Annotated in this window: 51 protein-coding genes (2 of these 51 only partly in view); 35 read left to right on the top strand and 16 right to left on the bottom strand. The window is 72.9% G+C overall.

Annotated features, from left to right (window positions below):
* The 3 genes from F5972_RS05425 to F5972_RS05415 all read right to left on the bottom strand — a co-directional run.
* Positions 1-925: the 5' portion of a TIR-like protein FxsC gene (locus F5972_RS05425; protein WP_150931699.1), read on the bottom strand. 353 nt of this gene lie to the left of the window's left edge; 925 of the gene's 1,278 nt are visible here — the first part of the coding sequence; its start codon is at positions 923-925; the stop codon falls past the left edge of the window.
* A 68-nt stretch (positions 926-993) separates the two neighbouring features.
* On the bottom strand, positions 994-1,911 hold the full coding sequence (locus F5972_RS05420; protein WP_150931697.1) for an aminoglycoside N(3)-acetyltransferase: 918 nt from the start codon (positions 1,909-1,911) through the stop codon (positions 994-996).
* Positions 1,912-1,915: 4 nt separating this feature from the next.
* Complete coding sequence (locus F5972_RS05415) at positions 1,916-4,105, bottom strand: FxsB family cyclophane-forming radical SAM/SPASM peptide maturase (RefSeq protein ID WP_150931695.1); 2,190 nt, start codon at positions 4,103-4,105, stop codon at positions 1,916-1,918.
* Positions 4,106-4,595: 490 nt separating this feature from the next.
* On the opposite strand from F5972_RS05415, the gene F5972_RS05410 reads away from it, so the two are divergent.
* The 12 genes from F5972_RS05410 (at position 4,596) to F5972_RS05355 (ending at position 16,251) form a co-directional block, all read left to right on the top strand.
* Positions 4,596-5,759, top strand: coding sequence for a pyridoxal phosphate-dependent aminotransferase (locus F5972_RS05410; protein WP_150931693.1), 1,164 nt, complete (start codon positions 4,596-4,598; stop codon positions 5,757-5,759).
* Between the two features lie 455 nt (positions 5,760-6,214).
* Positions 6,215-7,645, top strand: a complete 1,431-nt coding sequence (locus F5972_RS05405) for a class I SAM-dependent methyltransferase (RefSeq protein ID WP_150931691.1) — start codon at positions 6,215-6,217, stop codon at positions 7,643-7,645.
* Positions 7,646-7,825: 180 nt separating this feature from the next.
* A complete protein-coding gene (locus F5972_RS05400) occupies positions 7,826-8,761 on the top strand; it encodes a carbamate kinase (protein WP_225311185.1) in 936 nt (311 codons plus the stop codon).
* Positions 8,761-9,867, top strand: a complete 1,107-nt coding sequence (locus tag F5972_RS05395) for a barbiturase (RefSeq protein WP_150931689.1) — start codon at positions 8,761-8,763, stop codon at positions 9,865-9,867. Before F5972_RS05400 ends, F5972_RS05395 begins: the two co-directional genes overlap by 1 nt.
* Positions 9,868-9,904: 37 nt before the next feature.
* A complete protein-coding gene (locus F5972_RS05390) occupies positions 9,905-10,486 on the top strand; it encodes an SseB family protein (protein WP_150931687.1) in 582 nt (193 codons plus the stop codon).
* Between the two features lie 102 nt (positions 10,487-10,588).
* A complete protein-coding gene (locus F5972_RS05385; RefSeq protein WP_150931684.1) occupies positions 10,589-11,281 on the top strand; it encodes a prepilin peptidase in 693 nt (230 codons plus the stop codon).
* A 153-nt stretch (positions 11,282-11,434) separates the two neighbouring features.
* Entirely contained in the window at positions 11,435-12,613 is a 1,179-nt protein-coding gene (gene aroC, locus F5972_RS05380) for a chorismate synthase (RefSeq protein ID WP_204285505.1), read from the top strand.
* Positions 12,614-12,627: 14 nt separating this feature from the next.
* Positions 12,628-13,140: a shikimate kinase gene (locus F5972_RS05375; protein WP_150931682.1), complete on the top strand. Its 513-nt coding sequence runs from the start codon at positions 12,628-12,630 to the stop codon at positions 13,138-13,140.
* Positions 13,137-14,213 carry a 3-dehydroquinate synthase gene (gene aroB / locus F5972_RS05370; protein WP_150931680.1) on the top strand — a complete coding sequence of 359 codons (1,077 nt, stop codon included), beginning with the start codon at positions 13,137-13,139 and terminating at the stop codon, positions 14,211-14,213. The genes F5972_RS05375 and aroB overlap by 4 nt, the downstream gene beginning before the upstream one ends.
* Positions 14,210-14,644: a type II 3-dehydroquinate dehydratase gene (aroQ, locus tag F5972_RS05365; protein WP_150931678.1), complete on the top strand. Its 435-nt coding sequence runs from the start codon at positions 14,210-14,212 to the stop codon at positions 14,642-14,644. Before aroB ends, aroQ begins: the two co-directional genes overlap by 4 nt.
* A gap of 13 nt (positions 14,645-14,657) precedes the next feature.
* Positions 14,658-15,455 (top strand): SGNH/GDSL hydrolase family protein, encoded by a 798-nt coding sequence (locus F5972_RS05360; protein WP_150931676.1) that lies wholly within the window; start codon positions 14,658-14,660, stop codon positions 15,453-15,455.
* Positions 15,456-15,471: 16 nt separating this feature from the next.
* Positions 15,472-16,251 carry a hypothetical protein gene (locus tag F5972_RS05355; RefSeq protein WP_150931674.1) on the top strand — a complete coding sequence of 260 codons (780 nt, stop codon included), beginning with the start codon at positions 15,472-15,474 and terminating at the stop codon, positions 16,249-16,251.
* A gap of 8 nt (positions 16,252-16,259) precedes the next feature.
* Here F5972_RS05355 and F5972_RS05350 read toward each other — a convergent pair whose 3' ends face one another.
* A complete protein-coding gene (locus tag F5972_RS05350) occupies positions 16,260-18,341 on the bottom strand; it encodes an ATP-dependent DNA helicase (protein WP_150931672.1) in 2,082 nt (693 codons plus the stop codon).
* Between the two features lie 223 nt (positions 18,342-18,564).
* On the opposite strand from F5972_RS05350, the gene F5972_RS05345 reads away from it, so the two are divergent.
* Together F5972_RS05345 and F5972_RS05340 are read left to right on the top strand one after the other, a co-directional pair.
* Positions 18,565-19,920 (top strand): hypothetical protein, encoded by a 1,356-nt coding sequence (locus F5972_RS05345; RefSeq protein WP_150931670.1) that lies wholly within the window; start codon positions 18,565-18,567, stop codon positions 19,918-19,920.
* 58 nt (positions 19,921-19,978) lie between these two features.
* The gene (locus tag F5972_RS05340) at positions 19,979-21,568 is read left to right on the top strand and encodes a Na+/H+ antiporter (RefSeq protein WP_150931668.1); all 1,590 of its coding nucleotides are present in this window, start codon (positions 19,979-19,981) and stop codon (positions 21,566-21,568) included.
* Positions 21,569-21,605: 37 nt separating this feature from the next.
* On the opposite strand, the gene F5972_RS05335 is transcribed toward F5972_RS05340, so the two are convergent.
* Entirely contained in the window at positions 21,606-21,875 is a 270-nt protein-coding gene (locus F5972_RS05335; protein WP_150931666.1) for a UBP-type zinc finger domain-containing protein, read from the bottom strand.
* 106 nt (positions 21,876-21,981) lie between these two features.
* On the opposite strand from F5972_RS05335, the gene F5972_RS05330 reads away from it, so the two are divergent.
* The 4 genes from F5972_RS05330 to F5972_RS05315 all read left to right on the top strand — a co-directional run bounded on the left by F5972_RS05330 (position 21,982) and on the right by F5972_RS05315 (position 23,986).
* Positions 21,982-22,857 (top strand): ferritin-like domain-containing protein, encoded by an 876-nt coding sequence (locus F5972_RS05330; protein ID WP_191909958.1) that lies wholly within the window; start codon positions 21,982-21,984, stop codon positions 22,855-22,857.
* Between the two features lie 10 nt (positions 22,858-22,867).
* Complete coding sequence (locus F5972_RS05325; RefSeq protein WP_150931664.1) at positions 22,868-23,233, top strand: hypothetical protein; 366 nt, start codon at positions 22,868-22,870, stop codon at positions 23,231-23,233.
* 71 nt (positions 23,234-23,304) lie between these two features.
* Positions 23,305-23,646 carry a YidH family protein gene (locus F5972_RS05320; RefSeq protein WP_150931662.1) on the top strand — a complete coding sequence of 114 codons (342 nt, stop codon included), beginning with the start codon at positions 23,305-23,307 and terminating at the stop codon, positions 23,644-23,646.
* Positions 23,647-23,650: 4 nt separating this feature from the next.
* Positions 23,651-23,986 (top strand): DUF202 domain-containing protein, encoded by a 336-nt coding sequence (locus F5972_RS05315; RefSeq protein ID WP_150931660.1) that lies wholly within the window; start codon positions 23,651-23,653, stop codon positions 23,984-23,986.
* A gap of 40 nt (positions 23,987-24,026) precedes the next feature.
* Here the strand turns inward: F5972_RS05315 and F5972_RS39145 are convergent, their stop codons facing one another.
* Entirely contained in the window at positions 24,027-24,557 is a 531-nt protein-coding gene (locus F5972_RS39145) for an aggregation-promoting factor C-terminal-like domain-containing protein (RefSeq protein WP_318527511.1), read from the bottom strand.
* A 344-nt stretch (positions 24,558-24,901) separates the two neighbouring features.
* Here F5972_RS39145 and F5972_RS05305 point away from each other — a divergent pair, with 344 nt between their 5' ends.
* Entirely contained in the window at positions 24,902-25,390 is a 489-nt protein-coding gene (locus F5972_RS05305) for a glutathione peroxidase (protein WP_150931657.1), read from the top strand.
* Positions 25,391-25,396: 6 nt separating this feature from the next.
* Here F5972_RS05305 and F5972_RS05300 read toward each other — a convergent pair whose 3' ends face one another.
* The gene (locus F5972_RS05300; RefSeq protein WP_150931655.1) at positions 25,397-26,404 is read right to left on the bottom strand and encodes a LacI family DNA-binding transcriptional regulator; all 1,008 of its coding nucleotides are present in this window, start codon (positions 26,402-26,404) and stop codon (positions 25,397-25,399) included.
* Between the two features lie 123 nt (positions 26,405-26,527).
* Here F5972_RS05300 and F5972_RS05295 point away from each other — a divergent pair, with 123 nt between their 5' ends.
* Positions 26,528-27,748: an ABC transporter ATP-binding protein gene (locus F5972_RS05295; RefSeq protein WP_150931653.1), complete on the top strand. Its 1,221-nt coding sequence runs from the start codon at positions 26,528-26,530 to the stop codon at positions 27,746-27,748.
* A gap of 18 nt (positions 27,749-27,766) precedes the next feature.
* Here the strand turns inward: F5972_RS05295 and F5972_RS05290 are convergent, their stop codons facing one another.
* Together F5972_RS05290 and F5972_RS05285 are read right to left on the bottom strand one after the other, a co-directional pair.
* Positions 27,767-28,597: an MraY family glycosyltransferase gene (locus F5972_RS05290; RefSeq protein WP_150931651.1), complete on the bottom strand. Its 831-nt coding sequence runs from the start codon at positions 28,595-28,597 to the stop codon at positions 27,767-27,769.
* Complete coding sequence (locus F5972_RS05285; RefSeq protein ID WP_150931649.1) at positions 28,594-29,763, bottom strand: glycosyltransferase; 1,170 nt, start codon at positions 29,761-29,763, stop codon at positions 28,594-28,596. The genes F5972_RS05290 and F5972_RS05285 overlap by 4 nt, the downstream gene beginning before the upstream one ends.
* Before the next feature lie 165 nt (positions 29,764-29,928).
* On the opposite strand from F5972_RS05285, the gene F5972_RS05280 reads away from it, so the two are divergent.
* Complete coding sequence (locus F5972_RS05280; RefSeq protein ID WP_150931647.1) at positions 29,929-31,164, top strand: nucleotide sugar dehydrogenase; 1,236 nt, start codon at positions 29,929-29,931, stop codon at positions 31,162-31,164.
* A 1-nt stretch (position 31,165) separates the two neighbouring features.
* Here the strand turns inward: F5972_RS05280 and F5972_RS05275 are convergent, their stop codons facing one another.
* Together F5972_RS05275 and F5972_RS05270 are read right to left on the bottom strand one after the other, a co-directional pair.
* Entirely contained in the window at positions 31,166-31,915 is a 750-nt protein-coding gene (locus F5972_RS05275) for an SDR family NAD(P)-dependent oxidoreductase (protein WP_150931645.1), read from the bottom strand.
* Between the two features lie 34 nt (positions 31,916-31,949).
* Positions 31,950-32,315, bottom strand: coding sequence for a carboxymuconolactone decarboxylase family protein (locus F5972_RS05270; protein WP_225311184.1), 366 nt, complete (start codon positions 32,313-32,315; stop codon positions 31,950-31,952).
* 333 nt (positions 32,316-32,648) lie between these two features.
* Here F5972_RS05270 and F5972_RS05265 point away from each other — a divergent pair, with 333 nt between their 5' ends.
* The 4 genes from F5972_RS05265 (at position 32,649) to F5972_RS05250 (ending at position 38,161) form a co-directional block, all read left to right on the top strand.
* On the top strand, positions 32,649-33,320 hold the full coding sequence (locus F5972_RS05265; protein ID WP_150931643.1) for a hypothetical protein: 672 nt from the start codon (positions 32,649-32,651) through the stop codon (positions 33,318-33,320).
* A 13-nt stretch (positions 33,321-33,333) separates the two neighbouring features.
* On the top strand, positions 33,334-36,303 hold the full coding sequence (locus F5972_RS05260; RefSeq protein ID WP_150931641.1) for an AAA family ATPase: 2,970 nt from the start codon (positions 33,334-33,336) through the stop codon (positions 36,301-36,303).
* 104 nt (positions 36,304-36,407) lie between these two features.
* Complete coding sequence (locus F5972_RS05255; RefSeq protein WP_225311183.1) at positions 36,408-36,893, top strand: MarR family winged helix-turn-helix transcriptional regulator; 486 nt, start codon at positions 36,408-36,410, stop codon at positions 36,891-36,893.
* The gene (locus F5972_RS05250; protein WP_150931639.1) at positions 36,890-38,161 is read left to right on the top strand and encodes an epoxide hydrolase family protein; all 1,272 of its coding nucleotides are present in this window, start codon (positions 36,890-36,892) and stop codon (positions 38,159-38,161) included. The genes F5972_RS05255 and F5972_RS05250 overlap by 4 nt, the downstream gene beginning before the upstream one ends.
* 9 nt (positions 38,162-38,170) lie before the next feature.
* On the opposite strand, the gene F5972_RS05245 is transcribed toward F5972_RS05250, so the two are convergent.
* Together F5972_RS05245 and F5972_RS39140 are read right to left on the bottom strand one after the other, a co-directional pair.
* On the bottom strand, positions 38,171-39,676 hold the full coding sequence (locus tag F5972_RS05245; protein WP_150931638.1) for an aldehyde dehydrogenase family protein: 1,506 nt from the start codon (positions 39,674-39,676) through the stop codon (positions 38,171-38,173).
* A 37-nt stretch (positions 39,677-39,713) separates the two neighbouring features.
* Positions 39,714-42,947, bottom strand: a complete 3,234-nt coding sequence (locus tag F5972_RS39140; RefSeq protein ID WP_318527507.1) for a helix-turn-helix transcriptional regulator — start codon at positions 42,945-42,947, stop codon at positions 39,714-39,716.
* 33 nt (positions 42,948-42,980) lie between these two features.
* Here F5972_RS39140 and F5972_RS05230 point away from each other — a divergent pair, with 33 nt between their 5' ends.
* Positions 42,981-43,871 (top strand): fumarylacetoacetate hydrolase family protein, encoded by an 891-nt coding sequence (locus tag F5972_RS05230; protein WP_150931635.1) that lies wholly within the window; start codon positions 42,981-42,983, stop codon positions 43,869-43,871.
* 42 nt (positions 43,872-43,913) lie between these two features.
* Here the strand turns inward: F5972_RS05230 and F5972_RS05225 are convergent, their stop codons facing one another.
* Positions 43,914-44,459 (bottom strand): DinB family protein, encoded by a 546-nt coding sequence (locus F5972_RS05225; protein ID WP_150931632.1) that lies wholly within the window; start codon positions 44,457-44,459, stop codon positions 43,914-43,916.
* Positions 44,460-44,596: 137 nt separating this feature from the next.
* Here F5972_RS05225 and F5972_RS05220 point away from each other — a divergent pair, with 137 nt between their 5' ends.
* From F5972_RS05220 to F5972_RS39255, 9 genes are all read left to right on the top strand, one after another.
* Complete coding sequence (locus F5972_RS05220; RefSeq protein ID WP_150931630.1) at positions 44,597-45,325, top strand: class I SAM-dependent methyltransferase; 729 nt, start codon at positions 44,597-44,599, stop codon at positions 45,323-45,325.
* Positions 45,326-45,473: 148 nt separating this feature from the next.
* Positions 45,474-46,661, top strand: a complete 1,188-nt coding sequence (locus F5972_RS37810) for an SWIM zinc finger family protein (RefSeq protein WP_225311182.1) — start codon at positions 45,474-45,476, stop codon at positions 46,659-46,661.
* 208 nt (positions 46,662-46,869) lie between these two features.
* Positions 46,870-48,222 carry a DUF5691 domain-containing protein gene (locus tag F5972_RS05210; protein WP_150931628.1) on the top strand — a complete coding sequence of 451 codons (1,353 nt, stop codon included), beginning with the start codon at positions 46,870-46,872 and terminating at the stop codon, positions 48,220-48,222.
* Positions 48,219-49,286: an ATP-binding protein gene (locus F5972_RS05205; RefSeq protein ID WP_150931626.1), complete on the top strand. Its 1,068-nt coding sequence runs from the start codon at positions 48,219-48,221 to the stop codon at positions 49,284-49,286. Before F5972_RS05210 ends, F5972_RS05205 begins: the two co-directional genes overlap by 4 nt.
* The gene (locus F5972_RS05200) at positions 49,276-51,801 is read left to right on the top strand and encodes a DUF5682 family protein (protein WP_225311181.1); all 2,526 of its coding nucleotides are present in this window, start codon (positions 49,276-49,278) and stop codon (positions 51,799-51,801) included. The genes F5972_RS05205 and F5972_RS05200 overlap by 11 nt, the downstream gene beginning before the upstream one ends.
* A complete protein-coding gene (locus F5972_RS05195; RefSeq protein WP_150931624.1) occupies positions 51,801-52,961 on the top strand; it encodes a vWA domain-containing protein in 1,161 nt (386 codons plus the stop codon). The genes F5972_RS05200 and F5972_RS05195 overlap by 1 nt, the downstream gene beginning before the upstream one ends.
* 29 nt (positions 52,962-52,990) lie before the next feature.
* Positions 52,991-54,343 carry an MFS transporter gene (locus tag F5972_RS05190; protein WP_225311180.1) on the top strand — a complete coding sequence of 451 codons (1,353 nt, stop codon included), beginning with the start codon at positions 52,991-52,993 and terminating at the stop codon, positions 54,341-54,343.
* Positions 54,344-54,440: 97 nt separating this feature from the next.
* Positions 54,441-55,436: an enolase C-terminal domain-like protein gene (locus tag F5972_RS05185; protein WP_150931622.1), complete on the top strand. Its 996-nt coding sequence runs from the start codon at positions 54,441-54,443 to the stop codon at positions 55,434-55,436.
* A complete protein-coding gene (locus F5972_RS39255; protein WP_404803038.1) occupies positions 55,433-55,795 on the top strand; it encodes an LmrA/YxaF family transcription factor in 363 nt (120 codons plus the stop codon). The genes F5972_RS05185 and F5972_RS39255 overlap by 4 nt, the downstream gene beginning before the upstream one ends.
* On the opposite strand, the gene F5972_RS05175 is transcribed toward F5972_RS39255, so the two are convergent.
* Entirely contained in the window at positions 55,725-56,588 is an 864-nt protein-coding gene (locus F5972_RS05175) for an LLM class flavin-dependent oxidoreductase (RefSeq protein WP_150931620.1), read from the bottom strand. The two genes, F5972_RS39255 and F5972_RS05175, sit on opposite strands and share 71 nt — an antisense overlap.
* Before the next feature lie 7 nt (positions 56,589-56,595).
* Positions 56,596-57,350, bottom strand: partial view of an NADP-dependent oxidoreductase gene (locus F5972_RS05170; RefSeq protein WP_318527506.1) — the 3' portion only. 181 nt of this gene lie beyond the right edge of the window; only the last 755 of its 936 coding nucleotides appear in the window; the start codon falls outside the window, past its right edge; its stop codon occupies positions 56,596-56,598.

The raw sequence follows: 57,350 nt of genomic DNA, 5'->3' as shown, positions 1-57,350 counted from the left end.
CGAGTAACGGGCGGAACCGCGGGTCGAGCACCGTCCACACGTCCAGCAGCACGATGGCGGGACAGTTGGGCGCCCCGGCGCCCAGCAGTTCGTCGCGGTGATGCTCGAAGGTGCCGATCTCGGGTTCGAAGCCCAGGTGCCGTACGACGTCGGCGGCGATCCGCGCGACGGGGCGCGGGTCCTCGGGCTGGTAGGGGTTCCAGTCGCACGGAGAGGATCCGTAGAACCGCGCGTCCCGGGGCGCCGTACGAGTGGCCGTCGTGTGGGAGAGGACGGTTATCAGGAAACGGCGTTCCTCGTCGCGGGTGAAGGCGCTCTTTATGCTGCCGTAGTCGCAGGGCGCCATCGGCGGGAGCCGTACTCCCTCGGCCACCTCGATGACGCGCCGCGCCAGCGCGTGAACGGCGGACCGGTAATGGTCGCGGTATCTGCTGATCTTCATCAGGCCGTAGAGGCCGCGTTCCAGATAGTGCGTTCCGAGATCCGGATGGGTGAATTGAATGGATCTTGCCATATCCGGCAGTTCGAAGTCCGGAACCGGCACCCAGAAGGCGGGAACGATCACTTCCGGAATGTGCCTCCGCCCGTCCAGGTGCAGCCGTCTGCGCAGGTCGAATGCGGCCCATTCTTTGCCGCACTGCTCACTCTGGAAGTAGCGCCGCGAGTAGAGGGGAAGGAAGACCCGGCAGGTGGCCAGCTCCGTGGCCAGGCGGTTCTCCCACTCGACGCCCGGCGGCATGTCCATGTCCATGAAACCGGCGGCGCTCGCGGGCAGAAACGTGTGCTCCAGAATCTCGCGGCGCAGGTCCTTGTAGAGCTTTTCCACCAGGAGGTTGGGGTTCTCGTCGTCCTGGGTGCGGGGCGTGCGCGCGTAGCTGAGGAAGAAATAGGGCAGATGGCCTTCGGTATGCGAGGTGCCGGCCACCGCACCTCCTCGACGTCGCCGGTTCCTCCACTATAGGCCGCGGCCCCGGCGCCGAGAGGAATTCCGTGTTATTCCCTGGTGCCCCCGCGTCTTTCGGCGAGCCAGTTCTGGGCGAAGGCCACGGCCGCGGGAAGTGGGAAGAACCTGCTGTCGGCATTTCCGACGCGACCCAGGTTGACCTTTTCGGTCAACTCCATTGCGGCGCCGCACTCCCCGAAGTCGCTGTCGTCCAGCACGACATCCGTGTAACGAATCCAGGTGCGCTGCCCGTCGACCTTCATCGCGCACCCGTACTGGGCTCTCGGAGGGTCCGGCGTGTACCGGTATTCGGCCAGATGGAAAGCGGTGCATTTGTCATAGCTCACGCCGAGGAGCAGCACCATCGCGCCCCTCCGCTCGAGCTCGCGCAGAGGGGACCGCTCGCCCAGATGATCGTTGTGCGGATGCCCCGCCATGAGTCGGCGGGCGGCGGGCCCGACGGCGGCGAAGGACGTCTGCGGATGGCCGCTGCGCACCGCCCTCCTCCGCGTCCGCACATACTCCGAGAGCACCCCGCACTCAGCCGAGGAACTCTTCTCCGGGTCGAAGGCGGGTATCCGCTCGCGGTACGCCTCTTTCTCCTTGGCCGTCATGTGCCGGGTCGCCCGGTGAAAGGATTTGGAAGTGTCGGAGTTGCCCGGCGTGTAGGCCGGCACGACGAGCGTTCCCCGGCGGCCGAGCACATCGCGCAGCGCGTCGTAGAGCGTGGCGACGCCTCCGGCTATCTCGCCCACACTGCGCAGCGACGCGTGGACCAGAACGATCTGCCCGCGCCGCAGCCCCAGCAGGCGCAGGCCCTCCGCCAGGGTGGCCCGGCCGAGCGCGCCGTCCTCCAGCACGCGCGGCGGAGCCGGCCGCCGACGGCAGGTGAGGACACCGGCCGTCGTCAGGCTGAGGTGGACGAAGTGGGCGAGGAGCGCGGTCAGGGCCAGCCGGACGCCCACCATCGCGTTATCTCCGTCCGGCCGTGGCGGCCCGAGCGTTCCGGTCGGCGGCCGCGTCGGCGAGCCGTACGGCGAACCGCCGTCCGGGCGCCGGGAGCGCTCCGTCGGCGATCCGTCCGATCGCCGAAGCCAGCCGATCCTGTTCCGCCTGAGTGAGGGAGTCCGCGACGGCGAGGAGCCCGTACGCGTCGGTCAGCAGCCGCTCCCGGTCGGCGTCGCCGCCGGTGAGGTCGAGCAGGTCGAGCAGCGCGCCGATCTGGGCCCGGTGGAAGTGCTCCACGAGCAGCCGGGCCGCCGTGCCCGGGTCGGTGACCGGCGGAAGAGCGAGGGCGCCGTACGCCGCGCGGCTCGACGCGCCCGCCGTCGTGTCCGCCAGAGGCGTCAGGACACGCAGACACGCGCGCATGGCGGCCCGCTGGTCCGCGGGCAGGGAGGCGAGCGCCGCACCGGCGACCTCGCTCCAGGCGGCGGCGGCCTCGTCGGTCAGCCGGTCCCCGACGGGCGGGCCGTAGCAGTCACGGTACGGGTCGACGTCGTCCAGCAGCAGGCGGAGCCCGGCGACCTCGATCGGGCGGACCGGTTCCCAGAGCGGGCTGTCCTCCGACAGCCACCGGCCGTCCACCCGCACCGCGAACGACCGGTCGTGGACCTCTACCTCCGCGTGCTCCTGCCCGCCGGTGCGCATCCGCCCGAGCCCGGGAAGATGGACGAGGTTCCCGACGGCCGGCACCGCGACCTTCACCGCCAGACCGGTCCGTACGGCGGCGACCACGGCGACGGCCGCGAGATGACCGGCGTCGGCGGCGGTGAGCACCGGGCCGGTGGCGACGCAGCGGACGGCCCAGGCGCGGACGTAGGGATGGCTCAGCAGGTCGTCCACCGCGGCGCGGCTCGCCCGCTCGGCGTCCACGAGGATCGACCAGGACCGGCGATCGGCGATGACCGCCGCCGCCCTGCGCACCGCCTGCCGGGCTCTGCTGAGCTGCGGAGCGCTCAGATGAGCGATGTCGGCCGACGAGGGACTTCCCGAGGCCAGGGCGTCCAGCGTGGCGACAGGCAGTTCGTGGACCGGAGCCGCGGACGTCCGCTGCTCCGCGGCGGTCAGATGGGAGATCAACGTGAACAGGTCCGCGCAGTAGACCGAGGGGTTGGCGAAACCGGAGCCGGTCCGGTGGCGATGGGCGTAGAGACCGCCGCCGCAGTCGCGTACCAGCGGGCACCGGCGGCATTCCCCGGCCAGTGAAGCGAGCCCGCTCTGCCGGGCGGCGAAGCCCGGATGCCGCGCGGCCTCGCTCAGCGAGTGCCGGGCGGCGTCGAGCCCGGTCTCCGGGGCGCCGTCGTAGGCCGTCTTGAGAGAGTCGGCCTGCTCGTAGGTGCCGTCGGTCTCCACGACCACCAGATCCGACGGCCGCGTTCCGAGGGACTCGCTCTGGCTCTCCCCGCCCAGGGCGGTGAGGATGATCGAGTCGAACATCCGGACCTGCATCGGCCTGCCGTCCGCCCGCCATCGGTCGTGCACGGTGATCAGCCAGTCCGCGTAGGCGGTGTCCCGGCCGGCGGGCCGCAGCGGCGGGTGGTCCCAGGTGGCGTGCGGAAGCAGGAAGTCGACGCGCGGAGGACGCAGCGCGACGAGCGCCTCGTAGACCGCGACGGGATCGTTGCGGACGTCGACCGTGCACAGCAGTCCGGCGTAGAGATGCGGGTAGTCGTCCCGCAGCAGGCTGATCGCCCGGATGACCTGGTCGTAGCTGCTACGGCCGTTCGCGTAGAGGCGGTGCAGGTCGTTGGCCGCCCTGTCGCCGTCGATCGAGACGCCGACCCTGATGTTCTCCTCCGTGAACATGTCGCAGAAGGCGCGTGACAGCATGACGCCGTTGGTGTGGATATGGAGGTCGAGGGCGCAGACGCCCTCGGCCGCACGCCGAAGCGCGCGGGCGAAACGACGTAGGCGGTCGACTCCGGCGAGGAGGGGTTCGCCTCCGTGGAAGACGACGTGTACGGCTTCCAGGCGGTGCTCGTCGGCGTGCTCAGCGATCCGATTCGCCACCCGGATGGCGGTTTCGTCGGACATCACCACCGGCCGTCCCCGCCAACTGGTGTCGGCGTGCTCGTAGACGTAGCAGTGATCGCAGGCGAGGTCGCATCGGCTCGCGACCTTCACCACGAACTGCCGGAACGGCGCGATGGGCGGCTGCATTGCGCGGTTTCGCTATCCGATCGCCGAATTGAAAGACAGATTGCTCACTCCGGGCCGGTAGCCGTCCGGCAGCTCCTCCAGAGACTGGCTCGATGAATCCACGACCGAGGTTTGAACTCTTGGCTCGTTCGGCATAGTGACACCTAACTGTGGAAATAGGATGGGTTGTCGCGAGTCCCGCGGCCGCAGGTGGCACGCTCCAGGTATCCCCCCTAGCCGGGCCGGGCATGCCGACGGAACCGAAACCACGCGATTCTAACAGCGGACATGGAGCTACAACCCCGGACTCCGGCTGTTTCTTTGTCTGGCACTTCTCTAACTCTATCCGCCGTGGTGTTTTATCCAGGCCATGCCTGAATGTCGACCCAAATACTTGCACTGATTATATGAGGGTTTTAAAGCAGAAATGGGCCTTATCGGCCTTATTGCGACTTGTGTTGCCCATTGGGCTCGTGTCGCTGTTTTGGGCTCGGGCGGATAGGGTGGCGCTGTGAGGGAGCCGCTGGTGCGGCGGATGCGGGAGTTCGGCACGACCGTGTTCGCCACGATGACGAAGCTGGCCGTGGAGACGGGCTCGATCAACCTGGGCCAGGGTTTCCCGGACACCGACGGGCCGGAGCGCATGCTGGAGCGGGCGGCCGAAGCCGTCCGGGGCGGCCTCAACCAGTACCCGCCCGGTCCCGGCCTGCCCGAGCTGTGCCAGGCGGTGGCCGAGCACCGCAAGCAGTGGTACGGCCTCTCCTACGACCCCGACGGCGAGATCCTCGTGACCGTCGGCGCCACCGAGGCGATCTCCGCGGCGGTCCTCGCGCTCTGCGAACCCGGGGACGAGGTCATCGTCTTCGAACCGTACTACGACTCCTACGCCGCGGCGGTCGCACTGGCGGGAGCCGTACGCAGGGCGGTGACGCTGCGCGTGGACGGGGGGCGGTTCACCTTCGATCCGGCGGAGCTGGAGGCGGCGGTCACTCCCCGCACCCGGGCGATCCTGGTCAACTCGCCGCACAACCCCACCGGGACCGTGTTCACCCGGGAGGAGCTGGAGTGCGTCGCCCGCGTGTGCCGCGAGCACGACCTGGTCGCCGTCACCGACGAGGTCTACGAGCACCTCGCCTTCGACGGTGTCGAGCACGTGCCGCTGGCCACCCTGCCCGGCATGCGCGAGCGCACGATCATGATCTCTTCGGCGGGCAAGACCTTCAGCGTCACCGGCTGGAAGACCGGATGGGTGTGCGCCCCGGCGCCTCTCATCGGCGCCGTGCGGACGGTCAAGCAGTTCCTCACTTACACGGCGAGCGCCCCCTGGCAGGCCGCGACCGCGTACGCGCTGCGCGAGGAGATGGACTGGGTCGAGGCCCAGCGAGTAGCTCTTCAGGCCAAGCGTGACCGGCTGATGGCCGGGCTGGAGGAGGCGGGGTTCGGGGTGCTGCGCCCCGCCGGCACCTACTTCGTGCAGACCGACATCAGGCCGCTCGGCTTCACCGACGGGCTCGACCTCGCCCGGCGGCTGCCCGAGCTGGCGGGAGTCGTCGCCATCCCCACCCAGGTCTTCTACGACCACCCGGACCGTGGCCGCCACTTCCTGCGCTTCGCCTTCTGCAAGCGGGACGAGGTCATCGACGAGGCCGTCACCCGCCTCCGCCGCCTCTCCTGAAGGCGCCGCGTCAGTTCAGCAGGCCGAGGTACTGGGCGCGACGCACCTGAACCCGCGTCAGGCGCACTTCCTTGTCGCTGACGAAGTAGACGCTGGACGCAGACTCACCCGGTCCCTTGTGAAATACCTGGCGCTTGTCGCCTAGCGTTCGCCGGCTTCCACCTGTCACCTCAGCACCCGGCGGGTCGAACTCGCCCGCGTAAGGGCGTGGCTGTCCGAAAACCCAATGCCGCCGGACCTTTTTAATGGCAAATCTTGTCGTAGACGGACCGGGCCTCGGGCACGCATCTTGTCACTGACAAGTTCGGTCGGGCCGGGCACACCACCTCGCCGGTAGTGAGAGAGCGATCGAGAGCCGTGAGTGCACCGGCCGCGGGACACCGCCTCCGCTGACAAGGCAGCGCAGCGGCCGGGGCCGAGCCTGCCCGAATCAGCCGAATGTGGAGGAGACCTGAGTGGACGTCAGAAACGGCCTTGAAGTGCGGTGGCTGTCCTGGGCAGACGCCGGGGAGGAGATCCTCGACCTGCGCAGGCGCGTCTTCACCGACGAGCTGGGCTGGCAGGAGGACAGAGTGCGTCACGGCAGGGATGCGGACGGCCTCCATCTCTGCGCCCTGTCGAACGGGAAAATCGTGGCTGCCCTGTCCGCTTATGTCTACGAGCCGGGCGCCCCCGAGCTGGCCGCCATGAGGCTTCCGGAGATACAGGGAGTCACCGTCGAGATCGGTAAGCGCGTAGGTCTCGCGACTCATCGGGGCAACCTCATCAGCGCCCAGATCGCCAGTTGGATGGTGCGTCAGATCTGCGAGGCGCTGCGGCCGTCCCGTTTCTTTCTCATCGTGCGGGTGAGCGAGCATCGGCATCTGATCGACACGTACGCGAGACACGGTTTCACGTATCACACCGAGGTCGGCTCCGGCGATGACGCGATCGGGGTGATGACGACAACGGGAGAGAAAGCCCTGGAGGAGTTCTATCTCATTCACCGGGAGTCCACCCGGGAAGGCGCGACCGGCCCCAGCCCTCTGTCTGTTCCCTCGCTTGTCCGGTTCCTGGCCGATGGCGGGCGCGGAAGTCTCCTGGCGGTGGACCGCCTCGCGACCGAGAACCACTACACGGAGTCGTTCACCCTCCAGACGGAGGTGCCCCGTCTGTCGGCTCAGGGGAAGCTCGTACTGGCCGAGCAGAGACCGCGCCTGGCAGCGACGCCGTTCCCGCCCGCGCCCGCGTCGCTGCTGGACATCGGTACGGGTCCCGGAGACCATCTCGCGGCGGTCGCCGAGGAGGCGCCACTGAAGGGTTACCGTGTGCGAGGGGTCGAGCCCGCCCCTCAACTGCTCGCCAGGGCCCGTTCGGCCTTCCCCGAGTACGACTTCAGCGACGGCAGCGCCTATGCCACGGGGGAGGCGGAGTCGTCGCACGACGTGGTCACGGCGAACTTCGTGTTCATTCATCTTCGCAGCCCGGATCTGGCGCTTCTGGAGATGCGCCGGATACTGCGTCCTGGCGGGCTGCTGTACGTCGTCGACGTCAACGACGCCACCTTCTCCGGGCCCGAGGTGGTCCGGCGAGTCCTGCGTGCCTACGACCGCGACTACCCCGGCGATCGGCAGCTTCTCGGCGACCTTCCCCGGCGCGCGCGTGAGTTCGGCTTCGAGCTCATCCGGCGTTTCTCGACGACACTCCGCGGCGCGGGAGCCCCTGAGCCGGTCTTCGGTCCGGACGAAATCCGGATCGGGAAGGCCCAGGCATGGAGCCTGCTGTCCTTCATCGGCTCTCAGCACGGGATCGAAGAGGCGTTCGAAGAGGCCGAGGACCACTATTTCGCCACTGAGTGTGAGCTCGGGCTGGATCTCGAAACCCACGTCTACCGGCTCTCGGACTGACCGTCGATGAACGGGCGTTGCCGGCGCCTGCCGGCCCGCTCCGGACGCCCCTGAACTCGACGTGATGCTGCGTCGCTGACGGCTGAGCAGCTCGGTGATGGGATCGGTTGCCGAAGAATGGGCGATCGATGGGCGATATTCGCCAATGAAGGCCTGTGTAGGGCTGGATAGTTTCCGGATGTGGGCGGACGCGTACTGATCGCACTCGGCGGCAACGCCATGACGGCTCCGGACGGGAGCGCGTCACCGGCGGACCAGCACCGGGCGGTCGGCGAGGCGATGACCCACGTGGCGGCGCTCATCCGGGCCGGGCACGAGGTGGTGCTGACCCACGGCAACGGCCCGCAGGTCGGCAACATCCTGCTCAAGAACCAGCTCAGCGCGGGCGTCGTGCCGCCCGTGCCGCTCGACTGGTGCGTGGCGCAGACGCAGGGCACGATCGGCACGCTCGTCATGAACGCCCTCCAGCGGGAGCTGGGCCACGCGCGGGTCGCCGCCGTCGTCACGCGCACGCTGGTGGACGCGGACGACCCGGCGTTCCGGGACCCGGTCAAGCCGATCGGACGCTACTTCGGCGAGGACGAGGCGCGCCGGTTCGAGGGGGAGGGCCAGGTCTGGCGGCGCTTCGACCGCGGCTGGCGGCGGGTGGTCGCCTCGCCCCGGCCGGTGGAGATCCTCGACGCCGCCGCGGCCGTCGCGCTGATCGAGGCCGGGTTCACGGTCGTCGCCGCCGGGGGCGGGGGAGTGCCGGTCGTACGCCGGCCGGACGGCGTGCTGACCGGGATCGAGGCGGTGGTCGACAAGGACCTCGCCGCCGCCGCGCTCGCCGTCGCCGTCGGCGCCACCGACCTCGTGATCGCGACCGACGTGCCGTACGCCTCGGTGGACTTCGGCACGCCCCGGGCCCGCCCGATCGGGGACGTCGGCGTCGCCGCGCTGCGCGCGTTGCAGGCGGCCGGTCACTTCGCCGGGGGCAGCATGGGCCCCAAGGTCGAGGCCGCGCTGCGCTTCGCCGAGGCGGGCGGCAACCAGGCGGTGATCACCTCGCTGCACCACATCGGGGCGGCGTTGTCGGGAAATATCGGGACCAGGGTGTCCAGAGGGGTGGAGGGATAGTGCCGGATCCGATCGAGGTACGGAAGATTCCCATCGAGAGCGTCACCGACGCCTCGGGGCTCGCGAAGCTGATCGACGGCGGGGTGATCGAGGCCGACCGGGTGCTGGCGGTCGTCGGCAAGACCGAGGGCAACGGCGGGGTCAACGACTACACGCGGATTCTCGCCGACCGGGCGTTCCGCGAGGTGCTGGCAGCGAAGGGCACCCGTACGCCGGAGGAGATCGCGCAGGTGCCGCTGGTGTGGTCCGGCGGGACCGACGGCGTGCTCAGCCCGCACGCGACCGTCTTCGCGACGATCGACCCGGCGACGGCCGTACGCACCGACGAGCCGCGGGTGAGCGTCGGCGTGGCGATGAGCGAGGTGATCCTCCCCGAGGACATCGGCCGTCCCGCGATGGTCGAGAAGGTCGCCGCCGGGGTCCGGGAGGCCATGAAGCTCGCCGGGATCGACGACCCGGCCGACGTTCACTACGTGCAGACCAAGACCCCGCTGCTCACGCTTTCGACGATCACCGACGCGAAGGAACGCGGGCAGACGGTCGTCACCGAGGACACGCTCAAGTCGATGGACATCTCCAACTCGACCACGGCGCTCGGCATCGCGGTCGCGCTCGGCGAGATCGGGATGCCGTCGGCCGAACAGATCCACAAGGACCTGTCGCTCTACTCGTCGGTGGCCTCGTGCTCCAGCGGCGTGGAGCTCGACCGGGCCCAGATCGTCGTGGTGGGCAACGTCCGCGGGATCGGCGGGCGCTACCGCGCCGGTCACTCGGTGATGCGGGACGCCCTGGACAGCGACGGCATCTGGGAGGCCGTCGCGAACGCCGGGATCGACCTGCCCGAGCGTCCCCGTACGGACGACCTCGGCGGCCGGCTGGTCAACCTGTTCATCAAGTGCGAGGCCGACCCGTCGGGCCGCGTGCGCGGGCGGCGCAACATCATGCTCGACGACTCCGACGTGCACTGGCACCGCCAGATCAAGGCGACAGTGGGCGGGGTGGCGGCGAGCGTGACCGGGGACCCGGCGGTCTTCGTCTCCGTGGCGGCCGTCCACCAGGGGCCGTCCGGCGGAGGCCCGGTCATCGCCATCGCGGACCTGGGCTGACATCCGGGGCCCGGCCCGAAAGGTAGGGTCGGGAGACGTGCCATCGATTCCGCAGCCCCTGCGCCCCGACGACGAGGGCGGCGCCGACCCGGCCGTGGCGGCGGCGCTGTCGGCGTTCGAGGCCGGTACGGCGACCGCCGCCGACGTCCTGGCGGCGCTCGCCGGGAGCCGGCTGCTGGTGCCCGTGGTCGCGCTGCTCACCGAGTCGGAGGTCGGCGAGCACGGCCTGCGCCAGGAGAAGGAGAGCGAGATGGCCCTCCCCAAACTGGTGGGCAAGGACGGCCGCGAGGCGGTGCTCGCCTTCACCGGCGCCGAGCCGATGCGCCGGTGGCGGGCGGACGCCCGGCCGGTGCAGGCGACCGCCCCCCAGGTGTGCCAGGCCGCGCGTCACGAGAACGCCGCCGCCGTGGTCGTGGACGTGGCCGGGCCGGTCACGTTCGTGATCGAGGGCGGCATGCTGCACGCCCTCGCGACCGTGGAGGAGGCGAGGCGCGACGCCGGCGCCGTCGACCGCCTCACCCGGGAGGTGCCGGACGCGACGGTCGCCCGGTTCGGCGCCACGGAGGAGGTCGCGGAGGACGCACCCCGCCGCCGCTGGTGGAGCCGCCGCCGCGCCTGACCCGGCAGCGGGGCCGCGTCCGGTTCTCCACAGGAGTACGGCCGTCCACAGCGCCGCGCGCGGGCCCGGCGGGTCCGGTGTACGGGCGTTAGGGTCGGCCGCGTGCCTCTTCCCGTCATCGTCCTCGCCGCCGTCCTCGGCCTGATCGCGGGCGCCTACGCCCGGGCCTTCGCCACGGGGTTCGACGCGCAGCCCGGGGCGCGGGGCGGGGTGGAGCCAAGCGACCGGTGGGGTGAGGTGGTCCGCGCGTTCGCGGCGGCGGTGCGCGCGGCGCCCCTGCCCCGCCCGCCGTACCTGCTCGAAGGCGTGACCGCGCTCGCCGCGGCCCTGGCCGCCTGGCGGATCGGCGACGGCTGGGTCCTGGCGGCGTGGGCGTACGCCGTGCCGGTCGGCGCCGCGCTCGCGGAGATCGACCGGAGGACCTGGCGGCTGCCCGACGCGATCACGCTGCCGTCGTACCCGATCCTGCTGGTCCTGCTCGCGCCGTCGGGCCGCCTGCTGCCGGCCCTGGCGTCGGGGTGCGCGCTCGGGGCCGTCTACGCCGTGCTGTGGTTCGCCCGCCCGGCCGGTCTCGGGCTCGGCGACGTCAAGCTGGCCGGGCTGATCGGCCTGCTGACCGGCGCGCTCGGCGCGCAGTCCGTGATCGTCGCCGGGATGGCCGGGCAGGTGCTCGGCGCGTTGTACGCCGTGGGGTTGCTCCTGGCGCGCAGGGCCACCCGGACGACCGAGTTCCCGTTCGGCCCGTTCATGCTCGCGGGCGCGCTGGTCGCGCTGTGTCTCAGCAACTGGGCCTGACGAATCGGGCCTGACGAACCCTGCCCGACGAGCTGCGCCCGATCAACTGTGTCCGGCGTACAACGCCCGGCGGACCTGGCCTGATGTGCGGGGAATGCGCACATGGGTGTCGGGGTGACGCCGCAGTCGGGCGCGCATGGAAGACTGGTCGTCATGCTGCGCTGGTTGACCGCCGGGGAGTCACACGGCCCCGAGCTTCTCGCGATCCTGGAAGGCCTCCCCGCCGGGGTGTCCGTGACCACCGCCGACCTGGCCGAGGCGCTGCGCCGACGCCGTCTCGGATACGGCCGCGGGGCACGGATGAAGTTCGAGCAGGACGTGGTGACGATCTCCGGAGGCGTACGGCACGGCCGCACCCTGGGGTCGCCCGTCGCCATCCGCGTCGGCAACACCGAATGGCCGAAGTGGGAGACCGTGATGGCCGCCGACCCGGTGGACCCGGCCGTCCTGGAGGGCCAGGCGCGCAACGCGCCGCGGTCCCGTCCCCGTCCCGGTCACGCCGACCTCGCGGGCATGCAGAAGTACGGCTTCGACGACGCGCGGCCGGTGCTCGACCGGGCCAGCGCACGTGAGACGGCCGCCCGGGTGGCGCTGGGCCAGGTCGCCCGGTCCTTCCTCAAGCAGGCACTCGGCGTCGACATCGTCAGCCACGTGGTCTCGATCGGCGAGGCCGTCGCGCCCCGCGACGTGATCCCCGGCCCGGCCGACCTGGAGGCGGTGGACGCCGACCCGGTGCGCTGCTTCGACCCGGACGGGAGCGCCGCCATGATCGCCGAGATCGACAAGGCGCACAAGGACGGCGACACCCTCGGCGGTGTCGTCGAGGTCGTCGCCTACGGCCTGCCGCCGGGCCTCGGCAGCTACACGCACTGGGACCGGCGCCTCGACGCCCGTCTCGCCGCCGCGCTGATGGGCATCCAGGCGATCAAGGGCGTCGCGGTCGGCGACGGCTTCGAGACCGCCCGCCGCCCCGGGTCGCGGGCCCACGACGAGATCGAGAACACGGCCGAGGGCGTCCGCCGGATCACCAACCGGGCCGGCGGCGTCGAGGGCGGCATGACCAACGGCGAGCCGCTCCGGGTCAGCGCCGCGATGAAGCCGATCTCCACGGTGCCCCGGGCGCTCGCCACGGTCGACGTGCTGACCGGCGAGGCGGCCAAGGCCCACCACGAGCGCTCGGACGTGTGCGCCGTACCGGCCGCCGGGATCGTCGCCGAGGCCATGGTCGCGCTGGTGCTCGCGGACGCGGCGGTCGAGAAGTTCGGCGGCGACTCCGTCGAAGAGGTGGCGCGCAACCTGGCGGGCTACCTGTCCTCCCTGGTGATCAAGTAATAAGGTCAGTGATCATGCAATCGGCGTCCAACGGCCCGGCCGCGGTCCTCATCGGCCCGCCAGGCTCGGGCAAGTCAACGGTCGGTCTGCTCCTCGCGGACCGTCTCGGCCTGCCGTTCCGCGACACCGACGCCGACGTCGAGGCCGCCGCGGGCAAGACCGTCAGCGACGTGTTCGTGGAGGACGGCGAGGAGCGGTTCCGCGAGCTGGAGGCGGAGGCCGTGCGGTCCGCGCTGGCCGATCACCCCGGGGTGCTCGCGCTCGGGGGCGGCGCGATCCTGCACGAGGCCACCCAGGAGCTGCTGGCCGGTCACCGGGTCGTCTACCTCCAGGTCGGGCTCGACCAGGCGGTCAGGCGGGTCGGGCTGGCCTCGGCCCGGCCGCTGCTCGTGCTGAACCCCCGCAGCCGCCTGCGGACGCTGATGGAGGAGCGCCGCCCGATCTACGAGCGGCTCGCCGCGGTCGTCGTGAAGACCGACGACCGTGAGCCGGAGGACGTCGTGGCCGAGATCGAGGCGGCGCTGTGACCGCGACCCGGATCACCGTGCGCGGTGACAACCCCTACGACGTCGTGGTCGGCACCGGCGTGCTGCCGGAGCTGCCGGGCCTGCTCGACCCGAAGGTCCGCACGGTCGCCGTGATCCATCCCGCCGGGCTGCCGGAGATCGCCAGGCCCGTACGCGAGGCCCTGGAGGCCGCCGGGCTGGAGGTCGTCGCGCTGCCCGTGCCGGACGGCGAGGAGGCAAAGACCGTGCACGTCGCGGCCGAGCTGTGGTCGGCCTTCGGCCGGTACGGCATCACCCGGTCGGACGCGGTCGTCGGAGTCGGCGGGGGAGCGACCACCGACCTGGCCGGGTTCGCGGCGGCGACGTGGCTGCGCGGGGTGCAGGTCGTCCAGGTGCCGACCACGCTGCTGGCGATGGTCGACGCGGCCGTCGGCGGCAAGACCGGCATCAACACCCCCGAGGGCAAGAACCTGGTCGGGTCCTTCCACCCGCCCAAGGGCGTGCTGTGCGACCTGGCCACGCTGGCGAGCGTGCCCCGCGACGACTACGTCGCGGGGCTCGCGGAGATCATCAAGGGCGGGTTCATCGCCGATCCGACGATCCTGCTGCTCGTCGAGGACGATCCCGCCGCCGCCCGCACCCCCGAGGGCGAGCACACTCGTGAGCTGGTCGAGCGCAAGATCCGGGTGAAGGCCGACGTCGTGGGCGCCGACCTGCGCGAGAGCGGCCTGCGGGAGATCCTCAACTACGGCCACACCCTCGGCCACGCCATCGAGCGGGTCGAGGACTACCACATCAGGCACGGCGAGGCGGTGGCCATCGGGCTCGTCTACGCCGCCGAGCTGTCCAGGCTCGACGGCCGGGTCGGCCGCGACGTGGTGGACCGGACGCGCTCCATCCTGGAGTCGGTCGGGCTTCCCACCACCTACCGGGCCGGGGCCTGGCCGCGCCTGCGCGAGCACATGCGGGTCGACAAGAAGGCCAGGGGAGCCGTGCTGCGGTTCGTCGTGCTCGACGACGTCGCGCGGCCGGCCCGCCTGGAGAACCCCTCCGAGGAGCTCCTGGAGGCGGCGTACCAGGAGGTGGCCCGATGAGGCCGGTGCTCGTCCTGAACGGCCCCAACCTGGGGCGTCTCGGCAGCAGGGAGCCCGACGTCTACGGCGCGCAGACCTTCGAGGACCTGGCGGCCCTGTGCCGCGACGCCGGCCGCGAGCTGGGCCTGTCGGTCGAGGTCAGGCAGACCGACGACGAGGCCGAGCTGGTCGGCTGGATCCACGAGGCCGCCGACAGCAAGACCCCGGTGGTGCTCAACCCCGCCGCGTTCACGCACTACTCCTACGCCCTGCGCGACGCGATCGCGCAGCGTACGGCGCCGCTGGTGGAGGTGCACATCTCCAACCCGAACGCGCGGGAGGAGTTCCGCCACACCTCGGTCGTGGCGGCGGTGGCCACCGGGACGATCGCGGGGTTCGGCATGCGGTCGTACGAGCTGGCGCTGCGCGCGATCGCCGACATGGGTGAATGACGAAAGAAGGATCATGGGGTACCGGTCGTACGTGGCGGTCGGAGACAGCTTCACCGAAGGGCTGAACGACCCCCTCCCGGACGCGCCGCCTCCGGTGCCGGGAGAGGTGGTCCGTTACCGGGGGTGGGCCGACCGGGTCGCCGAGGGGCTCGCGTCGCTGGAGCCGGAGTTGCGCTACGCCAACCTGGCCGTGCGGGGCAAGCTGATCGACCAGATCGTCGCCGACCAGGTGCCCCTGGCCGTCGAGATGAAGCCCGACCTGATCAGCTTCTGCGCGGGTGGCAACGATCTCATCCGTCCCGGCAGCGATCCCGACCGGATGGCCAAGAAGGTCGCCGCGGCCGTGCGCGACCTGCGGGCCACCGGCGCGGACGTCGTGCTGTTCACCGGCACCGACCCCCGCGACACGCCCATCATGCGGCGCGTGCGCGGCAGGTTCGCGATCTTCTACCTGCACGTTCGCTCGATCGCCGACCTGTACGGCTGCCACCTGGTGGACATGTGGTCGATGCAGGGGCTGCGCGACTGGCGGGCCTGGAGCGGGGACCGGCTGCACATGAACGAGGAGGGCCACCGCCTGGTAGCGGCCAGGGTCCTGCACGTGCTCGGCCTGCCCGGCGAGGACGACTGGCGCAAGACCTGGCCGCCCCGGGAGGCGGTGGACCAGAGGGCCAAGCGTCAGGAGGACGTCCAGTGGGTCAGGGAGCACTTCGGCCCCTGGATCGGCCGGCGGCTCCGCGGCACCTCCTCGGGCGACGGACTCGCCCCGAAGCGCCCCGATCTCAGCCCTCTGCCCCCGTTCACCTCCTGACCACGACGTCTCGACCATGATGCCGAAGTGGCGGCGTGCGGGCTCGCGTGGCGGTACGGCCCGGCGCGGGCGGATGTGGCTGCTCGCCGCGCTCGCGGCGCTGCCGATCACGACGGCCGCCGTCGTGGCCGTGGCCTACCCGTCGCTCGCCGCCACCACCTGCCCCGGCTGTTACGGACTGGAACGGCTGACGGAGGGCGTCTACGCGGAGCCGGGCCTGCCGCCGTACCGGAAGCGGCAGGTGATCTCGGCCGTGGAGGAGGCGGAGCGGCGGGTCCGCGACTTCTACGGCGGCAGGCGGGCCTCCCCGCGGATCCTCGCCTGCCTCAGCGACCGCTGCTACCGGCGCATCGGCGGTGGCGGGGAGCGGGGTGTCGCGGTGCTGAACCGCGCGGTGATGCTGTCGCCCTCCGGCGTGGACCCGGTCATCGCCTCGCACGAGATGTCGCACGTCGAACTGCACGTCCGGCTGGACTCGGGTGCGCAGGTGCCGCAGTGGTTCAACGAGGGCCTGGCCGTCCTGGTCTCCGGCGACCCGCGTTATCTCGCCCCGGACCCGGCGTCCGGCACGGCGGCCGGCGCCCCGGCCGACCGCTGCCTCATGAGTACGGACGCCCCGCTGCCGGTGACGCTGGACGCCTGGTTGCGGGCCGCCGGCGCCGACCGGAACACCTACGCCCAAGCGGCGTGCCGGGTGAGCCGGTGGGTGACCGCCAACGGCGGGCCGCATGTCGTGCTCGACCTTGTCCGGCGGCTCAACGAGGGCGAGACGTTCGGCGCCGTCACAGGCATGTGAGGGAGAGGTCAGAGGTCGGCGGTCAGGCGGCGCAGGGCCTCGCGGACCTTGCCGGGGTCGGTGGTGCGCCAGTAGGGCGGCAGCGAGTTCAGCAGGAACCCGCTGTAACGGGCCGTGGCCAGCCGGGGATCGAGCACCGCGACGACGCCGCGGTCGTCCATCGAGCGCAGCAGACGGCCCGCCCCCTGGGCCAGCAGCAGCGCGGCGTGGGTGGCCGCGACCGCCATGAAGCCGTTGCCTCCCGAAGCCGCGACGTGCCGCTGCCGCGCCGAGGCGAGCGGGTCGTCGGGGCGCGGGAACGGAATCCTGTCGATGATCACCAGGGTCAGCGACGGCCCCGGGACGTCGACGCCCTGCCACAGGGAGAGCGTGCCGAACAGGCAGGTGGCGGGGTCGCCCGAGAACTGCTTCACGAGCTGCCCGGTCGAGTCGTCGCCCTGGCAGAGCAGGGGCACGTCCAGCCGTTCGCGCAGGGCCTCCGTCGCGGCCTTGGCGGCCCGCATGGAGGAGAACAGGCCGAGCGTGCGCCCACCGGCCGCCTCGATGAGCTCGGCGATCTCGTCGACGTACGCCTCCGGCAGGCCGTCGCGGCCGGGCTGGGGGAGATGCGTGGCGACGTAGAGGATGCCGCGGCGCGGGTGGTCGAACGGGGAGCCGACGTCCAGGCCGGTCCACTCGCCCGGCCGCAGGCCCCACTGCCGGGCCAGGCTGTCGAACGTGCCGCCGAGCGCGAGTGTGGCGCTGGTGAGGACGACGGTCCGGTCGCCGAACAGCTTGTCCCGCAGCATGCCGCCGACCGACAGCGGCGCGACCCGCAGGGTGGGCGGGACGCGGCCGCGCCCCTCCTCCAGCCAGACGACCTCCGCCCGGTGGATCTCCTCGGCCTCCGCGTCGCCGCCCGCGCGGCCCGCCGGCCCTTTGGACGCCGCGGCCCCGGAGTCCGGATCATCGGAGTCGTCGGCGCTGAGGCCCGAGCCGGTCCCGCCGGCCGCCGGGCCGAACGCGTCGAGCATCCGCTGCGCGGTGTCGTGGACGTCGTCGAGCACGGTGAACGCGGCCTTGCGCAGCCCGGCGTTCTCCGGGTCGTCCTTGTCCTTGTTGCGCGGCCCGAGCGCCGTGATGCACGCGAACGCGGAGTCCCGCACCAGCGCGAGCGTCATCCCGAGCGACTGCGGCAGCGTGTCGACGCGGCCGGGCGGCGCGGCGGCCAGCAGGGCGCGCAGATCCTCGCCCGCCTCCTGCAGCCGGTCGGCCACCCCCTGCTCGATGAGCCGTCCCGCCCGGCGCACGGCCAGGCTCACGGTGGCCTCCGACAGCTCGCCGGTGACCACGGAGGTCACCCGGTCGGCGAGCTCGTGCGCCTCGTCCACGACGACCACGTCGTGCTCGGGCAGGACGGCGAAGTCCTCCATCGCGTCGATCGCCAGCAGCGCGTGGTTGGTCACCACGATGTCGGCCTCGCCCGCCCGCTCCCGGGCGAGCTCCGCGAAGCAGTCGGCGCCGCTGGGGCAGCGCTGCGCGCCCAGGCACTCCCGGGCGGTCACCGAGAACTGCCGCCAGGCCTGGTCGCTGACCCCCGGCACGATCTCGTCGCGGTCACCGGTCTCGGTGTCGTTGGCCCAGTCCTGGATCCGCTGCACCATCCGGCCGGTCGCGCTGACCTCACGCGGGTCGAAGAGCTGGTCGTCCTCGTCCTCGGGCATGCCCGCCGCCATCTTGTGGCGGCAGAGGTAGTTGCGGCGCCCCTTGAGGATCGCGAACTCGGGGCGGTGCGGCAGCAGGCCCTCCAGGGCGTCGGCCAGCCGGGGCAGGTCGCGGTCGACGAGCTGGCGTTGCAGCGCGATGGTGGCGGTGGACACCACCACGGCCTCCCCGCTCTCGGCCGCGTGCCTGATCGCGGGCACCAGGTAGGCCAGGGACTTGCCGGTGCCCGTGCCCGCCTGCACGGCGAGGTGCTCCTCGCTCTCGACGGCGTCGCGCACCGCCTGCGCCATCTTGACCTGGCCCGGGCGCTCGACGCCGCCCACCGCGGTCACCGCGGCGGTGAGGAGTTCTTCGACGGGCGGAAGCTCGGGACGGTCCTTTGGCACGGCAGAACGCTACCCCCTGCCACCGACATCTCGTGCGTGACGCGTTCACCACATCCTGGCGTTCCAGGAACTCCCTCTCGGCCCGCATGGCACACTGGATACCAGTGCTCTCAAGGTCAACGGCGATCTTCCCAGTGAGGTCAAAGAGGACGAAGCGGATGTTGCGCCAGGGTTCCCGGGATCGAGTGGACGAAAAAGGACTGGTAAAGGCACTATGACTGCCATGTCGGAAGTTGTCCCATTGCCATCGTTCGGCGAGGTGTTCTTCGACGCACGGGGTCAGGACCGCGTGCTCCGGGTCACCTGGCACGACGGCACGCTGGTGCTGAGTCTGTGGCGGGGCGAGATGTGCACGGCCAGTTTCCGTATGCCCATGGACGACGTGGGACGTCTGATCGACACCCTGGACGACGGATACACCGAGGCGGACGTTCCGGACCAGGACGCCGGCACCGGACCCTTCCCCCGGCAGGCGCCCGACCAGGACGGCTACGCCGCCGGCCGGGAGGGATACCCGCCGCACGCCGCCCCGCTCCAGGAGCACGGCCAGGAGCAGGCGCGGGAGGCCCGGGGCCGGGACGCCTATCCCGCCCAGGACCCTTATACCGCCCCGGATCCGTACGCCACGCAGGCCCAGGACGCCTATCCCGCCCACGACCCGTACGCCGCCCAGGTCAGGGACGCGTACGGCGCGCCGGCGCAGGACGCCTACCCCGTTCAGGACGCCTACCCCGCACCGGACCCCTACGCCGTCCCGGCGCGGGACGCCTACCCGGCGCAGGCCGCGGACCCCTACGCCGCTCCGGCGCAGGACGCCTACGCGGCCCAGGCCCAGGACGGCTACGCCACGCCGCCCGACGGGTACGCCGCCGGCCTGCCCGGCCAGGCCGCGGACGGCTACGCTCCGCGCGACCCGTACACCGCCGACGATCCGTACGCCGCGCCGCAGCACTCCTACGGCCAGGCCCAGGACGGCTACGGCGCCGCCCACGACGCGTACGCGCGGGGCGAGAACGGGTACGCCGCGCCGGACACCCACCGGGGACACGAGGCCGGCTACCCCGAGCAGCCCGCGCGTGGCGACTACCGGGGCGGTTACCAGGGCACCTACGAGGGCGACTACCAGGGCGACTACGAGTATCCCGACTTTCCCGGCACGGGGCAGTACGCCCGGCCGCCGGTGCCGCCGCCCGCTCCGGCCGCCGATGCCCACCCCGCTCCGGCCGCGCTCGGCCCCAACGACGTGCTCGTCGCCCGGGGGACCCCCACGCAGGACCGCCTCGTCGCGTCCTCCGCGACCCAGACCGGGCCCCTGGCGGACCCCCGCCAGCAGCCTCCGGCGGTCGACCCGAACGATCCCCTCGGCCTCGGCGCCGTCCGGCCGTACGTGAACGAACCGCCGCTCTATCACACGGGCGAGCGGCTGCGGCCGGACCAGTGGCCGGCGGACCAGGCACCCGGCCCGCACACGGAGCACGAGCGCCCCGGCAGACGGCGTTCCGGGCGGGCCACCGGGGAGAGCCAGGCCCAGTGGCCGGACGACGGCCAGGAGACGTGGGAGGACGCGCGGGGCTGGTAGGCCGATTTACGGGCCGGTGGTCAGCAGGGGTTCCAGCTGTAAGTAATCTCGTCGTCTGATGGACACCTCAACGGCACTGCAGTTCCTCCTCCTTCCCGCCGGCGCTCTCGCCGTCGCCGCCCTGGCCCGATGGCGGGACTGGTCGTCCCCGCTGCTCCTGGTCTTCGCCGGACTGGCCGTCTCGTACCTGCCCGGCGTCCCCGACTACAGGCTCGATCCCCATATCGTCCTGCTGGTCTTCCTGCCGCCGATGCTCTACTCGGCGGCGCTGGACAGCTCCTATCTGCGGCTGCGCGACGCCGCCCGGCCCGTCGGCCTCCTCGCGGTCGGGCTCGTCCTGATGACCACCGTGGTGGTCGGGTTCGTCACGCACGCCATGGTGCCGCAGCTTCCGCTGGCCGCGGCCTTCGCGCTCGGCGCGATCATCGCGCCGCCCGACGCGGTGTCCGCGGTCGCCATCGGACGCCGGCTCGGCCTGCCGCGGCGGGCGCTGACCATCCTGGTGGGCGAGAGCCTGTTCAACGACGCCACCGCGCTGACCGCCTACCGGGTCGCGATCGGCGCCGTGGCCGGCACGGCCGGGGGAGTGCTCGACATCGGCGGGCAGTTCCTCCTGGCCGCCGGGCTCGGCCTGGTCATCGGCCTCGCCATCGCGCGGATCGCGGGCATCGTGCTGCGGCGGCTCGGCGACGCGCTGATCGCCAACGGCGTCTCGCTGCTCGTGCCGTACGCCGCCTATCTCGCGGCCGAGGCCGTGCACGCCTCCGGCGTGATCGCCGTGGTGATCGTCGGAATCTACCTGGGGCACCAGCTCAGCCGCAGCTCGTACGGCACGCGCCTGCTGTCCGGGGCGGTCTGGAGGGTGGCCGACCTGGTGCTGGAGTCGATCGTGTTCGCGCTGATCGGCCTGCAGCTGCGCCCGATCCTCGCCGGGCTGGACGGCCAGCGGCCCGCGCAGCTCGTGACGTACGCCGTCGTGCTGTTCCTGGTGGTGATCCTCGTACGCGCCGTCTGGGTGCCGCCCAGCACCTACCTCCCGCGGATGCTGTCGAAGCGGGTGCGCACCCGGGAGCCGAAGACGCCGTCATGGCAGAACGTGGTGGTGACGAGCTGGGCGGGGATGCGCGGGGTGGTGTCCCTGGCCGCGGCCTTCGCCCTGCCCGAGGACTTCCCCCAGCGCAACCTGCTGCTGTTCCTGACGTTCGCCGTCGTCGTCGGCACCCTGATCGTGCAGGGTCTGTCGTTCCCCTGGCTGATCAGGAAGCTCGGCGTCTCCACGGCCAGGGAGCGGTACGCCGACGACCTGGCGGAGGCGGGCGCCCAGCAGGCGGCCGCGTCGGCGGCGCTGTCCCGGCTGGAGGAGCTCACCTCGGACGGCGTACGCGACGTCCACGAGGAGGTCGTCGACCAGTTGCGCACCCGCGCCGAGCGCCGGGCCATGCACGCCTGGGAGCGGCTCGGCGGCGGCACCGGCCAGGAGGGCGAGGAGACGCCCGCCGCGCTCTACCGGCGGCTGCGCCGGGAGATGCTCGCCGCTGAGCGCGACGTGTTCGTACGGCTGCGCGACGAGCGCCGCATCGACGACGAGGTGCTCCACCGGGTGATGCAGGAACTCGACTTCGAGGAGGCGACGCTCGAACGCGGCTGAGCGGCTATCGGGGCGGCTACTGGGACGGCCTGCCGGCTTACTGACCGAGGCGCTGGTCCAGGTAGCACCAGCGCCAGTTCTCGCCCGGCTCGTAGGAGCGGACCACCGGGTGGTCCGTCTCCTTGTAGTGGGCGGTGGCGTGCTTGCCGGGAGAGGAGTCACAGCAGCCGATGTGGCCGCAGGTCAGGCACTTACGCAGGTGGACCCAGTGCATGCCGAGGTCCAGGCACTCCTGGCAGCCCTGCGGCGTGAGCGCCTCGGCCTCGGCGGTTTCGGCGGTCGCGAGCAGATGTTCACACGTTCCCATGCCGCAGATGCTATGACCCCCGTTCGACCGGCCTGGCCGTGTCCTCCACCAAACCTCTACAAACCCGCCCCCGGAATCTGCACCCCCGGCCCGTAGGTTCCCGGCCATGACGGTCGACATCGGTGACTTCACGGCAGACCCGGCGGCTGATTTCACGGCCTGGTTACGCGACTTCGAGGGCGCCGCGCTGCTCCGCCACACGTGGGGCGACCCAGACTGGAGCCGGGGCGCGCGGCTGGACCCCGCCCTGGTCCGCAGCCTCCAGCGGTTCCAGGTGGGCGAGGACGGCGACGGAGCCTTCCTCACGGGCAAGGCGGCCCGGGCCGGAGACCCGGTGTACGCGGCCGCGGTCCGCCTGTTCGTCGCGGAGGAACGCGAGCACGCCCGCCTGCTGGCCCGGTTGCTCGAGGCGGCGGGCGCGGCGACCCTCCGGGGCCACTGGTCCGACGCCGTCTTCGTCCGGCTGCGGCGGCTTCTCGGGCTGCGCATGGAACTGATGGTCCTCATGCTGGCCGAGGTGGTCGCGCTGGCCTACTACCGGGCCGTACGCGACGGCGCCGGTGATCCGCTGACCTCGGAGGTCGCCGGGCGGATCCTCGCCGACGAGCTCCGGCACGTGCCGTTCCACCGCGACCGGCTGCGGTGGTCCTTCCGGAGGTCGTCCCGGCTGACGCGGGCCGCGGCCGCGGCCCTGTGGTGGGCCCTGCTGGCCGGCGTGGTCACCGTGGTAGTGGCCGACCACGGCGGGGCGCTGCGCGAGGTGGGGGTTTCGGGCGCCGCCTTCGTCCGGGAGGTGGCGGCGAGCTTCGGCGGCGTCGTCGCCGGCGTCATGTGGCCGGCCGGGCGGAAGGCCGGGGCCCAAGCGATTGAGGCTCAGGCGACTGAGGCCCGGACGACTGACGCCCGGACGGCCGGGGCGCCGGCGGCGGGTGAGGGAAACGGCGCCGCTCGGAGCCGCGGCGATCGGGGAACGGTTGGGTAGGGTGATCGGCATGCGACTCCTCCCGCTCGCCGCCGCCTGCGCCGCCGCCGTCCTGTTCGCCTCGGGCTGCGCGACCGCGGACAAGGCCCAGTCGTGCGCCGAGGCGACGAAGGTGATCAGCACCACCGTCAGTGAGATCGGCAAGGTCGCCGACGATCCCGCCGCGATGCGCAAGAAGATCGAGGACGGCGCCGCCGACCTGGAGAACATGGCGAACAAGGCGGCCGACACCACTCTCAGGGACGCCCTGCAGGGGCTGGCCGAGAGCCTCCAGAAGCTGAACGTCGACGACGCCAACGCGGCGGTGGACGCGGCGCAGAGGGTCGCGACCGACGGCGCGAAGTACCTCCGCCAGGTCAGCGAGGCCTGCATCTGACCCGGCCGCCGAAGGGCCGGTACGGCAACCCGGGAAATCTGCCGGAAAAGGGGCAGAATTAGCGTTCTCCCATGAGAGGGAACGAGAACGAGCCAGACCCCCGCTTCGTGCTCGCCAACGAGCGCACGTTCCTCACCTGGATCAGCACCGCCCTCGCGCTGAGCGCGGGCGGTATCGCCATGGCGGTCGTCCCCGAGGACGTCTTCGTCCCGTGGGTGCGCACGCTGCTCGCCCTCGTGCTCGTGCTGCTGTCCGCCCTGGCGGCGGGCTCGGCCTACCCACGCTGGCGGCACATCGACCGCGCGCTGCGCGAGGACCGCGCGCTCCCGCCGCCCGCCCTGGCCCCCATGTTCGGGTACGGCGTCGCCGGGGTGGCCGTCCTCGCCCTGCTCCTCATCCTCGTGCCGAGGTGATCGCTTGACCACCTCCGAGAGTGATGACCCCAGACCGGGCCTGCACGGTGAGCGGACCCGGCTGGCCTGGGTGCGGACGGCCGTCCTGATGTCGGGGTCCGGCATCGGGGCGGCGGGGGCGGCGGTGCGGGACGACCTGCCCGGCCTCGCCGTACCCTTCGGGATGGTGGCGCTCGCCGGGGCCGTCCTGCTCGTGCGCACCGGGCTGCGGCACCACGCCCTGGAGCGGGCGCTGCGGCACGGGCGCCCGCTCGGCGCCGGGCTGGACGCCCGCGTCGCCTGGGCCGGGGCGCTCGCCGCCGCGGCCGGAGCACTGGTCCTGGTGCTCCGCCTCGCCTGACGAGACCCCGGCCCGTGCGCCGGTGCCGGTCCAGCCGGTGTCAGTACCAGTTGTGGGACCGGAAGTGGCCCCATGCGCCGCACGGCGAGCCGTAACGGCCCTTGATGTACCGCAGCCCCCACCTGATCTGGGTCTGCGGGTTGAACCGCCAGTCGCGGGCGACGTAGCCCATCTTGTCGCCGGGCAGCGCCTGCGGGATGCCGTAGGCGCCGGATCCGGAGTTGTAGGCCCGGTGGTCCCAGTTGCTCTCCCTGGTCCAGAGGCTGTCCAGGCATTGGAACTGCTCACCCGACCACGTGCGGCGGGTGACGAGCCGGAAGGCGTAGGCCTTGCTGAGCACTTTCGCCGGCGCCCGGAACCTGGGCGCCTCGGGCGTGGCCCGCATCTTCCACACCCCGAGGTGCGTGACCCGGGCGTTCTGCCCGGCCGACGCACCGGCCGACTCAGTGGCCGACTCACGAGCCGACTCACTGGCCGACTCGCCGGCCCGTGCGACGCCGCCCACGCCACCGGTCAGGGCGGCCGCGATGACCGCGGCGACTGTGCTGCGTAGAACGCTGTTGCTGTCCAAATCGGTCCTTGTCATCGGGTCGCGTGCGGAAGGGGCGCGCGGCGGCGCCCCTCGCGGCCGTACGCCCATGGCGTGGGCGCCGCCGTCCGCTCGGCCCGCACCGGATCACGAAGAGCTTCCGGCGGGCACCGCGACGGGTCCTCACGCGGATTGAAATACGGCGGCCCGCCCCGGCGGCGGCATTCGCGACACGCCGCGGACGGATCTTTGCCGATCCGCCGCCAGACGCCGACCTTTCCCGGGGGCGCAGGTTAACCGGCGGCGACAGGGTAAAGGGGCGACACGGCGCGATCCCGGGGGCCCCTGCGCGGCGTGGCGGGGGAGACGGGACGTATGGTGCGGACATGAGCGTTCTCGAGATCCCCGTGAACACGATCGACGGCGCGGCCACGACCGTCGGCGGCCTGCTCGGCGGGCGGGCCGCGCTGGTGGTCAACGTCGCCTCCCGGTGCGGCCTCACCCCGCAGTACGGCGGCCTGGTCGCCCTCCAGCGGGCCTACGCCGACCGCGACTTCACCGTCGTCGGCGTGCCCTGCAACCAGTTCATGGGCCAGGAGCCCGGCTCGGCGGAGGAGATCGTCGAATTCTGCTCCACCACCTACGGCGTGGACTTCCCGCTGCTGGAGAAGACCGAGGTCAACGGCCCGGGACAGCACCCCCTCTACGCCGCGCTCACGGCCGTCCCCGACGCCTCGGGGTCGGCGGGCGACGTGGAGTGGAACTTCGAGAAGTTCCTCGTCTCCGCCGACGGCGAGGTGGTCGCCCGGTTCCGTCCCCGCGTCGCCCCCGAGTCGCCGGAGATCGCCGAGGCGATCGAGAAGGTCGTCTCCTGACGGGCGTCAGGACGACCGGCGCGGCGCGACCCTGGGCCCGCAACTCGCCCGTACGACGAGCCGCGTCGGCAGCGTGACCGTGGGGGGCCGGCGGCCCTGCCGCAGCACCAGTTCGGCGGCGCGGTACCCGATGTCCTGGGCGGGCTGGGCGATCACCGTCAGCGGCGGGGAGCACAGCTCCGCCCAGGGCACGTCGTCGAACATGATGAGCGACACGTCCCGGGGGATCCGCACGTCCAGCTCCCGGGCGGCCAGCACGGCGGCCTCGCCGAGCACGTTGCCACCCGCGAGGACCGCCGTGACGTCCGAGTGGTTCTGCAGCAGCCCGGCGGCGGCCGCGTAGGCGGAGTCGCGGCTCGCGCGCGCGTGCACGACCAGGTCGCGGTCGACCGGCAGCCCCAGCGACGCCGTCGCGTCCAGGAACGCGGTCACCCGCTGTGACTGCCCGTGCCGGGCGAGGAAGGCGATCCTGCGGTGGCCCAGCCCGGCGAGGTACTCCACCGCCGTGAGCACGCCCGCCCGGTCGTCGGGCACCACGCTCGGCACGTCGGTCCGCACCCGCCGGTCGGCGAACACCACGTTGAGCCCCGCCCGCAGCGCGGGCGCCCACATGTCGCCGTCCCCCGACGGCACCGCGATGAGCCGGTCCATGCTCTGCTCGATCAGCGCGCCGATCAGCTCGGCCTCCCGCTCGGGGTCGTCGCCGGTGACCCCGATCGTCACGGGCTCGCCGTACGAGCGGGCGCACGACAGCACGCCGTCGGCCAGGCGCGCGTAGAAGCTGTCGGTGATGTCGGGGACCAGCAGGCCGACGCCGCCGGTCCGCTGGCGCCGCAGGTTGCGCCCCAGCGCGCTCGGCCGGTAGTCGAGCCTCGCCGCGGCGGCGAACACCTTCTCCCGGGTCTCGGGGCTCGCCGATCCTCCTGACAGGACGCGTGACACGGTGGCCACCCCGACCCCCGCCGCCTCCGCCACTTCCTTGATCGTTATCCGTCGCTGCGCTGGACCACTCATGGAAACGATTCCATCATGATTCCATCCGGCAAGTGACCGAAATCTTGACAATAGGCGGCATTTCACGGGACAGTCATGAAAACGTATCCACTTGCTCTTGACTCGCAAGCGCGAAGGACTGGCATGGCTTCTATCGTTCTGAACAGTGTCGACAAGATCTACGCGGGCGGGGTGAAGGCCGTGAACGGCCTCAACCTCGAGATCAAGGACGGCGAGTTCATGGTGCTGGTCGGCCCGTCGGGATGTGGCAAGTCCACCGCCCTGCGGATGATCGCCGGCCTGGAGGACATCAGCGGCGGCGAGATCGTCATCGGCGACCGCGTGGTGAACCACCTCCCGCCGAAGGACCGCGACATCGCGATGGTCTTCCAGAACTACGCGCTGTACCCCCACATGACGGTCGAGGAGAACCTCGCCTTCGGCCTCAAGCTGCGCAAGATGCCCAAGTCGGAGATCCAGAAGCGGGTCAACGACGCCGCCCGCATGCTCGGCCTGGAGCAGTACCTCAAGCGCAAGCCCGCCGCCCTGTCCGGTGGTCAGCGCCAGCGCGTCGCGATGGGCCGCGCCATCGTCCGCGAGCCCCAGGCCTTCCTCATGGACGAGCCGCTGTCGAACCTCGACGCCAAGCTCCGCGTCTCGATGCGCGCCTCGCTCAACCAGATGCACGAGCGCCTCGGCGTCACCACGGTGTACGTCACCCACGACCAGGTCGAGGCCATGACCCTCGGCGACCGCGTCTGCGTCCTGCGAGACGGCGTGCTCCAGCAGGTCGACACCCCGCAGAACCTGTTCGACAACCCGGTCAACCTGTTCGTCGCGGGCTTCATGGGCTCCCCGGCCATGAACTTCGCCTACGCCGAGCTGGTCCGCGACAACGGCGGCGCCTCGGTCGCCTTCGCCGGCTACCGCCTGCCCGTCCCCGACTCGACCTTCGCCGAGAAGCCGGGCCTCGACCGCTACATCGGCCGCAAGATCATCCTCGGCATCCGGCCCTCGGACTTCGAGGACTCCGGCTCCGCCAGCGGCAACGGCGCCGGCTGGGCCCGCATCCCGGTCCGCGCGACCGTCACCGAGGAGCTCGGCTCGGAGATCAACGTCCTGTTCACGATCGACGCCCCGCCGGTCGAGCACAAGGACACCGTGGCCGCCGCGAACGACGGTGACGACGAGGAGACCACGCTGCCGCTGACCGGCGACAAGTCGCTGTGGACCGCCCGCGTCAACGCCCGCAGCCACGTCCGCCCGGGCCAGGAGATCGAGCTCGTCGTCGACACCCACAACCTGCACTTCTTCGACGTCGACTCGGGCCTGTCGATCGGCCACGAGGCCAACATCGGCCGCTGAGCCCCGGGCTCCGGTCTCTCAGGCGCCGCGGCGCACACCCTGACGCCCGCTCTGACGCACGCTCTGGCGCACACCCAGGCGCACACCGCGGCGCGCGTCCCGTGGCACACCCCCGGGCGCGCCCCGCCGTCCGCCCCCGGCCGACCGCCGGGGGCGGACGCCGTAGAGCCCGGCCCCCAGCACGAGCGCCAGCGCGGGAACCAGCATCCCGGCCGTCATCGCGGCCGGGCCGCGTCCCGCCGCGAGCGCGACCGGAAGGCAGGTCAGGCCGAACCCGGCGAACAGCGCGGCGGACGGCCCGAGACGCACCCTCCCCCGCCTTCTGCCGTACGGGAGGAACCCCAGGCAGGCGCCGGACAGGACGGTCGCGGGCACCGCGAGGGCCGGGTCGGCGAGCAGGAGCGCCGCGCCGGCGAGACCCGCGCCGGTGACGGCGGCGACCCCGGCGAGCGCGCCGCCGCGCCGGTCGAGCAGCGCGTGGGCGTTGGTCATCGCGACGATCCACATCACGCTGACCGGACCGTCCGGCCAGTCGCCCGTCAGCGTGACCTGCACGCCGCACAGCACGACCCCGCCCGCCGCGACCGACTCCACGATCAGGCGCGTGGCGAGCGGCAGCGCCCCCACGTCCGCGATCAGGCCGAGCAGCGCCACCGCCGCGGCGGCCAGCAGGACCGCGCTCACCCGCCGGTCCGGCGGGCCGAGGGCGGCCAGCGTGGCGCCCGCCGTCACCGCCGCGAGCGTCAGCCCGCCCAGATAGGGCACCGTACGGCGGACCGGGCGCAGGGCCGCGGCGGCGAGCAGGCAGCCGGCGGCCCCGGCGAGCGCGGAGGTCAGAAGGGGTGTCATCGGCTGCCCACCTCCGACCGCGCCGCGCCGCGCAGCGTGCGGTAGAGCGCCTCGGTGTCGGCCACCAGCCGGTCCACCCCGAACGCCCGGCAGGTCCACGCGCGGGCCGACTCGCCCATCCGCCGGGTCAGGCCGGGATCTACCAGCAGCCGCACGAGGTGGTCGGCCATCTCGTCCGCGTCGGGCTCGGTGAGGAACCCCGTGCGGCGGTCCACGACGATCTCGGGCACGCTGCCCACCCGCGTGGCCACGGCGGGCAGGCCCGCCATGCCGGCCTCCACGAGCGAGAGCGGCGTGCCCTCGCTGTCGGAGGTGAGCAGCATCACGTCCGCCGCCGCGTACACCGTCTCGACGTCGCGCCGCCAGCCGAGCAGGCGGAAGGAGTCCCACATCGGCATGACGGCCCGCTCCAGCTCCTCTTTGAGCTCGCCGCCGCCGCACACGAGGAACCGCGCGCCGGGCAGCCGCGCGAGGACCGCCCGGGCGACCTCCGCGAGCCGGTCCGGCCGCTTGGCCTTCTTCAGCCGCCCGACGTACGCCACGACCGGCGCGTCGAGCGGGACCCCGAGCGCGGCCCTCGCCCGCCCGCGGTCGGGAAGCGGGCCGAGACGGGTGCCCGGGGGGATGACCACGTACTGCTCCGGCCGGCCGATCCCGGCGGCGAGGAGGTCGTCGCGCACCCGGGCGCCGACGGTGACGATGCGGTCGGTCATCGACGCGAGGCGGCGCTCGGTGCGGGTGTAGACCGCCTGGCGCAGGCGCGAGAGCTGACCGTCCAGGAGATGGCCGTGGTAGGTGTGCACACGGGCCGCGCCCGTGCCCGACAGACGGGCCGCGAGGCGGCCCAGCGCGCCGGCCTTGGTGGTCCGGGTGTGCACGATGTGCGGCCGGAACTCGCGCATCGCGTTCGCCAGCCCGAACAGGGCACGGTAGTCGTCGGCCGGTTTGATGGCCCGGCCGAGGCCCGGCACCCGGTGGACCGGGATCGTCGCGTCGCGAAGCTGCAGATGGTCGCCCTCGCCGCCGTCCACGTAGCCGGTGTAGAGCCGGTGGTCGAACTCCACCGGGCTGAGCCGCTCGCACAGCCCCGTGACCTGGGTGGCGGGACCGCTCACGTTCATCCGGGCGATTATCTCCATGACACGAATCCGGTCGTCCGGTTTCATGCCGCCTGCTCCCTGATCATGTCGGAGAAGCTAGCCCGCCTATCCCGTCGCGACCGGACACCCAGACGGCGCCGGAAGAGACTTTTCCGTATCCGTACCCAAGCCTTACAGCGGTCCGTCCGGCAATCGCGGGGCGGGCGGCGCGGCCGCTCCTACAGTCGTCCCATGGCGGAGAAGCTGGTGGTCGTGGGCCAGGGCCCGGCCGGCCTGCCCCTCGCGACGCGCGCCGCGGAGGCCGGGTTCCGCGTGGTCGGCCTCGATGACGACGAGTGGCGGGTCAAGCGGCTGAACGCGGGGGAGCCCTGCGTGGAGGGCGTCGGCGCGGCCGAGCTCGCCGCCGCGCACGCCTCCGGCCGCTACATCGCCAGCGCCGACCCCGCCGACGCGTCCGGGTTCGACTTCTGCGTGATCACCGTCGCCGTGCGGACGCGGGACGGCGCGCCCGACCTCGGCCCGCTCGGCACGGCCGCCGGCCGCGTCGCCCCCTTCGTCCGCCCGGGGGCGACCGTCGTGGTGGAGACCGCCGCCTACCCCGGCACCACCGAGGAGTTCGCCGGGCCGATCCTGGAACGCGGGTCGGGGCTGCGGGCGGGGGAGGACTTCCATCTCGGCCACAGCCCGAGCCGCGCCGAGCCCGGCAACCCCCGCTGGCGGATCGGGAACACGCCGAAGGTCGTGTCGGGCGTCGGCCCGGCCTCGCTGCGGGCCGTGACCTACCTCTATGGGCGGCTGGTGCGGGAGACCGTGCCGGTCTCCTCGCCCCGCGTGGCCGAGCTGTGCGCCCTGCTGGAAGCCGCCCGCGCGCACCTGGACGCCGCCCTGGCCAACGAGCTGGCGATCTTCGCCGGGCAGCTCGGCGTCGACGTGTGGGAGGCCGCCGAGGCCGCCGCCACCAGCCCGTACGGCCGCTCCGGCGCGCGGCCCGGGCCGGGACTGCCCGGCTCCTGCCTGCCGGTCGACGTGGCGTACGTGCCGTGGGCGGTCAGGGGCCGCGCCGTGCGGGGCTTCCGGCTGGTCGAGGCGGCCAACGACGTCAACGCGCACATGCCGGCGTACGTGGTGGACCGGATCGGCCTCGCGCTCAACCGGCGGTGCCGCGCGGTCCGGGGCAGCCGGGTCCTGCTGCTCGGCCTGACGCCCGTGGAGGTGGCCAAGTCGCTGTGCCGGCTCGGCGCCCGGGTGCGGGCCGCCGACCCCCGCGCCGACTCCCGCGCCGGCGACCTGCTCGTGCCCGCGGGCGTCGAGGTCGTCGAGCCGGACGCCGCCGAACTGGCGCGCGCGGACGTGGTCGTGGTGCTCGGCGCCCCCGACTGCTACGACTACGACCTGGTCCAGCGGGCGAGCAGGTTCGTCTTCGACACCCGGGGCCGCTGCCGCGGCCCGAACGTCGAGCGGCTCTGAGTCACCGGTAGCGCACCCGCGCGATCCGGCCGAGCAGGTTGAGCGGCAGCAGCCGCAGAAGCGCGACGATCGCCTTGTAGCGGGCCGACGGGACGCTCACCCACGTCCCCCGGGCGAGGTCGCGCATCGCGTCGGCGGCGACGCGGTCGGCCGACAGCCACGCGAAGGACGGCAGATGGGACATGTCGAGCCGGGCCCGGCCGTGGAACTCCGTCCGCACGAACCCCGGGCACAGCGCCATCACCCGCACGCCGTGCCGGCCGACCAGAGAGGCCGCCGAGGTGCTGTAGTTCACCACCCACGCCTTCGACGCGCTGTAGGTGCCCCCGGGGAGGAACGCCGCGACGGAGGCCACGTTGACGACCCCGCCGCGGCCCTTGGAGATCATGTACGGCAGGGCCGCCCGGGTCAGCCGCAGCACCGCCTCGCAGTGCAGCCGCAGCATCCGGACCTCGTCGTCCACGGGGGTGTCGAGGAATCCGCCGGGATGCCCGAACCCGGCGTTGTTGACCAGCAGGTCCACGCCCGAGCGCAGTCGCTCCTCGGCGGCCGCCAGCCCCTCCTCGGTGGTCAGGTCGGCGGGCAGCGTCTCGGCCGTCACGCCGTACCGCTTGTGCAGCGCCTCGGCGGAGGCGCTCAGCCGCTCCTCGTCGCGGGCCACCAGGACCAGGGAGAACCCGTCGGCTGCGAGGCGCCGGGCGAAGGCGGCGCCGATCCCGGCGGTCGCGCCGGTGATGAGTGCGGTGGGCATGACGGCAGCGTACCCATCCCGCCGCCGCGCCGGGTCACGCGCGGGCGGTGCGGCAGATCAGCCGCTCCACCTGGGCGCTGAGCCGGGCCGCCCGGGGCCATCCGGCGTACAGGGTCAGGAACACGACGGTCTCGCGCAGCTCGGCCGGGGTCAGCTCGCCCGACCGCAGGGCGGTGTCGAGGTGGCGCTCCAGCGCGTCGTCCATGCCCTGGCCCACGAGGAGGCCCACCAGCAGCAGGCGGCGGTCCCGGCCCGTGAGGACCGGCCGGGACCACACCTCCGAGAACATGCGTTCCGCCGTCGCGCCGAAGAGGCCGTCCGGCCCTTCGGCGACGCCGTCCTCTCCGTGGGCCTGCTCCATGGCGTCCGGTCCCTTCGCGGTGAATCTGACGGCATGCACTCAGGTTGTCGTGTTCCGGCAGCCGAGGCGTTACACCTTCCGTCGAAGAGTTCTCGCGTCAGGACGCCCTCTCATGGGCCGCGGGCCGCTTCCGGCCGCTCTCCGGTGGGTATCGCCATCCGTGACGCGCCACCCTGCCACCGGGCAGGTACGGCGCCATGCAACCTCCATGTAACAGGAGGAGTGCGGATCCGGGAAAGATTCGGTCTAGTTTTCCGAGGCGTCGCGGATCTACCGTGAGAAGGACGATTTGAGAACGGGCACTACTACCTCGTAGACCCGCAAAGCGGAGGTTGGGCCCTGGTGGAAAGACCGCGGGTAAGGACCGGGGTGGTGGGAACGGTCGCAGGGGCGGCGATGGCCGCCTCCGTGCTGTCCGGCTGTGCCGGCCCCCAGTACACCTACGTACACGACGAGGCGGGCGACACCTACTTCAAGGTCCCCGTCTCGTGGCGTCAGATCGACCAGAAGACGATCGACGAACGGCTCTTCGGCGACACGGAGTCGGCCACCGCGCAGCTCGCGAAGCAGGCCTTCTGGACGGCCGCCTTCGACGCCCATGACCAGCCGTCGATCCTGCACCTCGTCCAGGGCCCGGTGCGCGGCGAGGACAAACCCTTCGTGTTCGCCAAGGTGGAGAAGCTCAGCGAGGACAAGCAGAACGCGGCGTCGCTCAACCTGCTGCGCGCGTCCCCGCCGATGCCGGTGCCGCTGACGGAGGACCAGCAGAAGGAACTGGAGGGCGAGGGCCTGTCCGGCTTCGAACTGCTGGACGACGAGGTGCTGCCCATCGTGGACGGGGTCAAGGGCGTCCACACCGTCTACAACTACCGGGTGGCGGAGGGGCCGGTGCAGACGTTCGACAAGACCGCCTACCTGTCGGCCGACGGGACGACGGCCTCCACCCTTCTCATCCGCTGCTCGCCCGCGTGCTACCGCCAGCGGGCGGCGGAGATCGCCGCGATCGTCAAGTCCTTCAAGGTCAAGCGCATCATCAATCCGTGAAGGAGCCCCTCATATGAGCACGGCCCTCCCACCGAAGCACCACGAGGGGCTTCGCGAACCGGGGTCGGGTCCCGAGGACCGCGACCCGCGCACCCGGAAACGACTGCCGCTGTGGGACAGGAGCAAGTTCCTGATCCTGCTCGCCGTCGCGTTCGGCGTGCTGCTCTGGAACGAGATCGCCACGTATGAGGGCATCATCTCCTTCTCCGACGCCTTCCTGCTGACGGTCCGGAACGCGTCCTGGATCCTGTGGCTGGCGGGCCTCGAAGTGCTCCGGCAGATCCACTTCCTGATCAGTGAGCGCTCGGCCGGATACCACCGGTTCTGGACACGCGGCGTCTTCGGCGGCTGGAACCGCTGGACGCACCGCAGGTTCAACGACTGGAACCGCTACCGCATCGCACGGGCGATCAAGTGGGTCGTCTGGATCGTGGTCATCGCGCTGGTGCTCGCGAAGGTGCAGCAGACCTCGCCGCTGCAGGCGCTGTTCAACGTGCCGGCCACGGTGTGGGGCTTCCTCCCCATGGTCCTGCAGGTCATGCTGCTGATGGTGCTCGCCGTCGGGCAGTTCGTCGCGATCTTCTGGTTCCTGTCCCGTGGCGGCGTGGACGTCTACTATCCCGACGACATCAAGACGCGGTTCGCCGACGTGTGGGGCCAGGACCACGTGGTCGAGCGGGTCAAGGAGAACATCGTCTTCCTGGAGAAGCCGGACGAGATCGAGGCCAGGGGCGGCTACGTGCCGAGCGGCATCCTGCTCTGGGGCCCGCCCGGCACCGGCAAGACCCTGATGGCCGAGGCGGTCGCCGGCTCCACCGGCAAGCCGTACGTCTTCGTGGACCCCGGCGCGTTCATCAACATGTTCTTCGGCGTCGGGGTGCTCAAGGTCAAGTCGCTGTTCCGCAAGCTGCGCAAGCTGGCCCTGCGGTACGGCGGCGTCATCGTCTTCTTCGACGAGGCCGACTCGCTCGGCAACCGCGGCGCGCTCGCCCAGGGCGGGCCCGGCGGCTGGGGGCGCTCGGTTCCCGCGCCGTTCGAGGAGGCCGGCTGCCACGGCTTCGCCTACCTCGACCCGCACACCCGCACCGTGCTCGGCCGTCACGCCGCCGGCCCGGCCGGGCCGGCGGAGCCCGCGCGGATGCCGCGCACCGGCGCCTTCGTCAACCGCCTGATGTACGGCGGGGGCATGGGCGGCGGTGGCGGGATGGGCACCCTGGAGGCGCTGCTCACCGAGATCTCCGGCCTGAAGAAGCCGCGCGGCTTCGTCAACCGGTACGTGCGCAGGCTGCTCGGCATGCGGCCCAAGCCGCCGCCGAAGTACCGCATCCTCATCATGATGGCGACCAACCTGCCCGAGGCGCTGGACGAGGCGCTGCTGCGGCCCGGCCGCATCGACCGCATCTACAAGGTCGGCTACCCCTCCAAGGCGGGCCGGATCCGCACCTACCGCGGCTACTTCGACAAGGTCAGCCACCAGCTCACCGACGAGCAGATCGACAAGCTCGCCACGATCACCCCGTACGCCACCGGTGCGACGATCAAGGACCTGGTCAACGAGTCGCTGATCACCGCGATCCGGGACGGCCGGGAGTCCATCACCTGGTCGGACGTGATGCGGGCCAAGCGGCTCAAGCAGCTCGGGCCGCCGGAGGACGTCGAGTACATCGAGCGCGAGCGGCACGCCGTGGCGGTGCACGAGGCCTGCCACGCCGTCGCCGCCTACCGCACCCGCCACCACCTGGAGATCGACCTGGCGACGATCGAGAAGGGCGCCGACTACCTCGGCATGGTGGCCAGCATCAAGCCGGAGGACCAGTTCACCCGGTGGAAGTCGGAGTACGAGGCCGACATCATGGTGTCCCTCGCCTCGCTCGCCGGGGAACGCATGTTCTTCGGGGAGGACAACTCCTCCGGCGTCTCCGGCGACCTGCAGTCCGCCACCGCCATCACCGGCATGATGGAGGCCCACTGGGGCATGGGCATCGGGGTCGCCTCGCTGCCCGCGCTGCAGGAGCTCGGCCTGCGCGAGGGCAAGGCGGCCCAGCCGCAGCCCGGGGGCGGCGGCACGGGCACTCCGGCGGGCCCGCGCGAGGAACTGGTGCCCGACATGCTCCCCGAGCGCATCGAGTTCAACCTCAGCCGGTTGCTGGAGAAGACGGCCGAGCTGCTGCGGGAGAACCGCCGCGAGGTGCTGTCGGTCGCGCACGCGCTGGAGCAGCACAAGACGCTCAACGGCGACGACGTGGTCGCGGTCATCGAGAACAGGATGGGGCCGCTGATCGACGGCACCGCCTACGCCTCGGACGAGTTCTACGAGGAGATCGAGACCTATCACCGGGCCGCGGTGGAGGCGCATCGCGGCCACAGCGAGGTCCCGGTCGAGCTGCCGCTTCCGAGGACGCGGACGCTGGAGGCGTCGGTCGTCGTCACCTCCTCCGGCGGGGGCGCGCCGATGCTCGTCGCGCAGCCGAACGGCGTGGCCGGCGGCAACGGACATCTGCCACAGCCGTTGCAGCCGCCCCAGCCGGACTTCGTGCCGTGGAACGGCGCGCCGCCTCCGGCGTCCGCGACGCCGTTGCCGGGGCAGACTCCGTTCGGGCAGGCGCCGCTCGGGCAGCCGTCCGCGCCGCGGCGCCGGTCGTACGGCGCGCTGTGGGCGGTGATCGGCCTCGCGGTCACGGTGGTGCTGTTCGTGCTGCTCGGCGCGTTGCTGTTCGCCTCGCCGCAGGGCGCGCGGGGCGCCGCCTTCGCCGGCGGCGTCCCGGCGGGCACGGCGGTGCTGCTGACGGTCGCGCTCGTCGCGGTGGTCGGCGGCATCGCGGTGGCGATCCTGCTGGTCCGCACGCAGCAGGCGGGACGGCGCCAGGCCGAGGAGGCGAGGGACCGGGCGGCCGAGCGGGCCCAGCTTCTCGCGGCGGCGATGGACCCGGAGGTCGCCATGCGGCTGCTCGGCTACGACGGCCGGCGGGGCCCCGAGGCCTGACTCCGCGACCTTCCGTACGGCGATCCCCGGTGGGCACTGCCCGCCGGGGATCGCCGTTCTCATCTGCTTCAGTTGCTTAATTAAGTTTCTGATATGTTCTCCGCGTGCCCGACCTCCCCGAGCTGAGCGTGGCCGAGCTGACCCACGTCCTCGAAGACTTCACGCGCATGCACATCCGCCTGCCAGCGGAGCGGCGGCTGAGCTTCACCACGCTGTCCGTGCTGCACACGCTGGCGGGCGGCGGTCCGAAGCGGCTCACCGACCTGGCCGCAGGCGAGCAGGTCACGCAGTCGGCGATCACGCAGATGGTGACCAAGCTGGAGCGCGAGGGCCTGGTGGAGCGCCGTCCGGACCCGTCGGACGGCCGTGCCGTCCTCGTGCGGGTCACCGCGGCCGGCGCCGCGATCGTGGAGGGGCGGCGGAGCGAGCGCACGGCACGGCTCGCGGGCCTCGCCGCCCGGCTCGCGCCCGGGGAACGGGCCGCCATCGCGGCGGCCCTCCCGGCCCTCGCCCGCATGGTCGAGCTGCACCGCACCGGCGAGGGCGTCGCCGGGGCTGACCCCCCCTTCGACGGCTGGAGGAAACGATGACGAGCCATGAGACCGCCGAGACGACCGCGGCCCGCCGCGCCGGGGAGCGGCCGTTCCCGCTGGAGCCGCGGCCGATCCACGTGCCGGGCGACGTGCTCGACGACCTGCGCCGCCGCCTGGAGCTGACCCGTCTGCCGGACGACGCGGGCGACGGCGACTGGAGCTACGGCGTGAACGGCGCCTACCTGCGGGAGCTCGTCGGCTACTGGCGCGACGGATACGACTGGCGGGCGGCCGAGGCGGCGATCAACGCCTACGAGCACTACCACGTGGAGATCGACGGCGTGCCGGTGCACTTCATGCGCAGGCCCGGTGCCGGGCCCGCCCCGACGCCGCTGATCCTCACCCACGGCTGGCCCTGGACGTTCTGGCACTGGTCGAAGGTGATCGACCCCCTGGCCGACCCCGGCGCGTACGGCGGCGACCCGGCCGAGGCGTTCGACGTGATCGTGCCGTCGCTGCCCGGCTTCGGGTTCTCCACCCCGCTGCTGCCCGGCCACCCGGACATGAACTTCTGGAAGATCGCCGACCTCTGGCACGTCCTCATGACCCGCGTCCTCGGTCACGACAAATACGCCGCGGCCGGATGCGACGTCGGCGCCCTGGTCACCGGCCAGCTCGGGCACAAGTACGCCGATGAACTGCTGGGCCTCCACATCGGCTCGGGGCAGAAGCTCACGATGTTCAACGGCGACCGGGCCTGGGACCTCAGCGGGGGCCGGCCCATCCCCGACGGCCTGCCCGCGGACGTCCACGCCCGGGTCGTCGCCCTGGAGAGGCGCTTCGCCGTCCATCTCGCCGCACACGTGCTCGCCCCGAGCACCCTCGCCCACGGGCTGTCGGACTCGCCCGCCGGGATGCTCGCCTGGATCCTGGAACGCTGGGTGACCTGGAGCGACAACGGCGGCGACGTCGAGACCGTCTTCAGCAAGGACGACCTGCTCACGCACGCGATGATCTTCTGGGTGACGAACTCGATCGGCACCTCGATCCGCACGTACGCCAACAACAACCGCTATCCGTGGACCCCGTCCCACGACCGGTGGCCGGTCGTCGAGGCGCCCACCGGCATCACCTTCGTGGCCCACGAGAACCCGCCGGGCGTGAGCACCGGCCAGCGGGTGGAGCACTTCCTCGGCAGCGACAGGGCGGCCTGGTACAACCTCGTGAACCTCACCGCCCACGACCGCGGCGGCCACTTCATCCCCTGGGAGATCCCCGGCGAGTGGGTCGACGACCTGCGCCGCACCTTCCGCGGCCGGCGGTAGGTCGCGGGGTCAGAGCCGGAAGCCCAGGTCGGGCATGATCTCGGCGACGTCCATCTGGGCCTTCTGCAGGCGGCCCGAGTAGTCCCAGTTCATCGCCTGCCAGCGGGTGAACTGGTCGAGCACCCACATGCCGCTCTGCCGGCTGCCGTTGCCCGACTTGCCGTTCCCGCCGAAAGGCAGGTGCGCCTCCGCCCCGGACGTCGAGTTGTTGACGCTGACCATCCCGGCCGACACGCCCTCGCGGAATCGGAACACCGCCTTCGGGTCGGAGGTGTAGATGGACGACGACAGGCCGTATCCCGGGCGGTTGGCGAGGTCGATCGCCTCGTCCAGGGTGGAGAACGTGGTCACGCCCACGATCGGGCCGAACGTCTCCTCCAGGAACAGCCGGTCGTCGGGGCGGACGCCGTCCACGACCACCGGGTGGTAGTACAGGCCCTCGCCGTCGATCCGGCCCACCGGGCCGGGCAGCACGGTGTGGTGCGGCTGGATCCAGCCCAGGTACTCCTCGTACCGTTCGGCGAACCGGTGGTCGAGCAGCGGGCCGTAGAGGACGTCGCCGTTCGGGTCGCCGATCTTCGCGCTGCGCACGGCGTCGGTGAACCGGCGCAGGAACGCGTCGTGCACGTCCTCGTGCACGATGACCGTGCCCAGGGAGGTGCACCGCTGCCCGGCCGTGCCGAACCCGGAGAACAACGCGCCCTCGGCGGCGAGGTCCAGGTCGGCGTCCGGCATCACGACCATCGGGTTCTTGCCGCCGAGCTCCAGGCAGGGCGACTGCAGGTGCCGCCCGCACAGCTCGCCGACGCGGCGGCCGACCGCGCTGGAGCCGGTGAACCCGACCTTCTGCACCAGGCCCTCGCCGAGCGCGCGGTCGAGCCCGGCGTAGGTCTGCTCGCCGTCGGCGAACACGATGCCGAGCACACCGGCGGGCAGCCCCGCCGCGGCGAACAGGCGGTAGAGCGCGTGCGCGGACGCCGCGGCGTACTCGGCGGGCTTCCAGACCACCGCGTTGCCGCACAGCAGCGCCGGCACCAGATACCAGGAGGGCACCGCGACCGGGAAGTTGCCCGCCGTCACCACAGCGGCGACGCCGACCGGCACCCGGAAGGTGAACAGGCTCTTGTCCGGCATCTCCGACGGGATGGTCTGCCCGTAGAGGCGCCGGCCCTCGCCGAGGAAGAAGTCGCAGGTGTCCACGATCTCGCGGACCTCGCCGAGCGCCTCGGCGTACGGCTTGCCGATCTCCTCGGTCACCAGGCGGGCCAGCGCCTCGGTGTTGGCCTCGACGAGGCGGCCGATCGAGGCGATCACCCGTCCGCGCACCGGAGCCGGAACGCGCGCCCACTCCCGCTGGGCGGCCGACGCGGCGCGGCAGGCGTCCGCGAAGCCCGCCGCGTCCGTGAGCGTCACCCGCGCCACGGTCTGCGAGGGCCGCGCCGGATTGACGGACGCGTACGGCGTGCCCGAAGTGAGCTCGTCACCCCCGATGACGGAAACGATCTGCCGAGTCACCGCAACCTCCGCGACTGTTTCTGCTCTCACGCCTCGATTACACAGTATTTCCGTCTCCGGTGCCCGCCAGGCCTTCGTGGAGGGCGACCGCGGCGGCCTGGGTGCGGCTGGAGACGCCGAGCTTGGCGAGGATGTTCGAGACGTGCACGCTGACCGTCTTCTGGGAGATGAACAGCCGTTCGCCGATCTCACGGTTGGGCAGGCCGTCCGCGACGTGGGCCAGCACCTCCCGCTCGCGCGCGGTGAGCGAGGCGAGCCGCCCGGGCTCCCGGCCCGGCCCCGGCTCCCGGCCCGCCGCGGGCCCGCCGGCCTGTCCGGACGCGCCGCCCGGCCGCTGTCCGGACGCGCCGCCCGGCCGCTGTCCGGACGCGCCGCCCGGCCGCTGTCCGGACGCGCCGCCCGGCCGCTGTCCGGACGCGCCGCCCGTCGTGGTGCCACCGTCCGCCGTGCTTTCACCGGCGGGAGTGTCCGGCGCGGGGGCGGCCGCCGTCGGGTCCCGGAACCCGGCGCGCGCCCCGGACTCCCGCAGGGCCGCCAGGAGAGGCCCGGCTCCCAGCGCGGCGGCGACGGTCACCGCCCGCTCCCACTCGGCGTGGGCCGCAGCGTGGTCACCCGTCCGCAGCAGGCTCTCGGCCAGCCGGCGGCGCGACCGCGCCTCCTCGTAGACGAAGCCGAAGCCGAAGGCCTCGGTCGCGCGCCGCCACACCTCCGGGCCTGCCGTGCCGTGCGCGCGGTGCCATTCGGCCTCCGCCCGGGCCAGCCAGGCGAGACCCTCCGGGCCGAGGCGCGCCCGCGGGCCGTTGGGCCCGTTCGCCGCGGCGTACCTGGCCCGTCGCAGCAGGTCGTCGCAGCGCTCGCCGGTCTGGCCGAGGTCGGCGAGCGCCTGCAGGCCGGTCGCCGCGATCCGGATCAGGCCGGGGTCGAACGGTTCGAGCGTCGCGAGGATCGCGTCGACGTGTTCGAGCGCCGCCTTCGGGTCGCCGTGCCACAGGGCGTGCTCGGCGGCCATCCCGCGCGCCATGTAGCTCACCAGGTCGTCGGACCAGAACCGGGACAGCCAACGCAGCCTCTCGTCGGCTCCGGCGCGTCCCCGGCCCACCTCCACGAAGAGGGCGAACGACGAGAGCTGGGCCTCCGCCCGGGTGCCGACCCGCACGCCGAACGCGCCGGCCAGCCGCTCGGCCGCGTCCCAGTCGCCGTCCGCGTAGTGGATGAGGTAGTGCAGGAACCTCAGGTCGGTGCCGAAGGCGCTCCAGGTCAGCCCGGTATCGGCGGCCAGCCGCACCCCCGACTCGGCGATGCGGGCGGCGTCCGCGAGATGGCCGTGCTCATAGTGGATGCGCGCGTGGTTGAACCGTGCCCGCAGGTCGATGGACAGGTCGCCCGTGGGGCGGCGGGTGGCGCGCGTGAGCAGATCGACGGCGCGTTCGACGTCGGAGGACTCCTCCGACAGCGCCAGCACGACCAGGGCGCTGGCCTCGGCGTCGCGGGCGCCGGTCGCCTGCGCGACCTCCAGCGCCCTGGCCGCCGTCGCGGTCGCCTCCTCGACCCGGTAGTTCCACCACAGCGTGCGCGCGTACGTGGCCAGGGCTCTGGCCAGCAGAGGGCTGTGCGGCGCGAGGTCCACCGCCTCCCGGGCCGACGCGGTCGCGTCGTCCCGGTCGTCGTCGGCGTCGGCCAGGTAGTAGGCGAGCCGTTCGCCGATCTCGGCGACGAGGACGGGGTCGTCCGCCTCCCGGCGCAGCCGCCGCAACTGCCCCGCGGCCCTGTGGGAGTCACCGGCGGCCGCCGCCGCGGCGGCGCTCGCCAGCGCGATCCGTGGCCGGCTCTCCCCGGCGGGGCGCCCGGAGTCCGGCACCTGGTCCCACAGCTCCAGCGCCCGCTCGAGGTGCCGGTGCGCCTCCGCCGGAGCGCCCAGTCGGGAGGCCATTCGCCCGGCCTCCACCGACGCCCGCAGCGCCGCCGGCGTGTCGTGCGCGGCGAGGTGATGGTGGGCCAGTTCGGCGGGGGAGCCGCCGCGCTCCGCGAGCAGCGCGGCGAAGGTCGCGTGCAGGCGGGTCCGCTCGCCCGGCAGCAGGTCGTCGTACACCGCCTCCTGGAGGAGCGCGTGCCGGAACGCGTATCCGTCGCTGCCCGCGGTGAGCAGCCGCCGCGAGACGATCTCACGCAGCGCGTCCTCCAGCGGCAGGTCCCCGAGCCCGGCGGCATCGCGCAGCAGGTCGTGGCCGACCCGCCGTCCGGCCACCGCGGCGATCCGCAGCACCTGACGGGCCGTGTCCGAGAGGGCCTCCACCCGCGCGAGCATCAGGTCGGCGAGCGTCCCCGGCAGCCGGCTGTGGTCGGCGGTGGCGGCCAGCAGCTCCTCGGCGAAGAACGGGTTGCCCCCGGCCCGCTCGATCAGGGCGCCGAAGCCGCGTTCCCGCTGCGCGCCCGCCGGGCCGTCGCCGTGCCGGTCGAGGCTGGCGAGGTAGGCCGCCATGTCGTCGTCGCCCAGCGGCGGCAGTTCGACGGCGGTGACCAGCGGCAGGCGCCGCAGCTCGGCCAGGACCGGGCGCAGCGGGTGGCGGCGGTGCAGGTCGTCGGTGCGGTAGGTGCCGACGAGGCACACCCGCTCCCGCTGCAGCATCCGGGTGAGGAAGACAAGCAGGTCACGCGTCGAGCGGTCGGCCCAGTGCAGGTCCTCGAAGACGAACAGCACCGGATGGCGCCCGGCCACCTCCGACAGCATGTCGAGGACCGACCCGAACAGACGCTGCTGGGCGAGCCCGCCGGTGGCCGTCTCCTCGGCGGGGCCCGCGTCGTCGCCGGGCAGCAGCCGCCGCAGGGCGGGGCGGGCGGCGACGGCCTCGCCGACCGGCCCCCCGGGCTCGATGGCGGCGGTGCGCAGCGCGTCGGCCAGCGGGAGGTACGGCAACGCGTCGCCGAGCTCGGCGCACTGACCGGCCAGCGTCACGAACCCCCGCCGCTGCGCGAGATCGCACAGCTCGGTCACGATCCGCGTCTTGCCGATCCCCGCGTCGCCGCCCACCAGGGCGACTCCCGCGAGCCCGGCCGCGGCGCCGTCGAGCACGCCCACAAGCCGATCGAGCTCGGAGGAACGCCCGATCAGCACCCTTTGCGGCGTACGCGTGACCACGTTCGCGAGTATGACACGCGGCTCCGACAGAACCGTGACGACGCCGTCGGCCTCCACCCGGCGACGGGACCCCTTCCTCTCGCGGCCCGGTTCGTACACGCTGTCGTACACGCGGGGCCGCGGCACCCGCGTCACCGGAACCCCATCGACCCGTGAAGGCACACATTGATGCGACTCGTACGTGGCCACCTCCCCGACGACACCGGAGTCCCGGGGCCGGCACGCTGGGCCGTCCGTGACGAGGAGGGCGACCGGCCGCTGCCGGAGGACTTCTCGCTCGGGGAGGCGCTCTCGTCCGGCCTCGACCACTTCCGCCGATCTCTCGCGGCGGCGACCGGCCCGGCCGTGACGCTGGCCTCACTCGCCGCGCCCGTGGACCGGTGGACGGAGGTCTGGGCCGCGGGCGTCACCTACCGGAGATCGCGGGAGGCGCGCAAGGAGGAGAGCCACGAGCCCGACATCTACGAGCGGGTGTACGACGCCCCCCGCCCCGAGTTGTTCTTCAAGTCGCTCGGCTGGCGCGTCCGGGGACACGGACAGACGATCGCCGTACGGCCGGACTCGTCCTGGGACGTGCCGGAGCCGGAACTCGCCGTGGTGGTCTGCGCCAACGGGGAGATCGCCGGATACACCGTCTGCGACGACGTGAGCTCCCGCTCCATCGAGGGCGAGAACCCGCTGTATCTTCCGCAGGCGAAGATGTATCTCGGCGCCACCGCGCTGGGCCCGGGGATCCGTCCCGCCTGGGAGGTGCCCGACCCCTACGACCTCGGCATCCGGCTCGGCATCTCGCGCGGCTCCCGCGAGATCTGGGCGGGCTCGGCGAGCACCCGCCGGCTCCACCGGCGGATCGACGACCTCGTCGAGCACCTCCTGCGCGCCGACCGCTATCCGTACGGTGTGATCCTGACGACCGGCACCTGCCTCGTGCCGGAGTCGGACTTCACGCTGACGCCCGGCGACGAGGTGACCATCGAGATCGACGGCCTCGGCCGTCTGGTCACCCCCGTGAGCGCCGTCGACGGCATCGACCTGTGGCGGGAGCCGCCCGGCCGGTGACCTTTCCGGGCCCGGCCCGCCCGTGCTCGGCCGCGCGGAGCGTCAGTGGCCCGTGGCGCCGTCGATCCGCTCGCGGAGCAGGTCGGCGTGGCCGTTGTGACGCGCGTACTCCGCGATCATGTCGACCAGGATGCGGCGCAGCGCGATCGGCCGCCCGGTGGAGCGCTGGACGCCGGTCTCGTCCAGCGACCGGGCGGCGGCCACGATCTCCCGGGAGCGCTCGCACTCCGCGCGCCACACGGCGAACGCCTCGTCGGCGTCCCCGCCCAGATCCTCGAAGTCCTGGTCGGGGTCGTCGTCGGAGTAGTAGAGGAGCGGGACGTCCTCACCGGCGAACTGGATGCGGAACCACCACCGCTCGACGCCGGCGAGGTGCCGGAGGATGCCGTGGAGGCTCAGCACGGAAGGCGGCACTCCCTTGTCGGACAGTCGTTCCTTCGGCACGCCGGAGCACTTGAGCGCGAACGTCTCGCGGTGCCAGTCCAGTGAGGCCGTGAGGATCTCTCGCTCGTCGCCGACGAGGACAGGAACGGAGCGGGAGTCGCCGTCCCACTTCTTCGAGTAGTTCGCCGCAGGGATCTCGTTCACGCCCCGACCCTGCCAGACGGCACCGACAGTTCCCGAAACCACGGCCGGAGCGGCGTCCGGCCTCACCCGAGCCGTTCCAGGCCCCGCCGAGAGACGGCAGACGCCGAGTCGGGGGCGTTCGCGGTTATGGTCGCAACGTGCCTGACGCGATCTTCGCTCATCCCCGCCTCGCGGCCGTCTACGACGCCTTCGACGGTGCCCGTGACGATCTGACGGCCTACCTCGGCATCGCCGGTGAGCTGGGCGCGGAGCGTGTGCTCGACGTCGGATGCGGCACGGGGTGCCTGGCGGTCCTGCTCGCGGACAGCGGCCGTACGGTCACCGGGGTCGATCCGGCCGAGGCGTCGCTTGAGGCGGCGAGATCGAAGGACCCGGCCGGGAGAATCAGCTGGGTCCACGGCGACGCCACGGCAGTGTCCGCTCTCGGCTTCGACCTCGCGGTGATGACGGGAAACGTGGCGCAGGTCTTCCTCACCGACGACGACTGGACGCGGACCCTCCAGGGGATCCGGTCCGCGCTCCGCCCGGGTGGCCACCTCGTGTTCGAGACCAGGCGTCCAGGATTCCGGGCCTGGGAGGAGTGGGCCGCTGACACCGCTCCGGTCACCCTGGACATCGCGGGGATCGGACCGGTGCGGCGCCGTCAGGAGGTGACCGCGGTCACCCTGCCGCTGGTCTCCTTCCGCTACACCTTCGAATTCCTTACGGACGGTACGGTCGTCACCTCCGACTCCACGCTGCGGTTCCGGGACCGCGACGAGGTGGAGACGAGCCTGCTCGGCAACGGCTACCAGGTGTGGGACGTGCGGGAGGCCCCCGACCGTCCGGGCCGCGAGTTCGTGTTCCTCGTGCGGCGCACGCCCTGAGGCCACCGGCAGACCGCGCCGCGGCCTCTGTTCCCCTCCGGCGCCGGAACAGGAGGTCCGGTGCCGTTCGTGGCGTGCAGGGCAGCGGCCCGACGCCCATCCCGCGACACGGACGTTTTTGTCGGCGGCGCTGGCTAGTCTGCGGCGCGTGACGCAAGGACGGAGCCCGGACCAGGCGATCGAGGCGCCCTCTGCCCCCGCTGTCGCCGGTGACAGTTCCGCAGAGGAGGCCGGGGGGCGGACGGCGGCCAGGCGCGGGCAGGCCGAGCAGCGGGAGGGCAGGGTCGCCGCGGGCCTGTCGGAGCTGGAGCGGTGGCTGGCCGACCAGATCGGGCAGGGGATCGCGCAGGCGCGCCAGACGGGCCCGGCCGGCTGGGACGACCTCGCCAGGCGGCTGGTCGACGCGCAGGCGCCGGGCGTGGCCGGGATGGTCACCCGGCTGCCCCGGGTCCTCGGAGCCGAGGACTGGCCGGGTCTCCTCCTGGGGGAGTACGCGCTGCTTCATCTGCTCGCCGTCGCCCACCGTCGCGCCGGCGCGCTGCCCGGGCCGCTGCGGCAGACCGTACGGACCCGGGTCGGCTTCCCCGTCACGAGGGAGTCGGTGCTGGCCGGCCCGGTGGTGCGGGACCTCTGGGACGTCGTCGGCTGGCGGGACGAGGAGCAGGAGCGGCTGGTCGCCCGGCGCGTCTGGCTGGCGGGCCGCGCGACCGGCCGCGCGGCGATGGTGCTGTCGTTCTCGCCTGTCGGGCAGCCGCCGGAGTCGTTCCCACCGCCGGGCACGACGATCGACGCCGACCTCGCCTTCTATCCGGGCGCGTCGCCGCTGCGCGCCCTGGTGGCCGTGCGGCACGGTGACGTCGAGGCGGGTCCACCGCCGGGGACGGAGATCTCGCGGGTGCCCGCTCTGATCGCGGAGGTGCTCGCGGCAGATCCCTGGGCCGACTCCTGGCCTCTGGTGCTCGCCGGGGTCGTCCCCTGCCCGGACGGCCTCGCCGACGGCGCGGGGGCCGACGTTCTGACGGCCGAGGGTACGGGAGCCGACGGTCTGAGGACCGACGATGCAGGGGCAGACGATGCAGGGGCAGACGGCGCGGGGGCCGACACGGAGGGGGGCGGCGATGCGGGGGCCGACGGTTTGAGGGCCGCGGGTCCGGGGCCCGGCGGTGAGGGGGACGCGCGGCCGCTGCACCTGCCGCTGCACCCTGCCGCGGGGGTCCCGTGGCGGCTGCTGGCCGTCTCCGGAGGGCGGCCGGTGACGGTCGCCGCCGAGTGGACGCCACGCGGGCTGCTCCCGCTGACGGTCTGGGACGACGAGGGCGAGGTGGTGCGCCTATGACGCCGGTTCCGATCGCGGCCGCACCGTTGCCGGCGGCGCCCACGTTCAGGAGTGCGACGCCTGCCCGGCGGCCGGGCCGTCTTGCCGCTTCTCCCGGCCGCTCGCCCCGCTTCCGGAGCGGAGCAACCGGCCCGGGCGTATGCCCATCGGTGGAGGCGGCATCCAGAGGATGGGCCCGTGCGGTTCCCCTGGCGAGAAGGGCCGTCCGATGACCGAATTGTGGGAGGAACTGGTGTCCACCGCGCTGGTGGGCGCCGGCCGCCGCGCCGTCCCGCCCGAGAGCCTGCTGGAGCGGGCGGCCGAGCAGGTGGTCCGGATGCGCGCGGGGCGGCGGCCGGGGAGAGGCACCCGGCCGGTCCCCGCCGCGGCGGAGACGCTGCCGCCCGTGCCCCGCGCCGCCGCGGACCGGTTGGCCCGGATGCTCGCCGGTGAGCAGAGCAGGCTGCTGACCGAGTGGCTGGAGACGGCGGCCGCGCGGCGGGTGCGGGTGCCGGCCGCCACGATCCCCGGGCTGCTCGACCTTGGAGCGCGGGACCGGTCGATCCGCGCGCACCTGGGGGCGGTCACCGGGGCCCGGGGCCGCTGGCTCGCCGGTCTCAACTCCGCCTGGGCGTACCTGCTGGCGGAGCCGGCGCACGTGCCGCCGGACGAGGTGTGGGAGCTCGGCACCAGCGGAGACAGGCGCGCCTTCCTGGCCGCCTTGCGCCGGCGTGATCCGGCGGCCGCGCGGGAACTGCTGGAACGCGGCTGGAGCGCGGAGACGCCGGAGGACCGGGCCGCCTTCGTGGCGATCCTCGCCGACGGCCTCGGCATGGCCGACGAGCCGTTCCTGGAGGCGGCGCTCGACGACCGCCGCCGCGAGGTGCGGCAGGCCGCCGCCGACCTCCTCACCCGCCTGCCGCGGTCGCGGCTGGCCCACCGGATGACCGCACGGGCGTCCCGGTTCGTGACCGGGAACGGTCCCGGGCTCCGGGCGGAGCCGCCGGCGGACTGCGACGGCGCGATGGAGCGCGACGGCGTCAGGGCCCGGCCGCCCGCCGGCATGGAGACGCGGGGCTGGTGGCTGCAGCAGGTTGTGGCGCATACTCCGCTGTCGTTCTGGCCGGGTCATCTCGGCATGCCGCCGGACGAGATCGCCCGGACGAGGATCGGCGACTGGGAGCGGGAGGTGCGCATGGGCTGGACCCGGGCCGCCATCCTGCAGCGGGACACGACGTGGGCGCGTGCCCTGTTCGAGGCCGAGCCGCTGACCGACCTGCTGGCCGTGCTCCCGCCCGAGGAGCGGTCCCGCCGGGCGGCCGAGCTGGTGGCGGGCCATCCGGTGGACGGCCAGCTGGTCATGATGCTGGGCGGAGTGCCGCGGCCGTGGGGGTCCCGGCTCGCGCGGGCCGTGCTCAAGAAGATCGTGGAGACCACGCGGACCCAGCCGTGGAACGCCGGAGAGCTGATCCGGCTCGCGGGCGAGCGGTTCGACCCCGCGGCGTACGCCCACGCGGCGGAGGTGCCCGAGCTGGCCGCGACCCTGCGGTTCCGCTTCGACATGCTGAAGGAGCTTTCGTGACCACCGTTCTGCGCCCGCACGCGGAGGACCAGTTCGCCGACGAGCTGGCGATCCTCGCGAAGACCGACGACCGGCCGCGCCCGCCGGGCTGGCGGCTTTCGCCCTGGGCGGTGACGACCTACGTGCTGGGAGACGGCGGCCAGATCACGCCGAAGTACGTCGGCCCGCGCAGGATCGTCGAGGTCGCGGTGGCGACGCTCGCCACCGACCGGGCGCTGTTGCTGCTCGGCGTGCCGGGCACGGCCAAGACCTGGCTGTCGGAGCACCTCGCCGCGGCGATCTGCGGCGACTCGACCCTGCTCGTGCAGGGCACGGCCGGTACGGCGGAGGAGGCGGTCCGCTACGGATGGAACTACGCGCGGCTGCTGTCGGAAGGTCCCTCCCGCCAGGCGATGACGCCGAGCCCGGTCATGCGAGCGATGGCGGAGGGACGGCTGGCCCGGGTCGAGGAGCTCACCCGCATGCCGTCCGACGTGCAGGACGCGCTGATCACCGTGCTGTCGGAGAAGACGCTGCCGATCCCGGAGCTGGGGGAGGAGGTGCAGGCGGCCAAGGGCTTCAACGTCATCGCCACCGCCAACGACCGCGATCGCGGCGTCAACGACCTGTCGAGCGCGCTGCGCAGGCGGTTCAACACGGTCGTGCTGCCGGTCCCGGCCAGCCTGGAGGAGGAGGTCGACATCGTGGCCCGGCGGGTGGCGCAGCTCGGCCGCTCCCTGGAGCTGCCGGAGACCGTCACCGGGCTGGCGGAGATCCGCCGGGTGGTCACCGTCTTCCGCGAACTGCGCGCGGGAGTGACCGCCGACGGGCGGACCAAGGTCAAGTCACCCACCGGCACGCTCAGCACGGCGGAGGCCATCTCGGTCGTCACCGGCGGGATCGTGCTCGCCGCCCACTTCGGCGACGGCGTGCTGCGCCCGGCAGACATCGCGGGCGGAATCCTGGGAGCCGTGGTCCAGGACCCGGTGTCCGACCGCGTGGTGTGGCAGGAATACCTGGAGACCGTCGTCCGCGACCGCGACGACTGGCGCGACTTCTACCGGGCCTGCCGCGATGCCGGCTGAGACCGCCGCCGCCTCGCCCGGCCCGCACCCGGCCCCGAGCAAGGCCCCGAGCGGGAACCGGGCCGAGGACACGAGCGCGGTCCGGGACGGGGCGCGGGCGTGGGTGCTCGGGGTGCGGCACCATGGGCCGGGATCGGCCAGGGCGGTGCGTGACGAGCTGACCAGGATCCGGCCCGATCTCGTGCTGATCGAGGGCCCGCCCGAGGCCGACGGCCTGGTGGCGCTCGCCGCCGACCCCGGCATGCGACCGCCGGTCGCGCTCCTGGCGTACGTGCCGGGGCAGCCGTCGCGGGCCGCCTTCTGGCCGTTCGCGGAGTTCTCACCCGAGTGGCAGGCCATCCTCTACGCCACCGGAGCGGGCGCCGAGGTGCGGTTCTGCGACCTGCCCGCCGGCTGCGGCCTCGCGCTCGACGCCGACCCCGTGCGCCGCGACCCCATCGGCGAGCTGGCCCGCGCGGCGGGGTACGACGACCCGGAGCGGTGGTGGGAGGACCTGGTCGAGCACCGGGGCGAGGCAGGGACGCTCGACGTCGTCGCCGAGGCGATGCGGGCCGTACGCGACGGGCACGTCGCGGAGGGCACGGAGGCCCGGCGTGAGGCGTATATGCGCCGGACGCTGCGGAAGGCGGCGCGGGAGGGTTTCGCCCGAATCGCGGTGGTCTGCGGGGCCTGGCACCTGCCCGCGCTGACCCTGCCCGAGCTGACACCACCCGGTTCGGCCGGGGCGGGCCCGGTTGCGACGGACGGGCCTGGCCGCCCGCCCTCGGTGGCGGAGGACGAGCGGCTGCTGCGCGGCCTGCCCAGGGTCAGGGTCGAGATGACGTGGGTGCCGTGGACCCACGGACGGCTCGCGGCGGGCGCCGGCTACGGCGCGGGCGTCGCCGCGCCCGGGTGGTACGAGCACCTGTTCACGGCGCCCGATCGGCCGGTGGAGCGCTGGCTCGCCCGCGCGGCCGCGATCCTGCGCGAGGAGGACCTGCCCGTCTCGTCCGCGCACGTCATCGAGGCCGTACGGCTCGCCGAGGGGCTGGCCGCGCTGCGCGGCAGGCCGCTCGCCGGGCTGTCGGAGGTCACCGAGGCGGTCAGGGCGGTGCTGTGCGGCGGCGACGAGCTGCCGGTCGAGCTGGTCCAGCGGCGCATGGTCGTGGGGGAGCGGCTCGGCCGGGTGCCGGACTCCACGCCGATGGTGCCGCTGCGGCGGGACCTGCGCGACGAGCAGCGGCGGCTGCGCATGAAGCCGGAGGCCCTGACCGGGGAGCACGACCTCGACCTGCGCAAACCGCTCGACCTCGGCCGCAGCCGGCTGCTGCACCGGCTCACCCTGCTGGACGTGCCCTGGGGCACCCCGCGACGGGCACGTGGCAAGGGGACGTTCAAGGAGACCTGGTCGCTGGAGTGGCGCCCCGAGCTCGACGTGGCCCTCGTCGAGGCCGCCGTCTGGGGGATCACGGTCGAGGCGGGGGCGACGGCCCGCGTCCGCGACCTCGCGGGCGGTGCGGGCCTGCCCGAACTGGCCGCGCTGGTCGAGCGCTGCCTGCCGGCCCATCTCCCCGGCGCGCTGCCGCACGTGCTGGGGATGATCGAGGACCGGGCGGCGGTCGACGGCGAGGTGCGCCACCTCATGGGTGCGCTGCCCGCGCTCGTGCGGACCCGCCGGTACGGGGACGTACGCGGCACCGAGGGCCTCACGGGCGTAACGGAGTCGATGCTGGCGCGGATCTGCGCCGGGCTGTCCCCCGCCCTGTCGGGACTGGACGAGGACGCGGCCCGCGAGATGGCCACGCTGGTGGACGGCGTCCACGCCGCGGCCGGGCTGATGGGAGACAGCCGGTGGCTCACGACGTTGTCCGGGATCGCCCGGCGCGACGACCTGCCGGGGCTGCTCGACGGCCGGATTGTGCGCATCCTGTTCGACGCCGGGGCCCTGGAGGATGACGTGGCCGCCCGCATGGCGCGGTCGATGTCGCCCGGCAACCCCCCGGCCCGGTCCGCGGCCTGGATGGAGGGCTTCCTGTCCGGGGGCGGCCTGCTGCTCGTCCACGACGCGCGCCTGCTCGCCACCGTGGACGCCTGGCTCACCGGCCTGTCGCCCGAGGAGTTCGTGGACGTGCTGCCGCTGCTGCGGCGCACGTTCGGCGCCTTCCCGGCGCCGGAGCGGCGGCTGATCGGCCGGCGGGTCCGTTCCGGCTCCGCGTCGGGCTTTGTGCCTGGCGGCGACGGGGCGGACTACGACGACGGGCTGGCGGCGGCGGCCGTCCGGACGGTGCGGGAGATCCTGGGCCACGAAATCTCCGGCCACGAAATCTCCGGCCATGAGATCCCCGGTCACGAAATCTCCGGCCATGAGATCCCCGGTCATGAGATTCCGCGTCGCGACGTCCTTGCCCGCGAGGGCACCGGAGGCGAAGCGCCGGGGAGGGGGGTCCCGGGGCCTGACAGCGCGGGGCGCCGAGTCCCGCGGCGCGAGGAACCGGGGCGTGAGGAACCGGGGCGCGAGAGGGATGGGGGAGCCTGATGGGCGGCGAGGAGGAGCGGCTGCGCCGCTGGCGGCTGGCGCTGGGCGGCGCGGCGGCGGAGGGGGCCATGGAAGGGGGCCTGGAGACAGTGCTGGAGGGCGCCGACGCCCGGATGGACGCCGCGCTCTCGGCCCTCTACGACGAGCATGAGCGGCGGGGCGCCGGTCTCGGCGCGTCCGCGCCGCGGGTGGCCCGCTGGCTGGGAGACATCAGGGAGCACTTCCCCGCCGGTGTCGTGCAGGTCATGCAGAAGGACGCCATCGAACGGCTCGACCTGACCCGGCTGCTGCTGGAGCCCGAGATGCTGGAGGCGGTCGAGCCCGACGTCCATCTCGTGGGCACCCTGTTGTCGTTGAACCGGCTGATGCCGGAGCGGGCCCGCGAGTCGGCCAGGGCCGTCGTCCGCACGGTCGTACGGGAGCTGGAGGCGCGGCTGACGCGCCGCACCCTGGCGGCCGTCAGCGGCGCCCTCGACCGCACGGCGAGAACCCATCGGCCCAGAAGGGCGGCCGAGGTCGACTGGGACCGTACGATCCGGGCGAACCTCGGCAACTACCTGCCCGAGCGGGGGACCGTCGTGCCGTCCCGGCTCGTCGGGTACGCCCGCGGGCAGCGGGGTGTCCGGCGGGACGTCGTGCTGGCCGTCGACCAGAGCGGTTCGATGGCCGCCTCGGTGGTGTACGCGGGCGTCTTCGCCGCGGTGCTCGCCTCGATGCGCGCGCTCAGGACCTCGCTCGTGGCCTTCGACACGGCCGTGGTGGACCTCACCGACCAGCTGCGCGACCCCGTCGAGGTGCTGTTCGGCACCCAGCTCGGCGGCGGAACCGACGTCAACCGGGCCGTGGCCTACTGCCAGAGCCTGGTGACCCGGCCGGCCGACACGATCCTCCTGCTGGTCAGCGACCTGTTCGAGGGAGGGCCGAGGGAGGAGATGCTGCGCCGGATCGCCGCCATGACCGCCGCCGGGGTCCAGGTGATCGTGCTGCTCGCGCTGTCGGACGACGGGGCGCCGCAGTACGACCACGAGAACGCGGCGGCGCTTGCCGCGCTGGGCGTGCCGGCCTTCGCCTGCACCCCGGACGCCTTTCCCGAGCTGATGGCGGCCGCCATCGAGCGCAGGTCCTACGACCAATGCCGGATGACGCGACCCGGGCGATGATTTGTAAGGTCCGTATCATGACTTCGGTAATGTCCGCTCCACCCGTCTTCAGCCAGCGTTACCGCTCCCTGAGTGTGGGGATCGTGGCCCTGGTGATGCTCGTGGCGTTCGAGTATCTGGCGGTGGCCACCGCGATGCCGCTGATCGGCCGGGAGCTGAACGGCTACCGCCTCTACGGCCTCGCGTTCAGCGGCGGCATGGCGGCCAACGTCATCGCCACGGTGGTCGGCGGGCGCTGGAGCGACGCGCGGGGGCCGTTCCCCGCCCTGTGGACGGGGGTCGGAGGGTTCGTCGCCGGGCTGGCCGTCTCGGGGTTCGCGCCCTCCATGGAGGTCTTCCTCGCCGGGCGGTTCCTCCAGGGACTCGGCGGCGGCCTGTTCAACGTGGCGTTGTACGTCCTCGTCGCCCAGGCCTACCCCTCCGCCATGCACCCGAGGGTGTTCTCGGCGCTGGCCGCGGCCTGGGTGCTGCCGTCGGTGGTCGGCCCGGCGATCACCGGCTTCGTGGCGGAGTCCTGGAGCTGGCGCTGGATCTTCCTGGGTGTGGCGGTGCTGTCGGCCCCCGCCGCGCTGGTGATGTGGCGCGGCCTGCCCGAGCCGGCCGGGCAGCCGAGGGAGGCGATGGGCCGGGCCTTCCTGCCCCGGTTCGCCTGGGGCGTGTGCGCCGCCGTCGGCGCGGCCCTGCTGCAGTACGGCAGCGGCGCCGCGGGCGCGGGCGTCCTGCTGGCGGGCGCCGGGCTGGTGGTCCTCGCGCTGGCGCTGCCGAGACTGCTGCCCCGGGGCACGCTGCGCGCCGCCCGGGGCCTGCCCACGGTGATCGCGCTGCGGGGCCTGGCCGCCGGGTCGTTCTTCGCCGCCGAGGTGTTCGTCCCGCTGATGCTGGTCCGGGAGCGGCACCTGAACACGGCCGAGGCCGGTCTCGCGCTCACCGGGGGAGCCCTCGCCTGGTCGCTCGGCTCGTGGATTCAGGGGCGCAGGCCCCACGCGCGGGCGCTGACCATCCGTCTCGGCGCGACGCTGATCGCCGCCGGCATCTGCGTCACCACCCTCGTGGTCGTTCCCGCCACGCCGGTCGTCGTGGCGTTCGCGGGCTGGCTGGTGGCGGGCCTGGGCATCGGCATGGTCTTCCCGACGCTGTCGGTGCTGGTGCTGGAGCTCTCCGCGCCGGGGGAGGCGGGCCGCAACAGCGCCTCGCTGAGCATCGGTGAATCGGTCTTCGCGGTCGTCGCCGTCGCGGTCACCGGCGCCCTGTTCGCGGCGTACGGGGGCAGGTCGTGGGTCTACGTGACGTGCCTCGGCCTGCTGGTCGTCATGGCCGTCACGGCCGCGGTCGTGGGCGGCCGGTTCGAGCACCGCCGTGAACCGGGCACCATGGAGGTCTAGGGACTCCCGGAAATCCCGCCGCGGAGCCCGGCCGTCCGGGCGCGAAGCCACGGAACGGCCGCCGGTGGGGACAAGGGAAAGAAACGAGGAGATCCGAGTGCCGCGTGTCCGGGAACTGGAGGTCTTCAGGATGACTCTGCCGTACGGCAGGCGTCCGGAGACCGTCCTGGTGAAGATCACGGACTACGGCGGCATGGTCGGCTGGGGCGAGGCCGTCGATCCGGCCGGAGCCGGGCCGCTGGAGCGGGCCCTGCCCGCGCTCGTCGGCATCGACTGGGAACACCCGTCGGAGCTGGGGGACAATCCGGGCGGCGCGGCCGGTGACATGGCCTGCTGGGACCTGTGGGGCCGCATGAACGGCGTTCCGCTCGCCCACGCCCTCGGCGGCACCCGCACGTCGCTGATCGCGACGGTCAGGCTGACGGCGGACCGTTCGCTGGAGAGCATGGTCGCCCGGGTGAACCGGCACGTCTGCGCGGGCTACGGGCACGTGACGCTGGACGTCCACCCCGGCTGGGACGTCGAGCCGCTGCGGGCCGTACGCGCCGCCTACCCCGGCCTGGCCATCGCGGTGGACGGGCGCGGCGCCTACACCGAGATCTCCCAGCTGGAGGCGCTGGACTCCTACGGGGTGGTGGCCATCGAGCGCCCCTTCAAGGACCTGCTGACCAGCGCCGACCTGCAGGACCGGGTGTCGGCCGCGGTCGCGGTCGAGGTGGCTTCCGTGGCCGAGCTGGACGAGGCGATGCGCCTCGGCGCGGGCCGGGCGCTGCTGCTGCGGCCGGCGAAACTCGGCTCTCTCGGCGCCGCGCGGCGCGCGCACGACCACGCGGCGGAGGCCGGGTGGGACATCGTCTGCGCCGGCGGCCTCGGCGCGGGCCTGGCCCGGGCCGCGACGGTCGCCGTCGCCAGCCTGCCCGGCTGCACCCTGCCCAGCGACGTGGCCGAGCCGCCGCGCAGCGCTCAGGTGGTGCTCCCGCCGGTCGGCGCGTCCGGCGGGGTCGTCGCCGTGCCGCTCACCCAGCCCGGCCTCGGCCACACCGTGGACGAGGACCGCGTGCGCCGCATGGCCCGCGAGTCGTTCCACGTCTGAGAGCGCGGCTGGAGACACTGGGCACGGACTCGGCGATCCAGCGGGTGCGCGGCTCGGCGCTGCGAGGATGGGAGCGGCTGGTGTACGACAAGCCGCTGCGCGCGGGCTTCCGCGAGGAGGACGCGCGGGACCTGGCGACCACGGTCATCAGCACGCTGGAAGGCGCGGAGGTGACAGCCCAGGTTCACCGCAGCGAAGAGCCCCTGCGCGCGGCGGGGCGTCAACTGGCCCGCCTGGTCGACGGCACTGCCCCTGACCCGGGTACTGGTCGCCGTCTGATCGCGGCGGTCAGAGGAGATGTCTGCTCTGGGCGAGGAGGTCGCATTGGTCACGCCAGCGGCCGTCGGCGAATCCCATGACGACGTGGGTGGCGCCTGCCGCTCGGAATTCGTTCAGGCGGTGCGCGGCCTCGTCGGGGCTGCCGACGATTGGAAGGCCGGCGGCTTCGATGCCGTACGCGTTCGCGATGGCGGCGGCGATTCGGTCGCGGCCGTGTACACCGTCGCCCAGCGCTCCCGTGGTTCCGACGGCGATGTCACGGGGTGAGTCGGCCAGTTCGGCGAGCCGGGCGGCACCGGCGGCGACCTGCGCGGGCGGTATCAGTGACGGGAACCAGCCGTCACCGGCCCGTGCGGCGCGCCGGATGGCGATCGGGGAGGCGTTGCCGACCCAGATGGGCGGTCTGGTGACCGCCGGCGACAGTTCGACGTTGTGTGCGCCGATCCGTACCCGTTCACCGGCGAGCAGCGCGGGCAGCAGATCCAGGGCACGGTCGGTCCGTGGCCCGCGTTCGGCGTAGTCGACCTCGGCCGCCGCCCACTGCCCGGCATCACCTCCGGAGCCGACGCCGAGGATCAGCCGCCCGCCAGACAGGTGCTGGAGGCTCGCGACCTGTTTCGCGGCCCAGGCCAGCGGCCGGATCGCCGGGACGAAGACGCCCGCGCCGATCGAGATCCTGTCGGTGACGGCGGCCGCGGTGGCCAGCGCCGCGACGATGTCGAGCGAGGGGCGCCCCGTCATCAGGTGATCGCCGAGCCACACGCTGTCCATGCCCGCGGCCTCGGCGTGACGCGCCGCGACGCGGAGGTCGATACCGTCGCGCGCTTGGACCTCCAGGGACGGCAGAACGACGCCGACCTTGATTTCACCCATGGTTCGCCTAGCCGACGGTCAGGACGAGCTTGCCGCGAATGTTCCGCGCCCGGTAGCGACGATGGGCCTCAGCGGCGTCCGCCAGCGGATACGTCTCGAGGATGTCGAAGGCCAGCCGCCCTTCGGCGTAGTGCGCGACGAGCTCGGCCAGCCGTTCCGCAGACCTGGCCCGAGGGGTGACCCGAATCCCAAGCCGCGGCGCCTTCTCATGCTCCACGAGGGTGAGTGTTCGGCTCCTGTCGGAGATCAACCTCAGACTGTCGTCGAGAGTGTCACCGCCCACACCGTCCAGACAGGCATCGACTACACCACGAGGAGCGGCCTGGCGTACCCGATCGAGAAACCCGGCACCGTAGCCGACGGGCACGGCACCGAGCGAGCGAAGGAAGTCGTGGTGCGCCGGGCGCGCGGCACCGACGACGTCCGCGCCCCGGATCCGGCAAAGCTGGACCGCGACATGCCCGACCGCCCCGGCCGCGCCATGGATCAGTACGGTGTCGCCGGCGCCGACACGGAGCTCCTTCAACGCGATGTCCGCAGTCTGTGCCGCGGCACTGAAGCCACCGGCGACGACCCAGGGCATATTCGCTGGTTTCCGGCAGATCTGGTCGGCGCCCACGACGATGTATTCGCCATAGGCGTTGAGCGTGCCGAACCCAAGCACCTCGTCGCCAACCGCGAACCCGGCCGCGCCGTCACCGACCTCGTCCACGACGCCGGCGAACTCGTTTCCGGGGATCCGCGGAGTCGCCAGATCGCGGT

Origin of the sequence: Microbispora cellulosiformans, from assembly GCF_008728085.1 — a bacterium.
Classification (GTDB): Bacteria; Actinomycetota; Actinomycetes; order Streptosporangiales; family Streptosporangiaceae; genus Microbispora; species Microbispora amethystogenes.
This window is presented reverse-complemented; position numbering and strand designations above follow the sequence as displayed.

What these genes read in the sequence shown, in the direction of transcription:
- F5972_RS05420 (WP_150931697.1), bottom strand. Translation starts at nt 1,911, where the DNA reads ATGGTGGGCGTCCGGCTGGCCCTGACCGCGCTCCTCGCCCACTTCGTC.
- F5972_RS05415 (WP_150931695.1), bottom strand. Translation starts at nt 4,105, where the DNA reads ATGCAGCCGCCCATCGCGCCGTTCCGGCAGTTCGTGGTGAAGGTCGCG.
- aroC (WP_204285505.1), top strand. Translation starts at nt 11,435, where the DNA reads ATGCTGCGCTGGTTGACCGCCGGGGAGTCACACGGCCCCGAGCTTCTC.
- F5972_RS05375 (WP_150931682.1), top strand. Translation starts at nt 12,628, where the DNA reads ATGCAATCGGCGTCCAACGGCCCGGCCGCGGTCCTCATCGGCCCGCCA.
- aroQ (WP_150931678.1), top strand. Translation starts at nt 14,210, where the DNA reads ATGAGGCCGGTGCTCGTCCTGAACGGCCCCAACCTGGGGCGTCTCGGC.
- F5972_RS05360 (WP_150931676.1), top strand. Translation starts at nt 14,658, where the DNA reads ATGGGGTACCGGTCGTACGTGGCGGTCGGAGACAGCTTCACCGAAGGG.
- F5972_RS05355 (WP_150931674.1), top strand. Translation starts at nt 15,472, where the DNA reads ATGATGCCGAAGTGGCGGCGTGCGGGCTCGCGTGGCGGTACGGCCCGG.
- F5972_RS05345 (WP_150931670.1), top strand. Translation starts at nt 18,565, where the DNA reads ATGTCGGAAGTTGTCCCATTGCCATCGTTCGGCGAGGTGTTCTTCGAC.
- F5972_RS05340 (WP_150931668.1), top strand. Translation starts at nt 19,979, where the DNA reads ATGGACACCTCAACGGCACTGCAGTTCCTCCTCCTTCCCGCCGGCGCT.
- F5972_RS05335 (WP_150931666.1), bottom strand. Translation starts at nt 21,875, where the DNA reads ATGGGAACGTGTGAACATCTGCTCGCGACCGCCGAAACCGCCGAGGCC.
- F5972_RS05330 (WP_191909958.1), top strand. Translation starts at nt 21,982, where the DNA reads ATGACGGTCGACATCGGTGACTTCACGGCAGACCCGGCGGCTGATTTC.
- F5972_RS05325 (WP_150931664.1), top strand. Translation starts at nt 22,868, where the DNA reads ATGCGACTCCTCCCGCTCGCCGCCGCCTGCGCCGCCGCCGTCCTGTTC.
- F5972_RS05320 (WP_150931662.1), top strand. Translation starts at nt 23,305, where the DNA reads ATGAGAGGGAACGAGAACGAGCCAGACCCCCGCTTCGTGCTCGCCAAC.
- F5972_RS05305 (WP_150931657.1), top strand. Translation starts at nt 24,902, where the DNA reads ATGAGCGTTCTCGAGATCCCCGTGAACACGATCGACGGCGCGGCCACG.
- F5972_RS05300 (WP_150931655.1), bottom strand. Translation starts at nt 26,404, where the DNA reads ATGAGTGGTCCAGCGCAGCGACGGATAACGATCAAGGAAGTGGCGGAG.
- F5972_RS05295 (WP_150931653.1), top strand. Translation starts at nt 26,528, where the DNA reads ATGGCTTCTATCGTTCTGAACAGTGTCGACAAGATCTACGCGGGCGGG.
- F5972_RS05290 (WP_150931651.1), bottom strand. Translation starts at nt 28,597, where the DNA reads ATGACACCCCTTCTGACCTCCGCGCTCGCCGGGGCCGCCGGCTGCCTG.
- F5972_RS05285 (WP_150931649.1), bottom strand. Translation starts at nt 29,763, where the DNA reads ATGAAACCGGACGACCGGATTCGTGTCATGGAGATAATCGCCCGGATG.
- F5972_RS05280 (WP_150931647.1), top strand. Translation starts at nt 29,929, where the DNA reads ATGGCGGAGAAGCTGGTGGTCGTGGGCCAGGGCCCGGCCGGCCTGCCC.
- F5972_RS05275 (WP_150931645.1), bottom strand. Translation starts at nt 31,915, where the DNA reads ATGCCCACCGCACTCATCACCGGCGCGACCGCCGGGATCGGCGCCGCC.
- F5972_RS05260 (WP_150931641.1), top strand. Translation starts at nt 33,334, where the DNA reads ATGAGCACGGCCCTCCCACCGAAGCACCACGAGGGGCTTCGCGAACCG.
- F5972_RS05250 (WP_150931639.1), top strand. Translation starts at nt 36,890, where the DNA reads ATGACGAGCCATGAGACCGCCGAGACGACCGCGGCCCGCCGCGCCGGG.
- F5972_RS05230 (WP_150931635.1), top strand. Translation starts at nt 42,981, where the DNA reads ATGCGACTCGTACGTGGCCACCTCCCCGACGACACCGGAGTCCCGGGG.
- F5972_RS05210 (WP_150931628.1), top strand. Translation starts at nt 46,870, where the DNA reads ATGACCGAATTGTGGGAGGAACTGGTGTCCACCGCGCTGGTGGGCGCC.
- F5972_RS05200 (WP_225311181.1), top strand. Translation starts at nt 49,276, where the DNA reads ATGCCGGCTGAGACCGCCGCCGCCTCGCCCGGCCCGCACCCGGCCCCG.
- F5972_RS05195 (WP_150931624.1), top strand. Translation starts at nt 51,801, where the DNA reads ATGGGCGGCGAGGAGGAGCGGCTGCGCCGCTGGCGGCTGGCGCTGGGC.
- F5972_RS05190 (WP_225311180.1), top strand. Translation starts at nt 52,991, where the DNA reads ATGTCCGCTCCACCCGTCTTCAGCCAGCGTTACCGCTCCCTGAGTGTG.
- F5972_RS05175 (WP_150931620.1), bottom strand. Translation starts at nt 56,588, where the DNA reads ATGGGTGAAATCAAGGTCGGCGTCGTTCTGCCGTCCCTGGAGGTCCAA.